This window comes from Streptomyces sp. NPDC002754, from assembly GCF_053592315.1.
Genome location: NZ_JBSFVM010000037.1, coordinates 1 through 57,111, shown reverse-complemented (window position 1 = coordinate 57,111; position 57,111 = coordinate 1). Strand labels below are relative to the sequence as shown.

The following is a 57,111-nucleotide window of genomic DNA, read 5'->3' as shown; positions in this document are numbered from 1 at the left end:
ACCGTACTGGACGTCGATCGTGTACGGGAGCGGGCGCAGCGGCTTGTCGAGCGGGGTGCCGGGTGCGCTCGCCTGCCAGGCCACCGTGCCCTCCCCGGCCGGTGCCACGCTCGGCAGTGACGTGGGGCCGTCGGGCTCGGCGGTGATGCCCTTGAGTTCGAAGTCGACGCGGCCCGTCGCGCGCAGCCCGTTGACATTGCGGAACGTGGCCGCCACGCGCGCGTGCCCGCCCGGCGGGAAGGCGGACGGCTCGGCCGTGACCTTCACCGAGCCCTGGTAGGGGGCGCGCGCGAGGACGTCGCGCACCTTCGAGGCCGTCCGGTGCGGATCGCCGTACGCCCGCAGCGGGTAGTCCTTGCGCTCGCGCGTCCAGGGTTCCTCGAACGCGAACCAGTCGACCTTCGCGGGCTCGCGGCCCGCGGCCAGCGCGTCGGACAGCTCGTCGAGCCACTTCTGCCAGCGCGGCAGGTAGAAGTCGGCGATCAGGCCGTGCCAGTCGCGGTTGGCGTACTCGTGGAGGTTGCCCGGGTCGGACGTGGCCCGGTTGCCCCACACCGTGATCAGTACCTTCGCGCAGCGCTCGAACTCGGCGCGCTCGGCGTCGTTCGTGGCGAGGTTCCGGGCGTCCCGGATCCAAGGACCGAGCAGGAACGCCCCGTTGGTGCCCGTCACGTCGTCGGAGAGCCGCATCAGCTTCAGCCACAGCGTCGAAAGCGCCGTGAAGGCGGCCCGGTCCTTGTCGGCGTAGGCCGCCTTCAGCTGCGGCAGGAGCTGGCGGCTGCGGTGCGCGAGCGCCTGCCGCGCCACGTCCACCAGGTCGTACCTATAGGCCGCGCTGCGTCTCAACTTCCCGTCCACGCCCAGGAGTCCGGCGAGCGCCGCGTCGAAGCGGCCCGGGTCGTAGGCGAGGGCGCGCGGCCCGTAGTAGGAGGCACGGTCGGCCGCCAGGTCGGGGCGGGCCGCGAAGAGCGAGTCGTGCGGGTCCGAGCGCTCGACCGCCTTGTGCTGGTACGCCGTGTCGTGCAGCGCCTGCCAGGCGGCGCGGGCGTCCTTGTCGCGGCGCCCGTAGCGGAAGTCGGCGTACGAGGCGAACCAGGAGGCCCGATCCAACTTCCCGTCCATCCAGGCGAGTTCGGACCACAGCTCGAACGCCGCCGGGTCCCGGTCGGTGCCCTCCGGCATGTACGCCGTACCGGCCAGCGCGCTGTCGGGCTTGTCGCGCCACGCGAAGAACTTCTGCTCCCAGATGTGCGCGCGGGTCCCGATCGTCGTACGCCCACCGAAGTTGGGGATCGTGCCGAACGCGTACGGGGTGCCGCCCCAGTCCTTCTCACGGTCGGTGACGGACGTGAACCGGTCCGAGACCCCGTCCACGATCAGCATCTTCTTCTTGTCGATCGCGTCGATCAGCTCGGGCAGCGGGTTCGCCTCCCAGCCGAGGATCACCCACGTCGACCCCGGCCGGTTCTTCTGGAGTGCCTTCTCGACGCCGCGCGCCGCGTCCGGGACCGGCACGTCACCGGCTGTGCCGCCCTCGTGCAGCAGGTCCATCTTGAAGGCGCCGATCTCACCGAACAGATCCTTCTGGTGCCCGTAGAACGCCTCCGCGACCTGCGCGAAGGTGGTGGTGCGCGGGTCGAGCCAGTCCGGGCGCTCGAAGCCGTGCCACGTGCCCTGCGGGACGACGTGCGCGTCCTGGCCGTTGCGTGCGACGAACTCCTTCGGTACGTGCCCGTAGTAGCCGGGCATCACCGGCTTCATCCCGAGCGCGCGCAGCCGGTCGACGATTCTTCGCCCCAACTCGGCCCGCCGCTCGATGAGTTCGGGCGAGAGCGGACCCCCGTACGAGGAGAGGTTCTGCAACAGCCACCACGGCTGGTGGGAGGGGGCGGGCAGCCAGGACCGCGCCTCCTCGTCGCTGTAGCCGAAGTCCTTGAGGAGGCGGTGGTAGACGGCCTCCATGCCGGCGATGACCAGTACCTCGTTGCAGCCGTGCAGCGCGAGGATGTCGATCTCGCGCTCCCAGTACGACCAGTCGGCGAAGGGTGCCGTATAGCCGTCGTTGGTGTCGTTGAGCGCGAAGCGGTGGGGGAGCGGGGTGCTGCGCTCCAGGGTCTTCGAGGGGGCCGGGAGGTGCTCCGGGAGGTCCAGCTGGGAGCCGTTCCAGGCGATGTGTGCCCCGCACTCGTACTTCAGAAAACAGTGGACCCCGGCGAGCAGCGTCGCCGGGGTCGTCGCGTACACCGTGATGCGGCCCTGCGTCCCGGTCACCCGGAAACGGTCCTCCGTGCCGCTCGCGGTCAGCAGTCTGAGACGGAACTGGTCCGCGTGGTGCGGCAGTTGACGGTTGAGTGCCGCGCGCGCCTCAGCCGTATCAAGAACAGGCACTTCTCTCGCGGTGATCGACCGCGGAGCCGCCTGGGCGGTCGGGGCGCCGGTCCCCAGGGCCGTGCCGAGGCCGATGGCGGCCGTCGTGCCGAGAACAGTGCGTCGCGATGGTGCGGACATACGTGTACCCCCCTTGCGTCGCGGTTGGTGCGGCGCACGGTAGCAACGGAACGTACGGGACAGGAGAGCGCAATGCGGAAAATGCTGGTGACGGTGGCCGTACTGCTCGCGGCGGCGACCGGGTGCGGCTCGGGCGGCTCCGACGGCGCCCCGAAGGACGACACGCCGAAGATCCCCCGTACGGCCTCCGGGAGCCTGGAACACCTCGCGAAGGAGGCAGGCTGCCGCCCCGACATCCAGACCGACGCGGCCGACATCCGACAGGCAAACTGCGGTGCGGGGAAAGGCCGTTACATCCTCGCCACCTTCACCACCGACACGGGCCAGGCCCAGTGGTTCGACGAGGCCAACGACTACGGCGGCGTCTACCTCGTCGGACCCAAGTGGATCGCGGTCGGCGGCGCCGCAGAGCTCACGAAGCTGCGCGGCCGGCTCGGCGGGACCCTGGAGAGGCCCGCCTCGCACCACACGGGGAGTAGCGGTGGTGGGGGTCACGAGGCGGGGTAGCTCTCCGGGCACGAGGTTCGCCGCTGAGCCGGCCGCGCAGCGGCCGGGAAGGGGCGATCGCTCAGGTGCAGCGATCGCCCTTGTTGATGCAGTCCACGACCTTCCGCATGGTCTGGTCGTCGAAGACGTTGATGAAGTCGTCATGATCCGTGATCGGCTTGTGCAGCTGCTCGGGGAAGCCGTCCACCGCGAACGGGTTCTTCACCTGCCCGTTCTCGATCGTCGGCGTCTGCACGTCGTACACCAGGCGCATCTTCAGCTGCGGGATGGCCTTGAAGTTCTGCGGGCAGTTGCCGGCCTGGTCAGCGAATGCCACGTGTGTGCGATGGTTGGCGCTGTCGATGTTCTGCCCGTCCCAGCAGCTCTGGAACGCGAAGCTGCGCACCACCTTCGAACCGTCGGGGCACAGCGGGTACTTGTCCGTCAACTGCCGGTCCTCGAAACCGGTGCAGCTCCAGTGCGCGTTCGCGTTCGCCGTGCCGTTGGTGAACGCCTTGGCGTCGCCGGTGATGATGCGCAGGAACTTCGGCATCGCGACGACGTCGCTCTGCGGGCTCCCGACGAACTTGATGCTCGCCTTCTGGGCCTGCAAGATCTTGCCGACGTTGCCTTCCTTGCCGCCGCCGTCCTTGTCGGCGTCGAAGTCCGCCGAGCCGTCCTGCACGCGGACGACCGGCCAGTAGTACGTCGACTTGTCGCCCTGGTTCTGGCAGCTGGTGTCGGCGTTCGCCAGGTCGTCGTTGCTGGAGAAGGCGTCGTTGTCCTGGTTGCCGACGTAGTCGTGCAGGTGGTGCGCGCCGTTGGTGACGCCGGGCGCCACGATGAGGTTGTCGGTGTTGAACTTCTTGTTCTCGTTCTGGCCGCAGCGGGTGGTGAAGGTGCCGGTGGAGGCGTTCTCGCCGTTCTCCGGCTTCTGGACGTTGGGCTGGACCTTGGTGATGTCGGCGAAGTCGTCGGCGACGGGCCCGTTGCCGGCCTGTCCGCCGTTGCCCTGCTGCTGATCGCCGCCGCCCTGGTCCGAACCGCCGTCCTGGTTCCCGCCGTCGGCCGGGGGCTGCTGCTCGCCCTCCTTCGGCTGGGCGGTGCAGTCGGCCATGCCGTTCATGCCGTCGGGGGCCCGGCCGCCGCGGCGCTCCATCTCCAGGCGGATGCGCTCAAGAACAGCGCTCCGGTTCTTCTTCAGCGGATCCATGATGCTGTTCTGTACGAACCGCGGGTCCCGCGCGGCCGCGTCCCGCGTCGAGGCGAGCCGCTTGTAGGCTCGCGTGATCTGAGTGTCCAGGGTGGCGAGTTCACCGTCGACCTCGTCGCGGGCGCCGCCCGGCACGTCGGACAACTGCGCGCCGACGTCCGGACAGTCGATGGTGGCCACTTGTTGCGTCTGCTGTGTCTGTCGCGTCCCGCTGCCCGCGTCCTGCCCGTCGGCGGAGTCCTCGTGGGCCGACGCGTACACGTTGACCGCGACCAGCCCACCTCCGCCCAGGAGCAGTGCGGCCGACGCGATGGTCATGCGCGTCGCCAGCGATGAGCGCCGTTTCCGTGAGGTGCGTCCCATGGGACTACGTACGCAACGGGGGCCGACCCTGTTCAATCGGCCCCCGGTATTTCACGCCCGGTTTTCCGGCGCCGTCAGACCTGGCCGGCCTTCTCCAGGGCGGCGCAGCAGGTGTCGACGAGCAGCCGCGTCACGACGTACGGGTCGACGTTGGCGTTCGGACGGCGGTCCTCGATGTAACCCTTGCGGTCCCGCTCGACCTGCCAGGGGATGCGGACCGAGGCGCCGCGGTCGGAGACGCCGTACTTGTACTCGTCCCACGGGGCGGTCTCGTGCAGACCGGTGAGGCGGTCGTCGATGCCGGCGCCGTAGTTCTTCACGTGGTCGAGCGGCTTGGAGCCCTCACCGAGCGACTCGCACGCGGTGATGATCGCGTCGTAACCCTCGCGCATCGCCTTCGTGGAGAAGTTGGTGTGCGCGCCCGCGCCGTTCCAGTCGCCCTTGACCGGCTTGGGGTCGAGGGTCGCGGAGACCTTGAAGTCCTCGGCGGTGCGGTAGAGCAGCCAGCGGGCGATCCACAGCTGGTCGGAGACCTCCAGTGGGCTGACGGGGCCGACCTGGAACTCCCACTGGCCGGGCATGACCTCGGCGTTGATGCCGGAGATCGCGAGGCCCGCCGTCAGGCAGTTCTCGAGGTGGGCCTCGACGACGTCACGGCCGTGGATCTCGTCGGTGCCGACGCCGCAGTAGTAGCCGCCCTGCGCGGCGGGGAAGCCGCCGACCGGGAAGCCGAGCGGGCGGTCGCCCTCGAAGAAGGTGTACTCCTGCTCGATGCCGAAGATCGGCTCCTGGGAGCCGAACCGCGCCTCGGTCTCGGCGAGCGCGGCACGCGTGTTGGAGTAGTGCGGCGTCATGTCGATGTTCAGGACCTCGCACATGACGAGGATGTCGTCGCCGCCGCGGATCGGGTCCGGGTACTGGGCGACCGGCTTCAGTACGAGGTCGGAGGCGTGCCCCTCGGCCTGGTTGGTGGAGGACCCGTCGAAGCCCCAGAGCGGGAGCGTGTCGAGACCACTCGACGACGAGGCGGAGCCCGCCATGACCTTCGTCTTCGAACGCAGCTTGGCCGTCGGCTGGGTGCCGTCGATCCATATGTACTCAGCCTTGAAGGTCACGGGCCACATCCTCATTCACGCGGGTCTGGAACTACCGGAAGCGTGTCACCAGGGGATTTCTCGACCGTTGCTCGTTTGTGAACCCCGTGTTACCTGAGCTGCACGGGATGGGAAGCGCCCCGTGAGAGTCAACTCCGACCGAGCGCCTCCCGCACGGCCTCCTCGCTGCGGCCCACCATCGCCGTGCCGTCCTCGGCCGTGATGATCGGGCGCTGGATCAGCTTCGGGTGCGCGGCGAGCGCCTCGATCCACTGCTCACGGCTGTCCGCGTCGCGCGCCCAGTCCTTCAGCCCGAGCTCCTTCGCGTCGGCCTCCTGGGTACGCGTGATGTCCCACGGTTCGAGGCCGAGCCGGCCGAGCACGGCGCGGATCTCGTCGGGAGCGGGCACGTCATCCAGGTAGCGCCGCACCGTGTAGTCGGCGCCCTCCGCGTCGAGCAGGGTGAGCGCGCTGCGGCACTTCGAGCAGGCCGGATTGATCCAGATCTCCATGGGGTCAACGGTACGCGAGTGAAGTCGTGCGGCAGGCCTCAAGTCGGCTCTGGCCAGCGGCTTTTGTCAGTGCCCGGCAGTAGAATAGAAGCAGTGTTCGAGGGCTACGGGGGCTCTCGGACGTTCGCGACAGGAGGATGCTTGTGCCCGCTGCCGCCGCTCCGATGCTGATCGATCTGCCGTACACACCACTCGCGAAGAGGCCGCTCCCCGCGGGGCGTCCGCGCGACTGGTACATCACCCACAACCGCCGCCTGAAGGCCATGCGCCTGGCGATAGCCCTGCTCGACTCCGGCGTCTACGCCCCCACCCAGGCCCACAACCACAAGATCCGCGCCACGGCCGACATGGTCGGAATCCATCCGCCGTCCGACACGACGTGCCACATGGTGCGGGCGCTGATGCGCTACAGCCGGTGAGCCATTTAAGCCCCGCCGGCGATTGAGGCGCGGGGTCCGGGGCAGAGCCCCGCGACCCCCGCCCCGCCGCGGCCCGAGGTCAGGACGACGCCAACTCCTTCTCCAACGGCGTACGAAACCGCGGCGTGACCCGGGTATCACCCAGCCACGCCGCGAGGCGCTCCGCCTCATCCGCCACGGCCCGCCCCACCCGCCCCCCACCAGACGTGTCCAACAACCGCCACACCACCTCACCCCCCACCCGCTGCCCCCACCCACCCACCACACGCCCGCCCCACCACACCGTCGGCCCGACGTTCCCGCTCCCGTCGAAGAGCGCGGCCCGTAGCTCCGGCGGGCAGTACCAGTCCCGCTCCTGCCAGCCCATCGCCGTCGGATCGAGCCCCGGCAGAAGCGCCGCCCACGGCTCCAAGTCGCCTACGGAGGCGTCTACTTGGTCCGCCAACACGTACCCCGTGCCACCGCCGTCCAGCGACACGGCCACCGCCCCCACCGCGGCGAGCGCCTTGCGTACGTCCGTGACCTTCCACCCCGTCCACCACTTGAGGTCCCCCTCCGTGGCGGGCCCGCACGCCCCCAGCCACAGCCCGAGCAGCTCCGCCTGCGCCTCGGCGACCGGCAGCTCCGGATGCGGCGGCGTGGCCGCCCACCGGAACTGCGTCGAGGTCCACGAGCCGAGCGGCCGGCCCCGTACGACCCGCCCCTCCACCCCGAGCACCCGCATGAGCCGCGCCGACACGGTGTGCTCGGCCTCATAGCTCCTGCCCCGCCCGTACGTGAACCGCTCCCGCAACCGCGGCTCGTCCGCCACCAGTTCGGTCACCGTCGCCTCCCCGCGCCGCTCGAGCGCGGCCAGCGCCGACGCCTCCACCTCCGCCAGCCACTCCGGAGTGAGCCGCCCGTCGCTCCCGCCCACCATGTCCTTCAGCAGCGCGGCCCGCGCCTTCGCCGCCACCGCGAGCCCGGTCGACGCGTGCACGACGGGGGCGAGGCCGGCCGGGAACGTGAACACCGTGTGCCGCATCCCGTGCATCCGCACCAGGCTGCGGTCCTCGTACAGCGCCCGCTCGACGTCCGCGACGGTGCCGGAGGCATCCGCGAGCCGCGCGCCCACCGACAGATACACGGTCGCCGGATCCGTCCCGTGCAGCGCCACGAGCGAGCGCGCGACGTCCTCGACGCTGTCCGCGCGCGCCGAGGGGGCGAGGCGGTGCGCTCGGGCGAGCCGCACGCGCCGCTCGTCGTCACCGATGTGCCGCACGGTCCCTGTGCTCTTCGAGTTCATACGGCACATCCTGCCCGCGGCCCCGCCACGAAGGTCACCTGTTCGCCCCCCTTGGCAGACGCCCAGCCGAACGCGCCGCCCTGAGGAGACGGCCGCGCCGCAGCTCGGCGGTGGGTGCCCGCAATGACTATCGTCAGGAGCCCCGCACCCTTACCCGCACCGCCCCGCACGCCCCACTCCCAGGGGAGACCCCATGTCGAACCCAGAGCCCGCCGACAAGCACGACGCACACGACGCACGCGGCAAGCACGACAGGCACGACGCGCAGGACGCACACGACGACTACGCGATCGTCACGGCCGCCGCATCGGCCGGCGGCATCCACGCCCTCGCCACCCTCCTCGGCGGCCTCGGCGCCGACTTCCCGCTTCCGGTCCTCGTCGTCCAGCATCTGGACCCCCGCCACCGCACGGTTCTCGCCGAGATCCTCGCCCGCCGCACCGACCTGACCGTCAAACTCGCCCAACATGACGAGGCTGCCCGCCCGGGCACCGTCCACATCGCCCCGCCCGACCGACACCTCCTGATCGGGCCCGACGGCACCCTCTCCCTGACCCAGAGCGAACTCGTCCACTTCCTGCGCCCCTCGGCCGACCTGCTCTTCGAGTCCGTCGCGGGCGCATACGGCAGGCGCGCCATCGCCGTCGTACTGAGCGGCACGGGCAATGACGGAGCCATGGGCGTCGAAGCCGTGAAGTCCCGGGGCGGTACCGTGATCGCCCAGGATCCGCACGCCGCGGAATTCAGAGGAATGCCGGAGGCCGCGGTGGGTACAGGGGCGGTGGACTTCGTGCTATCTCTGGAGGAAATCCCCGCGGTGATCCGCGGACTTGTCGATATCAAGAGGCAGTAGGTAAAAGCGATGGGCAAGGCGCCGCGCGAAGTGGAGACCGACGAGGAACTGGAGGAACTGCTCCGGTTCCTGCGCGACGCCCGCGGCTTCGACTTCACCGGTTACAAGCGCTCGTCCCTCGGCCGCCGCATCCGCAAACGCATGTCGGACGTGGGCATCGACTCGTACGCCGACTACCGCGACCAGCTCGAGACGAACGCGGATGAATTCAGCGCCCTCTTCAACACCATCCTGATCAACGTCACCTCCATCTTCCGCGACGCGGACGCCTGGACGTATCTGCAGCGCGAGGTGGTCCCCGAACTCCTCGCCCAGCTCGAGACGGACGAGGACATCAGGGTGTGGAGCGCGGGCTGCTCCAGCGGCGAGGAGGCGTACTCCCTCGCGATCATGTTCGCCGAGGCCCTGGGCCTCCAGGAGGCCCTCAACCGCGTCAAGATCTACGGCACCGACGTCGACGACGAGGCGCTGCGCGACGCCCGCTCGGGCCTCTACCCCGCCAAGACCCTGGAACCGCTCGCCCCGGAGCTGCGCGAGAAGTACTTCGAGTTGAACGGCTCGCGGTACAGCTTCCGCTCCGACCTGCGCCGCCGCGTCATCTTCGGCCGCCACGACATCACCCGCGACGCCCCCATCTCCCGCCTCGACCTGCTGGTCTGCCGCAACGCGCTGATGTACTTCAACGTCGAGGCGCAGACGCAGATCATCGACCGCTTCCACTTCGCGCTGCGCGAGAGCGGCTTCCTCTTCCTCGGCAAGGCCGAGATGCTGCTCAACGACGCCGACCGGTTCGACGTCATCAGCATGCGCCAGCGCATCTTCCGCCGCCGCGCGGGCGACGCGCAGACCCCGTACCAGCCCACCCCGGTGAAGCTGCGCACCAACATCGGCGGCGAGATGCAGAACATGGCCCGCAACCGGCAGTTGCGCGATCTGATCCTGGACGCCTCGCCCGGCGCGGCTCTCGCGGTGGACGCCGAGGGCATCGTCGTCCTCATCAACAACCACGCACGCGTGCAGTTCGGCCTGACGGCGAACGACATCGGGCGCCCGTTCCAGGACCTGGAAATCTCCTACCGCCCGGTCGAACTGCGCTCCCTGATCGACCAGTCCACGCACGAACGCCGCACTCTGCGGGTGAACGGGGCCGAGCGCACCGTCGGCGAGGACGTCCAGTACTACGACATCCTGGTCCAGCCCCTCGTCGGCACGGGCGGAATGCCGGCCGCCACCAACATCACGTTCACCGACGTCACGGTGGCGACCCAGCTCAAGGCCGAGGTCAAGCGCGTACGCGAGGACCTGGAGACGGCCTACGAGGAACTCCAGTCCACCAACGAGGAGCTGGAGACCACGAACGAGGAGCTCCAGTCCTCCATCGAGGAGTTGGAGACCACGAACGAGGAACTCCAGTCCACGAACGAGGAGTTGGAGACGACCAACGAGGAGCTCCAGTCCGGTAACGAGGAACTGGAGACCATGAACGAGGAGATGCGGATCCGCACCGAGGAGCTGGACGAGACCCGCTCCTTCCTGGAGGGCATCCTCACCTCCATCGCGGCTGCCGTCGTCGTCCTCGACGAGGATCGCAAGGTCAGGAGCTGGAACCGGGGCGCCGCCGACATGTGGGGCCTGCGTTCGGACGAGGTCGTCGACGCGCCCTTCTTCGGCCTCGACTTCGGACTGCCCACCCAGCAGCTGCGCGAGGCAGTGAGCGAGTGCGTCAAGACGCGCAGGCGCGGCGCCCCCGTGGTGGTCGCCGCGGTCAACCGCCTCGGTCGCAGCATCAGTTGCACCGTGAACTGCAGCCCCTTCGACGGGCACCGCGGCGGCGTCGTCCTTCTGATGGAAGAAGGCCGGAGCAACGGCGCGTCCTGACTTCGCGGGCGTACGCTGAACGGTATGGAACCCAGGGACCGGCCGCTGTCGCAGGAGCAGGTGACGGAGGCCTGGGAGCGCTCGGTCCGCGCGCAGGAACGCGCCGACAGGGAGTTCCGTCTCGCGAAAAGGTACGAGGACCTCGTGGCGTCCACGAGGGACGAGAGGTACGTCAGGCTGGGGCTGCTGCACCGGTCGACCGCGTCCCGCCATCTGGTCGCCGCGGAACTCCTCGCGGGGTACGTCCGCCGTGCCGCCGCTTCCCAGCGTGCCGGGGGGCAGGCGCCGCCGTTCATGGCGGGCGTCGCCGAGGCCTGCGGCGCCGGCAGCGTGGCCGTCACCCTCGTCGACGCCCAGCAGAACCAGGTGGCGACCGCGTACTCGGACCAGCCCGCCCGGGAGGCGCAGGACCTGGAGTACGTGCTGGGCGAGGGTCCGGCCCGCGATTCGGTCCTGGGGCGCAGCCCGGTCGTCGCGACGGGGGCGGCGCTCGCCACTCGCTGGCCCGGCTACGGGCCGGCCCTCGCGGCACTCGGATTCGGACAGGTGGTCGCGGTGCCGCTGCAGTCGACCAATTCCTGCATCGGCGCCCTGGCCGTCTTCAGCGCGTCCTCCGCGGTCGCGTCCACCCCGGCCGTCAGCAAGGTCGCGGAAGCCCTGACCCGCAGTGTGTTTCTCGGCCAGGACGCGGTACCCGGTCTGTTCGGCGACATCGATCACCGGGCCGAGGTCCATCAGGCCGCGGGCATGGTGGCCGTCCATCTCGGCTGCCGCATCGCGGACGCGCTGGAACTGGTCAAAGCGCGCTCGTTCGCCGATGCCCGACCCATCGGGGACATCGCCCACGATATCGTCAACGGACATCTGAAACTCGGTTGAGAGGTCTCCACCGTGACGTTGCAGGAGCAGGAAGTCGCCGAGTTCTTCGCCCAGTTGACCGAAGACGCGGCCCGCGACCCGATCGACACCCGGGCGCTGCTCGGCACGCTCGCGGACGGCGGCCGTCGGCTGTTCGGCGCGAGCGGCGCGAAGGTGGAGTACGCGCCCGACCCCCGCGCCGCGGTGCACTGCGAGGGCACGGACCCGGGGCTGCGCGCCCTGTCCGACGCCGTTGTGCAGTGGCGGGAGGGGCCCGGCCACGACACCCGCACCACGGGCGGCGCCCTCATCGACGTGGACATCACCACGGATGTCAGTGTGGCCTGCTGGCCGCGCTGGACCCCGAGCGCGCGCGCCCTCGGCCACGGCCGGGTCACCGCGCTGCCACTGCGCTCCCGGGAGGCCGTGACGGGCGCCCTCGTGCTGTTCAGCGCCCCGGCCGGAGCGCTGAACGTCCTGGACGAGGAAGCCCTCGCCCTGGCGCGAAGCTTCACGGAGTCGGCGGGGCACACCCTCTCGCTCCAGCACGAACTGGCCGAATCCCGGGTGCTGGCGGGCCAGTTGGAGCACGCGCTGTCCAGCCGGGTCGTCGTCGAACAGGCCAAGGGCATCCTCGCGGCCCAGAACGGCCTCTCCCTGGACGCGGCCTTCGAGGGACTGCGCGGCTACGCGCGCTCCCACCAGCGCAAGCTCGCGGACGTGGCCCGCGAGATCATCGAGGGCCACCTGAAGCTCCCGATCCGCAGCTAGGACGTACGACGGCTGCCCCGGTCCGCATTGGGACCGGGGCAGCCGTCGTACGTCCGCTGCGCCTACACCTACGCTGATGCCGGCGCCTGGGCCTTCGCCTGCGCGTCCTTGAGGATCTCGCGCAGCGCGTCCTCCTCGTCGTTGCTCAGCGACGTCTGCACCAGCTGACCGCCGTACGCGGCGATCTCGGGCACGACCTTGTCCTTGGCCGCCTGCTTGACGAGGACGAACAGTGCGGCGGCGCCGGGCCGCAGGTTCTGGCTGAGTTCCTTCATGAAGTCGTCGTTGATCCCGGTGTCCGTGACGGCCCCACCGGCGGCCCCGGCGGCGGCGCCCACGGCGGCCCCCAGGAACGGCACCAGGAACAGCATCCCGATGACACCGCCCCACAGCGCGCCGCCCGCGGCGCCCGTCGCGGTGTGGTTCACCGCCTGGTTCAGCTTGATCTTCCCGTCGGACTCGCGACGCTCGACGACGACGATGTCCTCGAGCTCGACGAGGTGCTCCTTCGACATCTGCAGGAGCCGCGCGCGGACCTGGTTGGCGGTGGCGAGATCGTCGTAGGCGACGACGAACAGATTGCTCATGACGGCACTCCTCCGAGGCGTGTTCAGCGTGTGCGACTTGCCCGAGTTTAGGGCGTTTTGCCGACACTCGCCCGGCGGAGCCCGCCCGCCCCTGACACGACCGAGGGCCCGGCCTCCCTCATGGGGGAGACCGGGCCCTCGACGACGAGCGCGTCCGGGGTTGCGGGACGGCTTAGATGTCGAAGTACAGCTCGAACTCGTGCGGGTGCGGCCGCAGCTGGATCGGGGCGATCTCGTTCGTGCGCTTGTAGTCGATCCACGTCTCGATCAGGTCGGGGGTGAAGACACCGCCGGCCAGGAGGTACTCGTGGTCGGCCTCGAGGGCGTCGAGGACCGCGGGGAGCGAGGTCGGGACCTGCTGGACGTTGGCGTGCTCCTCGGGAGCCAGCTCGTAGAGGTCCTTGTCGATCGGCTCGGCCGGCTCGATCTTGTTCTTGATGCCGTCCAGGCCGGCCATCATCAGCGCGGCGAAGGCCAGGTACGGGTTGGACGACGGGTCGGGTGCGCGGAACTCGACGCGCTTGGCCTTCGGGTTCGAGCCCGTGATCGGGATACGCATGGCCGCGGAGCGGTTGCGCTGCGAGTACACCATGTTGACCGGCGCCTCGAAGCCCGGCACCAGGCGGTGGTACGAGTTCACCGTCGGGTTGGTGAAGGCGAGCAGCGACGGGGCGTGCTTGAGGATGCCGCCGATGTAGTAGCGGGCCATGTCGGAGAGGCCCGCGTAGCCCTGCTCGTCGTAGAAGAGCGGCTCGCCACCGGCCCACAGGGACTGGTGGACGTGCATGCCCGAGCCGTTGTCACCGAAGATCGGCTTCGGCATGAAGGTCGCGGTCTTGCCGTTGCGCCAGGCGACGTTCTTCACGACGTACTTGAAGAGCATCAGGTCGTCGGCCGCGGCGAGCAGCGTGTTGAACTTGTAGTTGATTTCGGCCTGGCCGGCCGTGCCCACCTCGTGGTGCTGGCGCTCGACCTGGAGGCCCTGCTTGTCCAGCTCGAGGGAGATCTCGGCGCGCAGGTCGGCGAAGTGGTCGACCGGCGGGGTCGGGAAGTAGCCGCCCTTGTAGCGGACCTTGTAGCCGCGGTTGTTCTCCTCGGAACCGGTGTTCCAGGCGCCCGCCTCAGAGTCGATCTCGTAGACCGAGCGGTTGGCGGTCGTCTCGAAGCGCACCGAGTCGAAGACGTAGAACTCGGCCTCGGGGCCGAAGAACGCGGTGTCGGCGATGCCGGTGGAGGCGAGGTACGCCTCGGCCTTCTTCGCCACGTTGCGCGGGTCACGGGAGTACTGCTCGCCCGTGATCGGGTCGTGGATGAAGAAGTTGACGTTCAGCGTCTTGTCGCGGCGGAAGGGGTCGACACGGGCTGTCGACAGGTCCGCGCGCAGCGCCATGTCGGACTCGTGGATCGCCTGGAAGCCGCGGATCGACGAGCCGTCGAAGGCGAGCTCCTCGTCCGGGTCGAACGCCGTGGCCGGCACCGTGAAGTGCTGCATCACACCCGGCAGGTCGCAGAAGCGGACGTCGACGAACTTGACGTCCTCGTCGGCGATGAATTGCTTGACTTCATCGGCGTTCTGGAACATCCAACTCCTCCTACTCCCACCCAGGAGGGGGCGGGGTTGCAGCTCTTGGCAGCTCGATCACGCGAACCGGTGCGGTGGCACACGCTGGGGCATGACGATATGCAGGCGTGATTTCTCAAGCATGACCCATTTGTTTCGCCCAAGTTAACCGGAGCGGGGGCCGGGACCGCATCAGGAGAGCGGCGCAGTACCGTTGACGCGTGGACAACAGGGAAGCAATGGGATCGTGGCTGTCCGGGCCTCGTGAGGCCATGGAACAGGCGGGCGCCGACTTCGGTTACCGCGGGGAACAGCTCGGTCTGCCCGAGCACGGACCCGGCTCCGTCGCCCGTCCCGGCCGCCGTATCGGAGCCCTCGTCGTCGACTGGGCGCTGTGCATGCTGATCGCATACGGCTTGGTCACGGATGGCTACAACCAGGCGACGGGGAACTGGGCGCTGCTCTTCTTCTTCGCACTCAGTGTGCTCACGGTCGGCACCATCGGCTGCACCCCCGGAAAGCGCCTCTTCGGCCTGCGGGTCGTCTCCGAGGCCGGCGGACGCATCGGTCTCGGCCGGGTGCTGGCCCGCTCGGTGCTGCTGTGCGTCGCCATCCCGGCGCTGATCTGGGACCGCGACGGCCGCGGCCTGCACGACCGGGTCGCGAAGGCGGTGCAGGTCCGCATTTAGGGCCGCGGGGAACACGGGCGCTGGCCCGTGCGGAAACGTAAAACGTAGGAGAGGCGGGCCGGAACCATCAGGTTCCGGCCCGCCTCGTTCACGTACAAGCAGCGGAGCGTGTCAGCGACCGCCGCCGCCCTTGGGCATCCTCATCCCCTTCGGCATCGGACCCTTCGGCAGCGGCATGTTCGACATGAGGTCGCCCATCGCCTTCAGCCGGTCGTTGGTCGCGGTCACCTGGGGGCCGGTCAGCACGCGCGGCAGCTTCAGCATCGTCGTGCGGAGCTTCTTCAGCGGAACCGTTCCCTCCGGTCCCTGGCTCGTGCCCACCACGAAGTCGTGGACCGGGACGTCGGAGACGATGCGGGCCATCTTCTTCTTCTCGGCCGCGAGGAGCGACTTCACCCGGTTCGGGTTGCCCTCCGCGACGAGCACGATGCCGGCCTTGCCGACCGCGCGGTGCACCACGTCCTGGCTGCGGTTCATGGCGACCGCGGGGGTCGTCGTCCAGCCACGTCCGATGTTGTCGAGCACGGCCGCGGCCGCGCCGGGCTGTCCCTCCATCTGCCCGAAGGCCGCCTTCTCGGCCCGGCGCCCGAAGATGATCGCCATCGCGAGGAAAGCGAGCAGAACGCCGAGAATCCCGAGGTAGATGGGGTGACCGATCAAGAAGCCGATCGCGAGGAGGACGCCGAAGGTGACGATTCCCACACCCGCGAGTACGAGACCGATCTTGGTGTCGACCCTGCGGGTCATCTTGTAGGTCTGAGCGATCTGCTTGAGCCGCCCGGTGTTAGCAGCGTCCGCTGCAGTTTCCTTCCTCGCCATGTACTGAAGTCTACGTGGCCGGGGACGCGGGAAGAACCCGCACCGGCCCCGGGTTCGCTCAGCCCCGCGAGGCGACGGCCTCCAGGACGCGCTGCGCCTCGACCCGGTCCTTGGCGCGGCGGCGGTCCTCCAGGACGGAGGTCCAGGCATTGCGGCGGGCGGTGCGCTGGCCGCTGCTCATGAGCAGCGACTCCACAGCGCGCAGTGCGTCGGTGACGGTCGGGATGGCGGTGGCGCGGACGGGCGCGGCCTGCATGGCTGAGGTCCCCCTAGAAGACTGATCACGGCAGTGGCACGGGATGTACGGGGCGTGATTTCAGAGTCACTGATTGGTGTTACCAGGGCGTGACCGGACGGTCAAACACCAATGAAGCCTTGACGCTCACGCCGCAAACACAGACGCGGCCCTGACGGTGCCCCTCAACTGCGGGGATCGTCAGGACCGCGCCTTACCGGCCACTACCGGTCAGTAGCGTCTTGTGCGTGAATTCACACGGCCTGCGAGGGGGCGAAGGAGTCGCGCCGCTCCTGGGCCATCCGGAACAGTCGGCCCGCGCGGTACGAGGAGCGGACCAGCGGGCCCGACATGACGCCGGAGAAACCGATCTGCTCGGCCTCGCCCTGCAGCTCCACGAACTCCTGCGGCTTGACCCAGCGCTCCACGGGGTGGTGCCGCACGGAGGGGCGCAGGTACTGCGTGATGGTGATCAGCTCACAGCCCGCGTCGTGCAGCTGGCGCAGCGCCTCGCTGATCTCCTCGCGGGTCTCGCCCATGCCGAGGATCAGGTTCGACTTGGTGACCAGGCCGAAGTCGCGGGCCTCGGTGATGACCTTCAGTGAACGGTCGTAGCGGAAGCCCGGACGGATCCGCTTGAAGATCCGCGGGACCGTCTCGACGTTGTGCGCGAAGACCTCGGGGCGGGAGGAGAAGACCTCGGCCAGCTGGTCCGGGTCCGCGTTGAAGTCCGGGGCGAGGAGTTCGACCTTGGTGCGGCCTTCGGCGCGGTTGGTGGTCTGGCGGTGGATCTGGCGGACCGTCTCCGCGTACAGCCAGGCGCCGCCGTCCTCCAGGTCGTCGCGGGCGACGCCGGTGATCGTGGCGTAGTTCAGGTCCATCGTGACGACGGACTCGCCGACGCGGCGCGGCTCGTCACGGTCGAGCGGCTCGGGCTTGCCCGTGTCGATCTGACAGAAGTCGCAACGCCGCGTGCACTGGTCACCGCCGATGAGGAAGGTGGCCTCGCGGTCTTCCCAGCACTCGTAGATGTTGGGGCAGCCCGCCTCCTGGCAGACCGTGTGCAGCCCCTCGCTCTTCACGAGGTTCTGCATCTTGGTGTACTCGGGACCCATTTTCGCCCGGGTCTTGATCCACTCGGGCTTGCGCTCGATGGGGGTCTGAGCGTTACGGACCTCCAGGCGCAGCATCTTGCGTCCGTCGGGTGCGACTGCGGACACGACCGGCTCCCTAAAGCTTTGATTCCTCGGCGTACATCAGGGTACGCCCGTGATGTTCATGGCCCTTACGGGTGGCCAACCGGCGGCCTGCGGGGTGCATTCCCCGTATGGGCTAGACCGAGGCCTTCTCGACGGGGCGCGGTTTGAGGTCCGCGTTCCCCAGAACGTTCTGCAGATGCCTCTCGGCGATCGGCAGCACCTCGTCCATCGTGACCTCGCGCCCGAGCTCGTACGAGAGGGAGGTCACGCCCGCGTCGCGGATGCCGCACGGGATGATCTTGTCGAAGTTCGAGGTGTCCGGGTTCACGTTCAGCGCGAAGCCGTGCATCGTGACGCCCTTGGCGACGCGGATGCCCATGGCGCAGATCTTGCGGTCCTCGTGCCGCTGGCCCGCGTTCGAGGGCGCGTACTCGGCGCCGACGAGCCGGTGGTCGAACTCCTCGTCCTCGCTGCTGAGCCGCGGATTGAAATCGAGCGACAGACCGCCCAGATTCGTACGCTGCTCAATGGGATCGCCGAGCACCCACACGCCGGCCCGGCCCTCCACGCGCGCCGCCTCGATGCCGAACTCGGCGCAGACCGCGATCATCGCGTCCTCCAGGCGGCGCAGATGCGCGACCACGTCCACGGGGCGCGGGAGCTTCTGGATCGGGTAGCCGACGAGCTGGCCGGGGCCGTGCCAGGTGATCTTGCCGCCGCGGTCGACGTCGACGACCGGGGTGCCGTCGAGCGGGCGTTCCTCGGGGGCGGTGCGACGGCCCGCCGTATAGACGGGCGGATGCTCCAGGAGCAGGCAGGTGTCGGGCACCTCGTCGGCGAAGCGAGCGGCGTGCACACGGCGCTGCTCGTCCCAGGCGACCTGGTAGTCGACCATGTCCGCACCGAAACCCATGCGGACGAACCGGAATTCACTCACGGCAAGTGCCTCCCTAAGAACCTTCACCGTGCATATAACGCGCCCGGAGCAACTGTACGGCTCCCGTTTCGCGGCCCAGCCGTCCACCCCACGCGCGGTTTGTCACACGATCGGATGAAGGAGGGGTTCGGCTCGGCCGATTGGGGGACGCCGTGTGCGCTCCGTGATAATTTCGGCGCCGTCCGTGAGCGGGAGCCGGTCACGGCGCACGCCGTTCCATGAGGGAGCAGCGACTAAAGGGGGGCACTCAATGGCCCCCCTTTACCGTTTCCCAGGGCCCGGAAGGCAAACGCACAGCATGACGGAACGACCTCCGCAGCGCACCCCGAACCGCCAGCTCGCCGCGCTCATCGCGGAGGCAGGTTTCTCCAACGCGGGCCTCGCGCGCCGCGTGGACCAGCTTGGGCTCGAACACGGGCTTGACCTGCGCTACGACAAGACATCCGTGACCCGGTGGCTGCGTGGACAGCAGCCCAGAGGGACGACACCCGCGCTCATCGCAGAGGTGTTCACACGCCGCCTCGGCCGCCGCCTCTCCGCGCAGGACCTCGGGCTCGACGCGTGTGCGCCCGTGTACGCGGGGCTGGAGTTCGCGGCATCGCCGGAGGAGGCCGTCGACATCGTCAGCGGTCTGTGGCGCAAGGACTCCGGCAGCCATGCCGAACTCCGGAAGATCGCGTTCACCCCGGCCGGGCTCGTCGTGCCCAGCCGCGACTGGCTGATCGGCCGCGCCGACGACCGGGTGGCACACGGTGAGCAGCTGCCACGGGTGCCGGTGCAGGGGCGGCCCGGCGTGGCGCTCGAGGCGGTGGCCGCGGTGCCGCGGCAGCGGGGGCAGACCGAGCGGGGGCCCGGGCACCGGGTGACGAGCGGGGACATCGCGGCGCTGCGCTCCGTGGGCGAGCTGTTCCGCGCCCTCGACCACGCGTACGGGGGTGGGCACGCGCGCCAGGCCCTCGTCCGGTACCTGGAGCACGAGGCGGAGCCGATGCTGCGCGGGGCGTACGGGGAGCAGCACGGGCGGCGCCTCTTCAGCGCGGTCGCCGACCTCACGCGGCTCGCAGGATGGACCTCGTACGACATCGCGGCGCACGGTCTCGCCCAGCGGTACTTCGTGCAGGCGCTGCGGCTCTCGCAGGCCGCGGGGGACCGGATGTACGGGTCGTACGTGCTGGTCACCATGAGCCGGCAGGCCGTGTACCTCGGGCACGGGCGGGAGGCGGTGCAGCTCGCGCGGGTCGCGCAGCAGGGCGTCGGGGCGTCGGCGCCGCCCGCGGTGCAGGCGCTGCTGCACGCCGTGGAGGCGCGCGGGCACGGGGTGCTCGGCGAGGTGCGGGCGTGTACGGCGTCGCTGGTGCGGGCCGAGCGGGCGCTCGGGGCGGTGCGGCCCGGGGACGAGGTGCCGCCGTGGGCGCGGTTCTTCGACGAGGCGCAGCTGGCGGACGAGTTCGGGCACTGCCACCGGGACCTGCAGCAGTACCGGGCCGCGGCGCAGCATGCGGAGCGGTCGCTGCAGTTGCGGGCGCCGGGGTTCGCGCGCAGCCGGTTGTTCTGCCGGGTGGTGCTGGCGTCGGCACGCCTTGGGCTCGGGGAGCTGGACTCGGCGTGCGCGCTCGGGGCGGAGGCGGCGTCCGCGGCGGCGGACATGCGGTCCGTGCGGGCGCACGAGTATGTGCGGGAGTTCGAGCGGAGGCTGGAGCCGTACCGCGATGCGGGGCCCGTCCGGGGGTATCGGGAGCGGGTCGCGACGTTGGGGTGAGACGGGGCCGGGGCCCGGGAGGCCGTGCCGTGGTCGGCGCCCGTGGTTCCCGTTGCGCGGCGCCGGGGTGCCGCCTCGCTGCCCGAGGCGGGGGCCACGCGGCGGCGTCCGCCGGGTCTGTGGCGGGGGCCGGGCGCCTGGGCGGGGGTGGCGGTTGGTGTTCGTTGCGCGGGGCGGTTCATGTCGGCCGCGCTGATCGCCCGGTCACCTCCCACCGCCCGCCCCCTCCGGGGGCTTCGGCCCCCCGGCGGGTGTTTGTTGCGCGGCGCCGGGGCGGGCTGAGCCGGGGCCCGGGGCGTAAGTAGAGCTCGCTCGTGGGTGTGAGAGGCGCGGGCTCGGAGAGCCGTCGGGGTTTGGGGCCCAGCCCCAAGGTGTTCAACCCGGTGCGGGGTGCGGGGTGCGGGGTGCGGGGCCCGGGAGGGGCCTGACCGGAGCCCCGGAGGGGGCGGGTGGGGGGAGATGGGCGGGGGAACTGTGTTGCCCCGGTGCGTCGGCGCCAAGCGGAGCGGCGCCAGACGGGCCGGGGCCGGGGCCCGGTGGGACAACGCCCCCGGGCCCCGGCCCCGGCGGGAACCCGCCCCGCCGAAACCTGGCCGGATGGAACCCGGAGGGTGGGGCGCCCGCCCCCGGAGTTGGGCCACGGAGGCGGGCGCGGTTTGGAGGGGCGGGGCCCGTTCGGTGGATCTTGGCGGAGGCGGGGGACCGCCAGGGGCGTCCGAACCCAGCCCGATCCGCCCGGAGGGCCTACGCCGCGGTGGTGATCGGGGGTGCCGTGGGTTCGGGGATGCCGAGGTCGGCGAGGAGCGCGTGGGTCGCGCGGCGGGCCGAGTGGAGGGCGCCCTGCACCGTGCCGTCGTCCCGGTGGTCCCCGCACACGTACAGGCCGTCGAAGAGGCGGACCGGGCGGCTCGGGTCGTGCGGGGGTGGCATCGCCGGTACGGCGTGGGTGTCGTGGTGCACGGCCAGGGTTTCCCAGTCGGCGGTCGACGTGCCGTACAGGGCGCCGAGTTGGGTACGGAGTTCGCGGTCCGTGGGGGGTGGGCCGAGGACCGTCGAGGAGACCAGGGCGCGGCCCGCCGGGGCTCTCGTGGGGTCCACCTGGCTGATCACCGACGTGTGCGCCACCGGGCCGAGCCGGTCCGCGTCGAGCAGCAGCGCGGGTTCGGCGAGTGGTGGCTCGGGCATGGCGTGGTGCACGACCGTGACCTCGTGGAAGGCGGGGACGCGCAGGCCGGGGAGAAGCTCGGCGGCATCGTGCGCGCCGGTCGCCAACACGACAGCGCGGCACGGGAGTTGGCCGAGTTCGTCGGTCGTGACCGAGGTCGTGGCGACCGCCGTGGCCCGTACGCCGGTGTGCACCGTGCCGGGTGGCAGGCCCGCCGCGAGCAGCTCCGGCAGCGCGTCGGCGCCGCCCTCCGGCACGGCGAGCCGGCCCGCCGCGTACGCGTGCAGGGCGAGGTCGGCGCACCGGCTGGAGGTGCCGAGGTCCGGGTCGCAGAGCAGGGCCGAGAGTAGGGGGCGTACGAAACCGTGGAGGACCGAGGGCGGCAGGCCTCGGGTCAAGATGGCCTGGGCGGCGGGGAGTTCGGGGCGGGCGAGGAGGCGGGAGGGATCCGTCGCCGCGAGCCGGGCCAGGGACACGCCCAGGCGCGCGTGGTCGAGCGGGCTGCCGAGGGTGGGGCGGGCGCCGCGCGGACTCCGGGGAGCGCTCGCCAAGGCGCGTGCCGCGTTGAGTGCGCCCCTCGTGCGCCGTGGGCCGGTCGGTTCGCCCGCCCGGTGGCGCAGCCCCTCGCTGCGTACGAGTACGCCGGGTGAGAAGCGGCGCAGGGCGAGGCGGGCGAGGGCGGGATCGCGGCGGAGTTCCGGATACGAGGTGCACAGCGGCCGACCGGTCCGGTCGAGGCGGAAGCCGTCGACCTTCTCGGTGGACATGCGGCCGCCGATGGACATGGCGGCCTCCAGGACCAGCGGGCGCAGGCCCGCCCTGGTCAGGTGCCGGGCCGCCGCGAGTCCCGCGACCCCGGCGCCCACGACGACGATGGCTCCCGGGCTTACGTCTCCAGGGTCGAGCACGGTGTGCCTCCGACGGTCGGGTGGCTGACGTCCGGGGGCTCATGCCCTCAACGCGCCCTCGGGATACCTGAGTTCGGGGCCCAGGGAACTCGAGAGTAGGCGCGCCCGGCGCGCCGGTCAGTCGCGCGCGGGGGCGGCACGGGGGCACGCCGGTCGCACGACCACACATCTTCCGTACGAGACACGTCCCGCGGCACCACGCCACGGCCCCCGCCGCCGACTACCGGGTGGCCCCGCCACCTGTCACCCAGCGGTGGCCCCCGCCATCAGGTGGCGCAGGCCGCGCGTCGCCAGGGCGGCGGGGGAGTGCGGGCCGGAGGTGGGGGCGTCGGTCGTGGCCCAGAGTTCGAGGGCCACTCGGATCGCGTCGGTCGCCGCTGCGGCCGCCAGGCGGGTTTCCAGCGGGTCCGCGTCGGGGCCGGCGAGGTGGGTCACCACCGTGAGCAGCTTCTCCTCCGACTCCTGGTTGACCCGGTACCAGACGGCGCGCAGGGCCGGGTCGTCCTGGGCCGCCCGCAACAGGGCCCGGGTGCCCCGCAGCGCCTCCTCCGCCGCTTCGTCCGGGGGTGAGAGCGAGGTCACCGCGGCCGACTCGAGGGCCCGCGGCAGCGGCATGCCCGGCTCCGTCGCGGCCAGCAGCTCGCGCCAGCGGTCGCCGCCGGACGCGAGCAGCGGACCCACGGCGTCCTGCTTGTTGCGGAAGTAGCGGTAGAAGGTGCGCAGCGCGACACCGGCGCCGCGCGCGATCTCCTCGGCCGTGGTGCCGTCGGGGCCCTTCTCGGTGAACAGCTCCATCGCCGCGCGGGCGATGTCGAGCTGGGTGGCCGCCTTGCGGCGTTCGGTCAGCGAGGGCTGCGCAAGCGGAGAAGAGGGCGTTCTGGGCTCGTTCACCCGACGAAGCGTAGCCGCACCAGGAATGGAATGGCACGAAACGCCGTTATGGCAAAACGTGCCACCGAAGCGTACGGTGAGCAGCGTGCGAGGACGCACACAGGAACGCAAGGGAGTCGCCATGAACAGCCAGAACGGCCTCAACCGCTACGAAGGGCGCCGTGCGCTCGTGACCGGTGGCGGGTCCGGCATCGGCCAGGCCACCGTGCTGCGCATGCTGGCGGAGGGCGGCCGGGTCGTGGCGGCCGACGTCAGCGAGGCCGGTCTCGGGGACACCCTGAGCAGGGCGGGCGCCGACGCCGAGCGCCTCACGACCGTCGTCGTGAACATCGCGGACGAGGCGTCCGTGCGGGCGGCCGTCGCCGGCGCCGTGCGGGCGCTGGGCGGCCTGGACGTGCTGGTCAACGCCGCAGGCATCCTGCGCTCCTCGCACACCGAGAAGACGACGCTCGCCGAGTTCAACCAGGTGCTCGCGGTCAACCTCACCGGCACCTTCCTGATGATCCGCGAGGCGATACCGGAGCTGCTCCGGGGCGAGGCCCCCGCCGTCGTCAACTTCAGCTCCACGTCCGCGATGTTCGCCCACCCGTACATGGCGGCGTACGCGGCGAGCAAGGGCGGCATCCAGTCCATGACGCACGCGCTGGCCGCCGAGTACAGCAAGCAGGGCATCCGGTTCACCGCCGTGCAGCCGGGCTCCATCGCGTCCGGCATGACCGACGGCTCCGGGATGAGCAAGCAGAGCCAGGGCCCCGGGCTGCCCGAGGACACCGACTGGAGCCTCTTCGCGAAGCTGTCGCCGTCGCTGGGTGACGGTTTCGCCGGGCCCGAGTCCGTGGCCGGTGTCGTCGCGATGCTCGCGTCGCAGGACGGGAAGTTCATCACCGGTACGGAGATCCGTATCGACGGCGGCACCCACTACTGAGCCACCGCCACTGAGCCGCTAGACGGACACGCGAAAGCGGTGCCGGTACGCCGTCGGTGTCGTGTCGAGCTGCCGGCGAAAGGCCCGCACCAGCGTGTCCGTCGTGCCGAAACCGCAGGTGGAGGCGATCCGGCCGAGCGTGTCCTCGGACGATTCCAATCGCTGGCGGGCCCGCTCGACGCGCGCCGACTCGACGTACGCGCTCGGTGTCGTGCCCAGTTCGGACCTGAAGATCCGGGTGAGCTGGCGCTCGCTGACGTGGGCGCGTGCCGCGAGGTCCGCGACGGTGAGCGGTTCGTCGAGGTTCAGGGTGATGTGCTGGCGCAGGTCCTCCACGCGCCGCGTGGTGGAGGCCTGTGCCAGCGGCACGCTGAACTGGCTCTGACCGCTCGGCCGCTTCAGGTACATCACGAGCTGTCGCGCCACCCGCAGCGCCGTCGGCTCCCCGAGGTCGTCGGCCACCAGGGCGAGGGACAGGTCGAGGCAGGAACTGATGCCGGCCCCCGTCCAGATGTCTCCCTCCCGGATGAAGATCGGATCGGGGTCGACGTCGATCTCCGGGTGCTCGTCCGCCAGTTGGCGCGCGGTCGACCAGTGGGTGGTGGCCCGCCTGCCGTCGAGCAGCCCGGCCGCCGCGAGGAGATGAGCCCCGACGCAGACGGAGGCCACCCGCCGCGCCCGCCCCGCGAGCGTCCGTACCCGGTCGACCACCGCGGGGTCCGCGAGGGCGCGCACCCCGAGTTCCGGGTCGGCCTCGACCGAGCCGGGCACCAGGAGGGTGTCGATGCGGCGCACGGCCGCCTCGTCGAAGGTGACATCGGGCAGCACCCGTACGCCCGCAGAGGTCGTCACCGGGTCCATCGTCTCCGCCGCGAGAAGCACTCGGTAACCGGCGCCGCCCTCCCGTCGCACCAGCGCGAACACCTCGGGCGGGCCCGTGACGTCGAGCGTGTCGACGCCCTCGAAGAGAACGATCACGACGAGTCGTTCAGGGGCGGCGGCGGTCACGGTGTCTCCTCCAGGCGATGTTGCGTGATGCTCATGTCCGGATCTGCATGTTAGGTGTCATTGCCGACATGAGGGCAACGCTCGTAGCGTTCCAGGCATGACCTCAACGACTCTGCGCACCCTCAACGGCCTCGACGAGACGCCCGCCTCGCTGGCTGACGCGACGCTGATCCTCGTCGACTACCAGAACACCTACACCCGCGGCGTGATGGAGCTGGAGGGCTGGCGGGACGCCCTCGACAACGCCGCCGCGCTCCTCGCCCGCGCCCGTGCGGCGGGATCGACGATCGTCCACGTCAAGCACGACGGCGGAGAGGGCTCCGCGTACGACGTCCGCGCCGAGATCGGGGAGATCCACCCGGACGTCGCGCCGCTCGAAGGCGAGGCCGTCGTCGTCAAGCCGGCTCCGGACTCCTTCTTCGGCACCGACCTCGGCGAGCGCGTCGACGCGGCCGGGAACAAGGACGTCGTCGTGATCGGCTTCATGTCGCACATGTGCGTGCAGTTCACCGCGCAGGGCGCGTTCCTGCGCGGCAACCGGCCCACCGTGGTCGCCGACGCCTGCGCCACCCGGCCGCTCGCCTCGGTCGGCGGCGTCGAGGTGCCCGCCGAGCAGCTGCACCTCGGCGCGATGGCGACGATCGGCGACCTGTACGGAGTGGTCGTCCCGACGGGGAAGTCCCTGAGCTGACCTCGTACGGCTACGACGAGACCAGCGCCCCCGTGTCCACCGCCGCCGTCGCCGACGCCGCCTGCCGTGCGTCGGACGACACCTCGTCCGCCGTCAGTACGTAGCCCGTCCGGTCGTCCGTCGTGGACCGGGCGAAGACCACTCCGTACACCTCGCCGTCCGTGTCGAGGAGCGGGCCTCCGGAGTTGCCGGGGAGGACCGTGGAGCGGATCGAGTAGATCTCGCGCGTGACGTTGCCGGAGCCGTAGATGTCCTGGCCGGCCGCCTTGATCGTGTCGTCGACCGTGGCGGCCTGGAGGTCGAGGCCGCCGTTCTCCGGGTAGCCCGCGACCACGGCGGCGTCACCGCGCCCGGCCGAGTCGTCGAAGCGCAGGGACGGGGCGTCGAGTCCGGGGACGTAGAGGACCGCCACGTCCTTGTCGGGGTCGAACAGGACGACCCTCGCCTCGTACGCGCGGTCCGTGCCGCCCACCCGGACCGTCGGGTCGTCGATGCCCGCGACCACGTGCGCGTTGGTCATGACGCGCTCTGAGCTGTACACGAAGCCGCTGCCCTCGCGTCCCTGCGTGCCCGACGCGCCTTCGATCTTGACGCTGCTGCGCTGGGCGGCGCCCGTCGCCTTCGCCGTCACGTTGTCCCCGGACGGCTTGGCCACCTTGGCGGGCGGCTCGCTCGCGAACGGGTCGAAGACCTGGGGGAAGCCCGCCGAGGTGAGCGCCCCGGTGGCCTGCGAGAACCAGGACGGGGTCGTCGACGGCATGGTGTGCTGCACCGCGCCGAGCACCGAGGAGTTCCGGATCGCCTGGTTGAGGACCGTGGAGGAGGAGGCGACGAGGACGCTGCCCGCCACCCACGCCACCACCAGGGCGGCCACCGCGGTCGCCGCACCGCCGCCCACCCCGTCGGCCACGCGCAGCGGACCCGGTGCGTGCGACATTCCGCCGCGCACCCGCGCCGCGAGCAGCCCGGCGAGCCCGTGACCCGCGACCGCGGGCACCAGCACCGTGAGGACGGCGACGACCGTGGCCGATGTCGTGCCCGGCGTGACCGTCTCCATCAGGTACGGCAGCAGCCAGACGCCGACGGCCGCACCGCCCACGAACCCGGCCAGCGACACGCAGCCCGCGAGCAGTCCGCGCCGGTAGCCGGAGACGGCGTAGGCGAGGGCCACCACGAGCAGCAGCACGTCGAGTATGTGGAGGTCCATACCGGTAAGAAACGCCCAGGCGCCCCCGATGGTTCCACCACCTGGCCCCCTGTGGCTGACCGCACAGGGCGTGCGGGGCCCAGGGTGGAAGGCGTGCACCTCCTACGGAGAAGGCTGCGATGGCTGCCCGGGGCCCTGGCACTCGGGCTCCTGCTGCTGTGTGCGGCGGCGGTCGACCGGCCCGGGCCCGAGCGCTTCGAGGCCACGGCCCGCGGCGAGCTGCCGGCCGGCGCGGCGCACGTGAAGCGGGCGGCGGCCGTCGGCAGCCGGGTACCGGCGCGGCGCCCCCGGATCGTGCCGCGCTCGCGGTGGCTCGCGAAAGCGCAGACGTACCACCGCGACCCGATCCGCTACGGCGACCGCGTCGAGGCCGTCTTCCTGCACCACACCGACTCGCCGAACGACTACGACTGTGCGGACTCGCCGCGCGTCATCCGCTACCTGTACGCGGGTCAGGCGGGCGGCGGCGCCACGGGCGGCAAGGAGTGGGACGACATCGGCTACAACTTCCTCGTCGACCGCTGCGGGACGGTCTACGAGGGGCGCGCGGGCGGCACCGACCGGCCCGTGATCGGCGCCCACACGCAGGGCTTCAACCGGAACACGGCGGGGATCGCCGCGATCGGCACGTTCACCGAGGGCACGCCGGTGCCGAAGGCGATGACGGACGCGATCGCCGCCGTCTCCGCCTGGAAGCTGGGCCTGGCGGGGATCGACCCGCGCTCGCACGTGCGCCTGGTGTCCAGCAACGACCTGGCCCGCTACCGGACGGGCACGGCCCACGACTTCTACGCGATCTCCGGGCACCGCGACGGCTACGAGACGTTCTGCCCCGGCCTCGCCCTGATGGGGAAGCTGCCCGGGATCAGGGAGCGGGCCGCGGCGCTCCAGAGCCGCGGGTAGCGCGTCACAGGGCCCTACCTCGGCTTGAGCGTGCCGCCGCCGTCCAGCTGGTACTTCTTCCCGTGCAGGTCCGGGCTCGACGCCTTGTCGTACGTCACCGTGTGGCCGTTGCCCACGATCACGTCGGAGACCTTCGCCCCGCCGGCCAGCTCGATGCCGTTCAGCCGCGAGTCACCGGACACGGACCACGTCGTCCTCGGGCCGAGCGTCAGCGACGCCGCTCCCACGATCTTGCCGTCCAGGTCGGCGGAGCCGGTCAGGTCGAGGGTGGCGGAGGATCCCTTCTCCACGGCCACGCTGCCCTTCAGCTTCTCGCCGTCCGCCGTGAACGCCGCCTTCCCGTTGTCCGTGACCCGCAGCAGCTTGCCGTCCTTGGTCTGCACGTCGGCGCCGCCCCTCAACTCGATGTCGGCGTCGGCCTGTTGGACCGCGAAGATGTCACCGTCGGAGGCCTGTACCGCCCCACCGGTCATCCGGAACGAGGTCGCGCCGTCGCCGCGCAGCACCACACCGCCCGCCGCCGCGGACGCCCGGACGTCCTTCAGGGACAGCGAACCCCCGGCCTCCACGGTGAACGCCTCCGAGTTGGCCACGTCGAACAGCGTCTGCGCCAAGGACACGTCGCCCGCCGTCTGCACGCCCGGCGACCCGCAGCCCGCCGAGGTCATCGTGCCGCCGGACACCGTGACCTTCCCGCCGCCGGGCCCCACGGCCACCGGCGCCGCCTGCGCGGCCGCCGTGTCGATCTCCACGTACGTCAGGTCCAGTACGCCCCCGTGCGCGGCCGCCACACCGTGCGAGGAGGCGCCGTGCGTCCTGATGCCGCCCGAGCTGAGCGTGGCCTTCGTACCCTTGCCCGAGGCGAACACGCCGATCGAGCCCTTGCCCTGGGTGGACATCCGGCCGCCGGAGAGCGTGAGGGTGCCGCCGTCGCGGGCGAGCGCCGCCGCGTTGAGGCCGTGCCCGTCGGACGCGGTGACCGAAGAGGTGCCGCCATGCTTGATGATCTTCGCGTCGCGCGTCGTCAGCTTCCCCGAACCGGACACGAGCAGCGCCGACTTGTCGCCCGTCGTCGTCTTGAACTCCTTGTGGGCCTTCGCCTTCACGGTCTTCTTGGTGACCGTGTACCCGGCCTTCGCGCGCGGCTTCGCGTCCGGGCCCTTGTCGTCGGCCGGCCGGTCCGTGGCACAGCGGGCGCCGCTCGCCGTCGCGGCGGGCGAGGCCGTGGGCGGCGGATTGGTCGCCCCGTCGTCGGAGCAGGCGGACAGCGTGGAAAGGGCGAGCGGCAGCAGCAGCACGGAGGCGGTGGCCGCGGCGCGACGGTGTCCCTGGCGGCGCGGGAGTCCCGGGTTCTTCATGCGCCTACGTTCACACCTCACGCCCCGCGAGGCACGCCCGGGGTCCGCGTGGCGCCGGAAGCGTCCAGGATCGGGGCGAAGACGAGCAGGGTCAGGTCGTCCCGCACGCTCCCGGCGAACCGGATGACGTCCCGCCACACCGCGTCCGTCAGCCCGGCCGGATCCTCGCCCGCGAACTGCGGGAGCCGGTCCGCGAGCGGATAGAAATCGCCGTCCCGGTTCCGCGCCTCGGTCACCCCGTCCGACGGCGCGATCAGCCGGTCACCGGGCCGCAGCTCGACCGTGAGGCGCTTCGGCGGCGCGAGCTCCGCGAGGCCGAGGCCGAGCGGCGCACCCGACGGCACGTCCAGCTCGGTCACCCGCCCGCCGCGCAGCAGCAGCGGGTGCGGGTGGCCGCAGCTGATGAGGTGGACGACGGGCGCCTCGCCGGGGGTGGGGTCGGGGAATTCGAGCAGCACCGCCGTCGCGAACAGCTCCGCGTGCTCGTCCTCCGCCGTGTCCACGACGAGCCGCCGGTCGAGCCGCGCCGCCACGCCCTCCAGGTCCGGCTGGTCGAGCACCGCCTCCCGGAACGCGCCGAGCAGCCCGGCCACCGTGCCGACCGCCGACAGACCGTGACCCTGTACGTCGCCGACGACCGCCGTCACGCCCGTCGGACCCTTGCGCACGTCGAAGAGGTCGCCACCGACCAGGGCGCCGCGGTGTGCCGCCCGGTACAGGCCGGCGCAGCGCACGGCGCCGACCCGCTCGGGCAGCGGCGGCAGCACCGCGAACTGGGCGGCCTCCGCGACCGTGCGCACCGAGACCAGCTGCTCGTCCCTGCGGCTGCGCACCAGGGCGATCACCGTGCTGAGCACGGCGACAAGCCCCACCGTCAGCACGTCACTGTCGCCGGGGCGCCCGAAGCCGGTGCGGGGCACTTCGAGGAGCAGGATGACGAGGCCGCCGTACACGGCCGTGGCCGCGGGACCGTACGACAGGGCGGCGAGCGGCGGGATGGCCGCGAGGGGAAACGCGAGCTCGAACCGGTACCCCGTGGGGGCCTGGAGCGCGAACAGCGCCAGGAGCAGCACCACCGGCAGCCATCGCACCCAGCGCGGCGGCGGCGCACCGCGCAGCCGGGCACGCTCCGCCTCGTCTCGGCGGTGCCCCACGGGCCAGGTCATGCCGGCTTCGGCTCCCTTCGCGACGGACGTTCCACCTCACCCTGCTACGAGTCGCCGCCCGTCGCACGCCGTGACCGCGCGCGCCGGACCGGCCTACAGGGGCTGTCCCATCAGCACGTCGTCCACGTACGCCCCGTCGAGCAGCAACTCCCCGGGCAGCACGCCCTCGACGACGAAGCCCTCCGCCTCGTACAGCTTCCGTGCCGGGGTGTTGTGGCCGAGGACGCGCAGCGTGATCCGGCGTGCGCCCTGCCGCCGCGCCAGCTCGATCGCGCCCCGCACCAGGGCCCGGCCGACGCCGCGCCCGCGGGCCGCGTCGGAGACCGCGAGCCCCTGGATCTGCCGCACGTGCGCGGTCGACGCCAGGGGCGTGGGGAGGCCGAGGCGGATGTAGCCGACGAGTCGGCCGGCGAGCTCGGCGACGAGGTGGTCGCGGGGTCCGACACGCTCGTTGAAGAACGGCGTGGGAGCCGGGTCGAGGGGTTTCACCGCGTGCAGATACGACCAGGTCTCCCGGTCGAGGCGGTCGAGCGCCGCCGCGTCCTCGGGGACGGCGAAACGTATGTGGGCCTCGGAGCCCTCGGGGGCTGACATGCGGCCGACTGTACGACGGGCAGGATGGGCCCATGACACGTTTCGTGGTGGCGGGCGCCTCCGGACTCATCGGCTCGGCCCTGGTCCGGTCCCTGACGGACGACGGGCACGACGTGGTGCGCCTGGTGCGGCGCGCCCCACGGGCGGCGGGCGAGGCCCGCTGGGACCCGAAGGAGGGTTACGTCGACACGGACCGGCTCGCCGGCTGCGAGGCGATCGTCAACCTCGCGGGGGCCGGGGTCGGCGACCACCGGTGGACGGCCGCGTACAAGCGGGAGATCCGCGACAGCCGGGTCCTCGGCACGCAGACCCTCGCGCGGGCGGCGGCCGACCTGGACACGCCGCCGCGGGTCTACCTCAACGGCAGCGCGGTCGGCTACTACGGCGACACGGGCGCCCGCACGGTCGACGAATCGGCTCCGGCGGGCGACGGCTTCCTGCCCTCGCTCTGCGTCGAGTGGGAGGCGGCGGCCGCGCCCGCGCACCAGGCGGGCATCCGTACGGTGTTCGCCCGCACCGGCCTCGTCGTCGCGCGCGGCGGGGGCGCCTGGGGCAAGCTCTTCCCGCTGTTCAAGGCGGGGCTCGGCGGGCGCATGGGGGACGGCCGGCAGTACTGGTCGTACATCGCGCTCGACGACCATGTGGAGGCGCTGCGGCACCTCTTGGACACGGACGACCTGGCCGGTCCCGTGAACCTGACGGCGCCGCAGCCGGCGACGAACCGGGAGGTGACGGTGGCGATGGGCCGCGTCCTACGGCGCCCCACGCTGCTGCCGGTGCCGTCCTTCGCCCTTCGCGTGGCTCTCGGGGAGATGGCGGGGGACGTTCTGGGCTCTACGCGGGCGGTCCCCACGCGGCTGCTGGAATCCGGCTTCGAGTTCACCCACCCGGGAGTGGACCAGGCGATCCGGGCAGCATAATCAAGCCCCTGCAGGGGGCACCTCCCAGCGTTAGCTGGGGGAGATTGAGCAGGCCCGTCCGGCAGGACTTTCGGGAATGGCCCCGCCCCCGTGCCGCAGCTAGCCGAACCGGGCCGTCAGCCGCGGGTACGTCCGGGACATCACCCCGTCGTCCTCGAAGTCCAGAGGCGCGCCCTCCGGTTCCGGGGGCGCGGGGGCGAGGCCCAGGTCGGGGGCGACCACCCCGGTCAGCTGCTCGTACGCCTCGTCCGCCGCGTACCCGATCTCCTCACCGTCCCCGTCGACCTCGTCGTCGAAGTCGTCCAGAAGCTCCGCCAACGAGTCCGGATCGTGCAGCGCCCCCTCGAACGTCTCCCGGCCCTGGCCGATCAGCCAGCACCGGAAGTAGTCGAAGGCGTCGTCGCTCGCCCCGTCGAGCAGCACCCACGCCGCGCCCCAAAGGTCCCAGCGGTACGCCCGGTTGTACCGGGACTCGAAGTGCCGCGCGAAGTCGAGCACGAAGTCCGGATCGGACCGCAGCAGCCGCTCGACGAGCAGCTCGGCGTGGTCCTCGGGATCGCCACCCGCGGCCTCACGCGTACTGTCCACGATCTCCCAGAACTCGGTCTCGTCCATCACGGGACCAGCATCGGCCCTGTACCGATGGGGCGCACGCCGAGCGCGGGAGCTGCTCCACTTCGTTATGCATGCACATGCCCACGGCACGCCCGATCGCCGCTCCCGGAGCCCTTGCCCCGTCAGCCGTACCACCCCCGCATCCGCCGCGCGGCCAGCGCGAACCGCTCCCGCAGCGCCACCGGAGCCACCACCTCTGCCTCCGGTCCCAGCGCCATGAGCTGTGTGTACGCCACGTCCTCCGACTCGACCGGCAGTGTCACCGTCACCCGCCCTTCGGCGTCCGCCTCCGCCGCCGACTCCAGGGCCTCGCGCGCGGACGCCGGATCGGTGGCGTACGGCAGTTGACGTACCCCGGAGGACGTGAGCCGCACGACGACCTCCGACCGCAGCAGTGCCCGCGCGAACTGCGCCGCCCGCTCCTCCCAGAACGCGGGCAGGTCGAACGCGTCCTCCCCCTCGGCCCGCCCGAACCGCTCCTCGCCCGGCTCCACGGCCGTGAACCGGTCGACCCGGTACACCCGGAAGGCGTCACCCGGGTCGCCCTCGCTCCCGCGCACCGCCGCCGCCAGGTACCAGACACCCGCCTTGAGCACGAGCCCGTACGGCTCAAGATCCCGCTCCACGTCCTCCTCCGCCCGGCCGCGCGACGTGCGGCGGTAGCGGACCCGCACCACCCTGTCCTCCCACACCGCCTCCGCGATCGCGGGCAGCAGCTCGGGCGTCTGCGGCTCCCGGAACCAGCCGGGCGCGTCCAGATGGAAGCGCTGCGCCGCCGTCCGCGACGCGTCCCGCACGGAGGGCAGCAGGGCCGCCGACACCTTCAGGTGCGCCGCCGACGCCGCGTCCTCCAGACCCATCTCGCGCAGCGCCCCCGGCACCCCCGACAGGAACAGCGCCTCCGCCTCGCCGCGCGCGAGCCCCGTGAGCCGCGTCCGGTACCCGCCGATCAGCCGGTACCCACCGGCCCGCCCCCGGTCCGCGTACACCGGGACCCCGGCCTCGCTGAGCGCCTGTGCGTCCCGCGTCACCGTCCGCTCGGACACCTCGAGCTCGCGCGCCAGCTCGGCCGCGGTCATGGAGGGCCGGGACTGGAGCAACAGCACCATCTTGATCAGGCGGGCAGCACGCATACGGTCATCATGAACCGCCCCACTGACAACGGACCCCGCTCAGACCGCTCAGACCGCTCAGACCGCTCAGACCGCGAAGCGCATCACGGAGAACGCCGCGCCCTGCGGATCCGCGAGCATCGCGAACCGGCCCGGCTCGATGTCCGTGGGCGCCACCAGGATCTGCCCGGACAGCTCCGTGCAGCGTTCGGCCACCGCGTCGACATGGTCCACGGAGACGTACAGGTTCCAGTGCGAGGGCACGTCGGGCGGGAACTGTCCGGTCGACATGTCGACCATGCCGCCGAAGGGCTCGTCGGCGACGCTCCACTCCGTGTATCCCTCGTGCCGCCGCGCGCCCCATCCCAGCACCGACTGGTAGAAGTCCACCGCGCCCGCCCCGTCCCGCGTGAGCAGCTCGAACCAGCAGAAGCTGCTCGGCACGTTCACCACCTCGAACCCGGAGTGCTCCCGCGGCTCCCACAGGCCGAACGCCGCGCCCGCCGGGTCCTGGCAGATCGCGAGCCTGCCCTGGTTCCGCACGCCCCGCGGAGCCGCCACGACCCGGCCGTCGTTGCCGCCCACGCGCGAGGTCACCGCGTCGATACCGCTGGACTGGAAGTACGGCAGCCACGCCGCGGGCTGATGCCTGTTCAGCACCGGGCCGACCCCGGCGACCTGCGGCCCGTCCGGGCTGTCCAGGGCGAACATGCTGTAGCCGCCGTCCTCGGGAGCGTCGGCCGCCCGCGAACTCCAGCCGAACAGCGCCTCGTAGAAGACGCGCGCCGCGGGCGGATCGGGCGTGGACAGATCGGCCCAGCAGGGCGCGGAGGGAGTCTTGGAGATCTTCACAGAAGTACGCCTCTCCTCATCGAGCCTTATCGAGCCTCATCGAGTCGCGCCTCCCACAGCGCGAACGGCCCCCGGGATCGAACGCGTCCATTCACGCACGCGTGCCCCGCCCCGGCAATCGGGACGGGGCACGCACGCGTACCTGCCTGGGAGGCCTTACAGGCCGTAGCGCTCGCGCGCCTCCTTCACGGCCGTCGCCTTGACCTCGCCGCGGCGGGCGAGCTGGGCGAGGGCCGCGACGACGATCGACTCGGCGTCGACGCCGAAGTGGCGACGGGCGTCCTCGCGGGTGTCGGAGAGGCCGAAGCCGTCCGCACCGAGCGAGGTGTAGTCCTGCTCGACCCACTGCGCGATCTGGTCGGGGACCTGGCGCATGTAGTCGGAGACGGCCAGGACCGGGCCCTCGGCGCCCTGAAGCGCCTGGCGGAGATACGGCACCCGCTCCTCGCCGTTCAGCAGCGCCTCGTCGGCGTCGAGAGCCTCGCGGCGCAGCTCGGTCCAGGAGGTCGCGGACCACACGTCGGCGGCCACGCCGAAGTCCTCGGCGAGCAGCTGCTGCGCCTTGAGCGCCCAGTGGATCGCCGTACCGGAACCGATGAGGTTGGTGCGCGGGGCGTTCGCGGCCGGCGAGAGACCGGCGGTCTCCGCGGTGTTGAAGCGGTAGAGGCCCTTGATGATCTGCTCGTCGAGACCGTCCACGGCCGGCTTGGCCGGCTGCGGCATCGGCTCGTTGTAGACCGTCAGGTAGTAGAAGACATCCTGGTCCTCGCCCGGCTTGGCCTCGCCGTACATCCGGCGCAGGCCCTCCTTCATGACGACCGCGATCTCGTAGGCGAACGCCGGGTCGTAGGAGAGAGCCGCCGGGTTGGTGGCCGCGATCATCGGCGAGTGGCCGTCCGCGTGCTGGAGACCCTCACCGGTGAGCGTCGTGCGACCGGCGGTGGCGCCGACGACGAAGCCGCGGCCCATCTGGTCGCCGAGCTGCCAGAACTGGTCGCCGGTGCGCTGCCAGCCGAACATCGAGTAGAAGATGTACAGCGGGATCATCTGCTCGCCGTGCGTCGAGTACGACGTGGCGGCGGCGATGAAGTCCGCGAGCGAACCGGCCTCGTTGATCCCCTCGTTGAGGATCTGGCCGGACTCGGACTCCTTGTAGTACATGAGCTGGTCGCGGTCGACCGGGTCGTACGTCTGGCCCTTGGGCGAGTACAGACCCAGCGACGGGAACAGCGACTCCATGCCGAAGGTGCGCGCCTCGTCGGGAATGATCGGCACCCAGCGCTTGCCGGACGTCTTGTCCCGTACGAGGTCCTTCAGGAGGCGTACGAGCGCCATCGTCGAGGCGACGGACTGCGTGCCGGAACCCTTGTCGAACGAGGCGAACGCCTTGTCCGCAGGCGCGGGCAGCGGCGCGAGCGGCTGCGTACGACGGGCCGGAGCGGGGCCACCCAGGGCGGCGCGACGCTCGGAGAGGTAGCGCAGCTCGGGGGAGTCCTCGGCGGGACGCGCGTACGGGACGACGCCGTCCTCGAACTCGCTGTCCGGGATCGGCAGGTCAAGGAGGTCACGCATGTCCTTGAACTCGTCGATCGTCAGCTTCTTCATCTGGTGGTTGGCGTTCTTGGACTCGAAGCCCTTGCCGAGCGTGAAGCCCTTCACCGTCTGGGTGAGGATCACGGTCGGCTTGCCCTTGTGCTCGACGGCCGCCTTGTACGCCGCGTACACCTTGCGGGGCTCGTGGCCGCCGCGCGAGGTGTGGAAGCACTCGGAGACCTTGTCGTCCGACAGCACCTTGGCCATCTCGACGAGCGCCGGGTCGGTGCCGAAGAAGTTCTCACGGATGTAGGCGACGTCGCGCGTCTGGTACGTCTGGAACTGGGCGTCCGGGACCTCGCGCAGGCGGCGCAGGAGGGCGCCGGTGGTGTCGAGCTGGAAGAGCTCGTCCCAGGCATTGCCCCACATGGACTTGATGACGTTCCAGCCGGAGCCGAGGAACTGGGCCTCCAGCTCCTGCACCACGCGGAAGTTCGGACGGACCGGGCCGTCGAGGCGCTGCAGGTTGCAGTTGATGACGAAGGTCAGGTTGTCCAGACCCTCGCGGGCGGCGAGCGTGAGCGCCGAGGTCGACTCGGGCTCGTCCATCTCGCCGTCGCCGAGGAACGCCCAGACGTGCGAGTTCGACGTGTCCTTGATGTTCCGCGCGCTCAGGTAGCGGTTGAACCGCGCCTGGTAGATGGCGGACAGCGGGCCGAGGCCCATGGACACCGTCGGGAACTCCCACAGCCAGGGGAGACGACGCGGGTGCGGGTACGACGGCAGGCCGTTGCCACCCGCCTCGCGGCGGAAGTTGTCGAGCTGCTGCTCGGAGAGGCGGCCGTCGAGGAACGCGCGGGCGTAGATGCCGGGCGAGGCGTGGCCCTGGATGTAGAGCTGGTCGCCCGAGCCGTCGCCCTCCTTGCCGCGGAAGAAGTGGTTGAAGCCGGTCTCGTACAGCCAGGCTGCCGAGGCGAACGTGGCGATGTGGCCGCCGACGCCGTGTTTCGAGCCACGGGTCACCATCGCGGCCGCGTTCCAGCGGTTGTACGCGGTGATCCTGGCTTCCATCGCCTCGTCGCCCGGGAACTCCGGCTCGGCGGCGGTGGGGATGGAGTTGAGGTAGCCCGTCTCAAGAAGCTTCGGCAGCGCCAGGCCGCCCGCCTCGGCGCCTTCCAGGGTGCGCCGCATCAGGTACGCGGCCCGGTGTGGCCCGGCCGCCTTGGTGACGGCGTCCAGGGAGGCCCGCCATTCGGCGGTCTCCTCGGGGTCACGGTCCGGGAGCTGGTCGAGCTCGCTCGGCTGGATGCGCATGGGGTCGGTCATAGTCGCCGCACGCCTTCCTGAGTCGAAGGGGGTGGGGTGGGGGTGCCCTTGTCTTTGGCAGGACAGGGCGAGGTCCCGGTAGAGACCCGTCGGTGACTGTAACTCCCTGATCGATGATCGATCAAAGGATTCACCCCCAAAACTTCTTCAGATCAAGAAAGTCGGCACAGGGTGTCTGTGCTGGGGGCGCAAACTTGGCACGGAGTGCCTGGTCAGAGAAGCGGACCGTGACCTCTCATGCGCGCGGCGCACACCCCAGTACGTGAGCCTTCACCAAGGCCGCGATCTCGGGGTCACGTCGCCGGAACGCGGCGACGAGATCGGCGTGCTCCTCCGCGTACGACTGCTGCACGGTGCCCAGCCAGCGGATGGACAGCGCGGTGAAGACCTCGATGCCGAGCCCCTCCCACGTGTGCAGCAGTACCGAATTGTCCGCCGCCCGCACCAGCGCCCGGTGGAAGGCGACCGTGTGCCGCACCTGCGCGGTCCCGTCGGCCTCCTGGTCCGCCCTGTAGAGCGCCTCTACGTGGGGTTCAAGGGCCGAGCAGTCGTCGGCGAGCCCGTCGGCCGCCAGCTCCGCCGCGATGGCCTCCAGGCCCGCCCTGACGGGGTAGGACTCCTCCAGGTCCGCCGCGGAGAGGTTCCGTACGCGCACGCCCTTGTTCGGCGCCGACTCGATGAGCCGCAGCGACTCCAGCTCCCGCAGCGCCTCCCGCACCGGGGTCTGCGAGACCTCCAGCTCGGTCGCGATCCGGCGCTCCACGATGCGCTCGCCCGGCTTCCAGCGGCCGCTGACGATCCCCTCGACGATGTGCTCGCGGATCTGATCGCGAAGCGAGTGGACGACGGGCGCGGTCATGGGGGCTCCTTGGCAGGGTGGACCCGGTGGGTCGGCGGGGACCCTTAGACAATACGGCCGCTGCCCTGGCCGGACGGGGTACGGCCGCGCATGCGACGGGTGATGCCGGTTACAGAGAGCGTTTGTCGGGGCGGGGTCCGGGCGGGCTACAGAAGGGGGTGCCCGCCCGGGCACGCGACTACGCACGCGCGCGTACGACGGCGCCCCCGACCGGAGGCTTCCGGTCGGGGGCGCCGTCGTGCACCTGCTGTCCTTACAGACCGAGCTCGGCGGTGAACTCGCCGGCCTCGAGGATCTGCTTGACCGTCGTCAGGTAGCGGGCGGCGTCCGCGCCGTCCACCAGACGGTGGTCGTAGGAGAGCGTCACGTACGTCATGTCACGGACGGCGATGGTGTCGCCGAGCTCCGGGTCGGAGATGACGACCGGGCGCTTGACCGTGGCACCGATGCCCAGGATGGCGACCTGGTTCGGCGGGACGATGACGGTGTCGAAGAGGGCGCCGCGCGATCCCGTGTTGGAGATCGTGAAGGTCGCGCCGGACAGGTCGTCCGGGGCGATCTTGTTGTTACGGACCTTGTCGGCCAGCTCGGCGGTCTTCTTGGCGATGCCCGCGATGTTGAGGTCACCCGCGCCCTTGATGACCGGGGTCATCAAGCCCTTCTCCGAGTCGACGGCGATGCCGACGTTCTCGGAGTCGAAGTAGGTGATGGTGCCCTCGTCGTAGTTCAGGCGGGCGTTGATGACCGGGTGGGCCTTCAGTGCCTGGACGGCGGCCTTGACGAAGAACGGCATCGGGGAGAGCTTGACGCCCTCGCGGGCCGCGAAGCCGGTCTTGGCCTTGTTGCGCAGCTTCATCAGCTTGGTGATGTCGACCTCGATGACCGAGGACAGCTGAGCCTGCTCCTGCAGCGCCTTGTGCATGTTGTCCGCGATGGCCTTGCGGATGCGCGGCAGCTTGACCGTCTGGCCACGCAGCGGCGAGGCCTCCAGGGTCGGGGCCTTCGGCGCGGCGGCGGCAGCCGGGGCGGCCGGGGCCTGCGCCTTGGCGGCCTCGGCGGCGGCGGTCACGTCCTGCTTGCGGATGCGGCCACCGACGCCGGTGCCCTTGACCGTGGACAGGTCGACGCCGTGCTCGGAGGCGAGCTTGCGCACCAGCGGGGTCACGTAGGCGCCCTCGTCGGCCGGGGTGACCGGCGCGGCGGGGGTGGCCGGCGCGGACGGGGCGACGGGAGCCGGAGCCGGAGCGGCCGGCGCGGGGGCCGGAGCAGCGGGGGCGGCGGGCGCGGCCGGGGCAGCCGGAGCCGCGGGGGCGGCCGGGGCCGGGGCCGGGGCGGGCTCGGCGGCCGGAGCCGGAGCGGCGGCCGGGGCGGCCGGAGCCGGGGTCTCGGCGGTGGCCGGGGCGGCGCCCGGGGCACCGATGACGGCGAGCTTGGCGCCGACCTCGGCGGTCTCGTCCTCGGCGACGGAGATCTCCAGGAGAACACCGGCGACGGGGGAGGGGATCTCGGTGTCGACCTTGTCGGTCGAGACCTCGAGCAGCGGCTCGTCCTCCGCGACCTCCTCGCCGACCTCCTTCAGCCAGCGGGTGACGGTGCCCTCGGTGACCGACTCGCCCAGTGCGGGCAGCACGACGTCGGTACCGGAGGCGCCACCGGCCGGGGCGGCGGGGGCGGCAGCGGGGGCCGGCTCGGCGGCGGGGGCCGGAGCCTCCTGGGCCGGGGCGGGCTCGGCGGCCGGGGCCTCGGCGGCGGCCGGGGCGGGCTGCTCGGCGGCGGGGGCGCCCGAGCCGTCGTCGATGACGGCCAGCTCGGCGCCGACCTCGACGGTCTCGTCCTCGGCGACCTTGATGGAAGCGAGCACACCGGCTGCGGGGGAGGGGATCTCGGTGTCGACCTTGTCGGTCGAGACCTCGAGCAGCGGCTCGTCGACCTCGACGCGCTCGCCCTCGGCCTTCAGCCAGCGGGTGACAGTGCCCTCGGTGACGCTCTCACCGAGCGCCGGAAGGGATACGGAAACCGGCATGGTGTCGGTTGCTCCTTAACGATGTGCAATGCGCGGCAACGCAGTGCGGAAGTCTGTGGTGGTCGGTCGTCGCGCCCGGATGCGACAGGGGCGTGGCTCAGTCGTGCGAGTGCAGCGGCTTGCCCGCGAGGGCCAGGTGGGCCTCGCCCATCGCCTCGTTCTGCGTCGGGTGGGCGTGGATGAGCTGCGCGACCTCGGCCGGCAGCGCCTCCCAGTTGTAGATCAGCTGGGCTTCGCCGACCTGCTCGCCCATGCGGTCGCCGACCATGTGGACGCCGACCACGGCACCGTCCTTGACCTGCACGAGCTTGATCTCGCCCGTGGTCTTCAGGATCTTGGACTTGCCGTTGCCCGCAAGGTTGTACTTCAGAGCGACGACCTTGTCCGCACCGTAGACCTCCTTGGCCTTGGCCTCGGTGATGCCGACGGAGGCGACCTCCGGGTGGCAGTAGGTCACGCGCGGGACGCCGTCGTAGTCGACCGGAACCGGGTTCAGGCCGGCAAGACGCTCCGCCACCAGGATGCCCTCGGCGAAGCCGACGTGCGCGAGCTGGAGGGTCGGGGCGAGGTCACCGACGGCCGAGATGGTCTCCACGTTGGTCTGCATGTACTCGTCGACGAGCACGAAGCCACGGTCCATGGCCACGCCCTGCTCCTCGTAGCCGAGGCCCTGGGAGACCGGGCCGCGACCGATGGCGACGAGGAGGACCTCGGCGTCGAAGGTCTTGCCGTCGGCGAGGGTCACGCGGACGCCGTCCTGCGTGTACTCGGCCTTCTCGAAGAACGTGCCGAGGTTGAACTTGATGCCGCGCTTGCGGAAGGCGCGCTCCAGGATCTTGGAGCTGTTCTCGTCCTCGACCGGGACGAGGTGCTTGAGGCCCTCGATGACCGTGACGTCGGTGCCGAAGGACTTCCACGCCGAGGCGAACTCGACGCCGATGACGCCGCCGCCCAGCACGATCGCGGACTGCGGGACGCGGTCCAGCTTCAGCGCGTGGTCCGAGGAGATGATGCGGTTGCCGTCGATCTCCAGGCCCGGCAGCGACTTCGGCACGGAGCCGGTCGCGAGGAGCACGTGGCGACCCTGGACGCGCTGGCCGCCCACGTCCACGGACGTCGGGGAGGAGAGCTTGCCCTCGCCCTCGATGTACGTCACCTTGCGCGAGGCCACGAGGCCCTGCAGGCCCTTGTACAGGCCGGAGATCACGTCGTCCTTGTACTTGTGGACGGCGTTCATGTCGATGCCATCGAAGGTGGCCTTGACACCGAACTGCTCGGACTCGCGCGCCTGGTCCGCGATCTCACCGGCGTGCAGCAGAGCCTTCGTGGGGATGCAGCCGTTGTGCAGGCAGGTGCCGCCGAGCTTGTTCTTCTCGATCAGTGCGACGTCCAGGCCCAGCTGCGCTCCGCGCAGGGCCGCGGCATAACCGCCGCTACCGCCGCCGAGGATCACTAGGTCGAAAACGGTGCTGGCGTCGTTCGCCACGTCACGTCCTCCATGCATGTGCGCCGTACGCCGGTCTTCGCCGACCGGGCGGCGGTGTGTTCGGCCGCTCGTTCTTTCGGCCCTGAATGAGGGCCCTGTCCTGCCGTACCCCATCCTCGCACTTGTCGGCGGCAGTCGGGACGTCGGGCTCCGGGGTGAGACGGCTGTTACACCGGAAACAGCCATGACAAGCGGGGACAAACACGCGAATTTCATTCAAAGCGAACAGCCCCCGGTGCCGTGCACCGGGGGCTGTTCAGCGGTTTCGTGCTGTCGGCGACGCTCAGCCGAGGTCGCCGGCCGCCGTCCGCTCCGCGAGCCGGACGAGGGTGCGGACCGCGGAACCCGTGCCGCCCTTCGGCGTGTAACCGAACGGGGCCGACTCGTTGAAGGCCGGTCCCGCGATGTCGAGGTGGGCCCACGTGATGCCCTCGCCGACGAACTCCTGCAGGAACAGTCCCGCGACCAGGCCGCCGCCCATCCGCGCGCCCATGTTCGCGATGTCGGCGGTCGATGAGTCCATGCCCTTGAGCAGCTCGGCCGGGAGCGGCATCGGCCAGGCCGGCTCGCCCACCTCCTCGGCCGCCTCGTGGAGCGAGCCGCGGAAGGCGTCGTCGTTGGACATGATGGCGAAGGTGCGGGCGCCGAGCGCCATCATCATCGCGCCGGTCAGCGTCGCGACGTCGACGATCGCGTCCGGGGCCTCCTCGGAGGCCTTGGCGATGGCGTCGGCGAGCACGAGGCGGCCCTCGGCGTCGGTGTTCAGGACCTCGACCGTCTTGCCCGAGTACATGCGCAGCACGTCGCCGGGGCGGGTGGCCGAGCCCGACGGCATGTTCTCGGCGAGCGCCAGCCAGCCCGTGACGTTCACTTCGAGCCCGAGGCGGGCCGCGGAGACGACGGCGGCGAACACGGCGGCGGCGCCGGCCATGTCGCACTTCATCGTCTCGTTGTGACCGGCCGGCTTCAGCGAGATGCCGCCCGAGTCGTAGGTGATGCCCTTGCCGACGAAGGCGAGGTGCTTCGCGTTCTTGCCCGCCTTGGCGCTCTTGTACGAGAGCTTCACCAGGCGCGGGGCCGAGGCGGAACCGGCGCCGACGCCGAGGATGCCGCCGAAGCCGCCCTTCTCCAGGGCCTTCTCGTCGAGCACCTGCACCTTGATGCCGTGCTCCTTGGCCGCGGCCTGGGCGACGGCGGCGAAGGACTCCGGGTTCAGGTCGTTCGGCGGGGTGTTGACCAGGTCGCGGGCGCGGTTGAGCTCCTCGGCCACCGCGGTGGCGCGCTCGATCGCCGCCTTGTACGCCTTGTCGCGGGGCTTGCCGCCGAGGATCGCGATCTCGGCGAGCGGCGCCTTGCCGTTCTTCGGGGTCCCCTTGTCGTCGGAGACCTCCTTGTACGTGTCGAAGGAGTACGCGCCGAGCAGCGCGCCCTCCGCGATCGCACCGGCGTCCTCGGCGTCGTCGACCGGCAGCGCGAACGCGGCCTTCTTCGTCCCGGCCAGGGCGCGGGCCGCGGCACCGGCGGCGCGGCGCAGCGCCTCGCTGTCGTACGCGTCACCCTTCTCGGGCTCGCCGCCGAGACCGACCGCCAGCACGATCGGCGCCTTGAGGCCGGACGGCGCGGGGAGCTTGGTCGCCTCGCCCTCGCCGCCACTGGCGCCGAGGGCCTCCAGGACGGAACCGAGCTTTCCGTCGTACGCCTTGTCCACGGCTTCCGCGCCGTGCGCGACGACGGGGCCCTTGTCGCCCTTGACGACGCCGACGACGATCACGTCGGCGCGCAGGCCGGTCGCCGCGGCGGTGCTGAGAGTCAGAGCAGTCACGGTGGTGAGGTCCCTCTTTCATCGGTGGGGCCGGCTTCTTTGCCGGGTCCGGGCGGCAGTTGGCCCGCCCGGGGCGAGCCTACGCCCGTCGTTCTTGTGCCGCTCCGTCCAGGTACGCCCAGCGGCTGGGGCTCAAAGGCCCAGGGTCAGGATCACCAGCGACGTCGTGGCGGCCGTCTCGGCCAGGGCGCCGAAGACGTCGCCCGTGACGCCGCCGAAGCGGGAGACGCAGCGGCGGGAGAGGAGTTCGGCGGCTCCACATCCCAGTACGACGGCGATCGCGGCCTGGAGGGAGAGTGCGGCGCACAGTGCCACCACCACCGCCCCGGCGATCAGCGCCGCCCGCCGTGACACCGTCTCCGCGACCGCCGCGCCGAGGCCCTCCGGGCGGGCGGCCGGGACGCCGGTGCGGGAGGCGAAGGTCAGGGCGAGGCGCGCGGTCACCGCGGAGACGGTCGCGGCGAGGGCGCCGCGCCACCACGACTGGCCGAACTGGTCGGCCAGGACGGCGACTTGGGCCAGCAGTGCCAGGACGAGCGTGACGACGCCGAAGGGGCCGATGTCCGACTGCTTCATGATCCGCAGCGCGTCATCGGCGGGCTTTCCGCTGCCCAGGCCGTCGGCGACGTCCGCGAGTCCGTCGAGGTGCAGTCCGCGGGTGAGTGCCGCGGGTGCCGCGGTGGCGGCGACGGCGGCGAGGAGGGCGTTCGCCCCGAGGAAGGTCAGAGCCACGCCGGTCGCGGCCGCGAGGAGGCCGACGGCCAGTCCGGCGAGCGGTGCGCACAGCATCCCGACCCGTGCGGCCGCCCGATCCCAGCGGGTGACCTTCACCCGGAAGACGGTGAGCGTCCCGAACGCGAAACGTATGCCGTCAGGCAGAGAGGCGGGTGAGCTGATTTCGGCCACCGGTGGAGGTTACCTGCACCGGGGCGGGGGCCGTCCGTGTCGGTACGCGGCACCGGGGTGCCGCCTTGCCCACCCTGCCGCCCAAGGCGGCAGATTGCCCAAGGCGCCACGGCAGCCGGAGCCGCCCACATCAAGCCCCTGCGGCGATTGAGCAGCGGGGTCCGGGGCGGAGACCCGTGGCGTGGGGGCGGTCGGCCTAGGCGGGCCGCTCCGTGGCGGCAGCTTCCGGCAGCTCCGCCGCCAGCGCGGCCGCGGCCTGCACCAACGGAAGCGCGAGAAGCGCCCCCGCCCCACCACCCACCCGGACGTCCTGGTCCAGGAGAACGTCCATGGCCATCCGGTCCAGCGCCTTCGCCTGCGCCGGTTCGCCGGAGGCATGCGCGGCCAGCCACCAGTCCGGCGCCCGGAACGCCACCCGCTGCCCCACGAGCGCGCAGGCCGCGGAGACCACACCGTCGAGAAGCACGGGCGTACGCCGCACCGCGCACTGGAGCAGGAACCCGGTCGCCGCCGCGAGATCCGCGCCGCCCACCGTGGCGAGGAGCTGGAGCTGGTCGCCGAGGACGGGGCGGGCCCGCCGCAGCGCGTCCCGGATCGCCGCGCACTTGCGCATCCAGGCGAGGTCGTCGATGGGCTCGCCACCGCGCCCGGTGACGACGGACGCGTCCGTGCCGCACAGCGCCGCGATGAGCGTGGCCGCCGCCGTCGTACCGCCGACGCTGACGTCGCCGAGGACGACGAGATCCGTACCGGAGTCGACCTCCTCGTCGGCGACCGCCATGCCCGCGCGGAACGCCGCCTCCGCCTCTTCGAGGGTGAGCGCGTCCTCGGTGTCGATGCACCCCGAGCCGCGCCGCACGCGCCGGTCGTCGACGGACTTGGGCAGCTCGTCGGGCTCGCAGTCGAGGGAGACGTCGACGACCCGCACGCCGACGCCGAGCCGCCGCGCGAGCACCGCGCCCGCGGAGGCGCCCTCGACGACGTCCCGGACGAGGCCGGCCGCGCTGCCCGCCGCCCGCTTCGACACCTCGAGTCCGGCCACGCCGTGGTCGCCCGCGAAGAGCACCATGCGCGGCCGTGCCACCGGGCGTACGGGCACCGCGCCCTGGGCGGCGCTCAGCCACTCGCCCAGTTCGTCGAGGCGGCCGAGGGCGCCGGGGGGCACCGCGAAGCGGGCCCTGCGCTCCTCGGCATCGCGGCGGGTCCCGCCGTCGGGGCGCTCGATCAGATCGGTGAAGTCGTCGAGGTTCAGCGAGCTCATTCGTCGAACAGTACCGGCCGTCCCGGGACACCGATGGGTGCGTCCTTCCGGCGGACGGTGGCGACGGCCGGTGAGTCGCCTCCGGAGTGTCATGAACTGCTCGTAGATGATCGGGTGTGCCCAGTTTCGCGCCGAAGTGTCGCATATCGCGCGCTTGTTGAGGCACCGCAGACCATGACTGGAGGCCTCCCTTGACCGCCCCCGCCCCTGCTCCTGCCACCGTCCCGGCCTCCGCCACGCCCCAGGCCGTCGCCGAGCGCCGCCCCGCCTATCTCAGCGAACTCGCCCAGGGCACCGAACGCTTCCACGAGCCGCGCCGCCCCGACTGCCCCTGGTGCGGCAGCACCCGGCTGCGTACCCGCCTGCGCACCACCGACCTCCTCCAGCACAAGCCCGGCAGCTTCACCCTCGTCCAGTGCGGGTCCTGCGCCCACTCGTTCCAGAACCCCCGCCTCACACCCGAGGGCCTGGACTTCTACTACCGGGACTTCCGCGAGGGCCGCTACGCCGACCAGGCCGAGTGGATCTTCCGCGCGCGCACCTCCACCCGCCGCGACCGGTCGCGCGCCCGCGCCCTCGCCGCGTTCATCGAACCGGAGAGCTGGCTCGACATCGGCACCGGCCAGGGCCACTTCCCCGCGACCGCCCAAGAGGTCCTGCCGTACACGGCCTTCGACGGACTCGACAGCGGCGAAGGCGTCGAGGAGGGCCGCAGAGCGGGCCGCGTCGAGCGTGCCTTTCAGGGCCAGCTCACCGATCTCGCGCCCGAACTCCAGGGTGGCTACGACGCGTTGAGCATGTTCCATTACCTGGAGCACTCCCGCGATCCGCGCGAGGAGCTGAAGGCGGCGCGCCGCGTACTGCGCCCCGGCGGGCATCTGATGATCGAACTCCCCGATCCCGAGAGCCGCTTCGCGAAGCTGCTCGGCAAATGGTGGATCTCGTACTTCCAGCCGCAGCACCTGCACCTGATCCCGCTCGCCAACCTCCGCGCCGAACTGCGCGCCCTCGGCTACACGGTCGTCGCCGTCGACCGCAGAGAGCCCCACGTCCCGATGGACCTCGCGGCCGGCCTCGCCCTGTTCGCGGGCCGGCACCTGCCCGACGCCGACGACCCGTGGCGCACCAAGGCCCCCGGCGAGGCCAAGCGCATCCTCCGCAAGGCCCTGACGTACGCCGTCGCGCCCGCGTTCCTCGCCGCCTGCGCGGCCGACCGGCTGCTCGCGCCGCTCGCCCGCCGCACCCGCTTCTCCAACGCGTACCGGGTGATCGCGCGCCGCGACCCGGACGCGTAGAGACGCGCAGACCGGCGGATCCGGGTCAGCCGCGCAGCGCGAGCGGCTGGCCCGCGACGACGAGCAGCACGTGCTCGCACTCGGCCGCGAACGCCGCGTTCAGGCGGCCCAGTTCGTCCCGGTAGCGACGCCCCGACGCGGTCGCGGGCACGATCCCCGAACCCACCTCGTTCGAGACGGCGACGACGGTGCGCCGGGTGCGCCGAACGGCATCGACCAGCCCGGCCACCCGCTCCCGCAGCGCCTTCTCGCCGCCGCCCGCCCACTGGGCGTCGTCCCAGGCCCCCACCTCGTCCATCGCGTACGTCAGCCACAGCGACAGACAGTCGACGAGCAGCGGGGCGGAATCCTCCGGATCCTCAAGCAGCGGTACGAGGTCGCAGGTCTCCGCCGTCCGCCACGAGCCGGGCCGCCGGTCCCGGTGCACGGCCACCCGCTGCGCCCACTCCGTGTCCCCGCCGCGCGTCCCGCCGGTCGCCACGTACAGCACATCGGGGAACGCCTCCAGGCGCCGCTCGGCCTCCACCGACTTCCCGGACCGCGCGCCGCCGAGCACCAGTGTCCTGCGCGGCACATCGGGCACGTCCTCGTACGTGCCGACGTCCAGGGTCGTGCCGTCGGGCACGACCCGCGCGCCCGCGGCCGCGAGCCGCCGCGCGAGCTCCGGGCCCGGGAGGACGTCGTGGTCCAGATGGACGGCGAGGACATCGGTGGTCGGGCCGATCGCGCCCGCGGAGCGCAGCCGGGCGAGCGCGTCGGGACGGCCGACGACATCGGCGAGGACCATCTCGTACGGCGCCCGTGGCGCCCGTGTCTGCGGATCGTCGAACCCCGCGGGCGCGGTGCCCGGCGGCAGATAGAGCAGCCGCTCGCCCTCGGGCCCCGTCACCTCGTATCCGGTGCCCGGCGCGTCCAGGGCAAGCGCCCGCACCCGGTGCCCGCTCATGAGCGCCAGCTCCCGGCCGTCCGGCACCCGGCCGGGCTGCGGAAGCCCCGCGGGCACTTCGACCGCGGGCCCGTCGTGCGGATGCGAGAGCAGTACCTGCCGTACGCCGCCGAGGCTGTGCCCCGAACGGGCCGCGGCGAACGCGGCCCCCGGCGTCAGGTCGAGCAGCAGTGTCCCGTCGATCAGGACCGCCGTCGCGGCACGGGCGTTGCGGCCGAGCGCGGTCGCGCAGGCGGCGCAAGGGCAGTCGGGGCGGGGCAGCCCAGCGGGGCCGCCGGTGCCGAGCAGTGTCAGTTCCACAGGAAGATCCTCCCGCGCCCCCTTGATCGCCGCGCGCCCGGATAGGCTTCCGGGGACAGCGGCACAGCGGACGTCCGAGACCGGGAGGCTGGCATGGCGGCGTGGACGTGGCGGTTCGAGAAGTCCGACGGCACGGAGGTGCCTCCGGCGGTTCAGCCGGAGGAGTTCACTACGCAGGGGGATGCGGAGTCCTGGGTCGGTGAGTACTGGAAGCAGCTCGCGGACGGGGGCGCGGACCAGGTCACCCTCCGCGAGGACGACAAGGTCATCTACGGCCCGATGAGCCTCCACGCGGAGGGCTAGTCAAGTTCCGTGGGCGCTTGAGCCACTTAAGCCCCGTGGGTGCTTGAGCCATTCCAGCCTCTGCGGCGGGTGGGCACAGTCAAGCCCCGCCGGCGATTGAGGCGCGGGGTCTGGGGCAGAGCCCCGAGGCGTCACGACCGGCGCCGTGGTTGCGGCCCGGGGCTCCGCCCCGGACCCCGCTGCTCAATCGCCGCAGGGGCTTGGATGGCCCGCTGCTCAAACGCCGCAGGGGCTTGAATGGCCCGCTGCTCAATCGCCGCAGGGGCTTGAATGGCCCAGCTGGTCGATCGCCGCAGGGCTTGAAAACTGGCGCCGCAGCGGAGTTAACGGTTAGCCGCGGACTCCGCAGAGGTGGAAGAGAGCCGCCACCCGGCGGTACGGGTCGGAACGGCCCGCCCGCTCCTCCGCGGCGAGCAGCGTCTGGAGCTCCCCGTGCTCCGGCGCCCCCACGCCATCCGCCACCTGATCCGTGAAGACCCGCACCCCGTACCAGGCACGCAACGGCGCCCCGATCCCCGCGAGGGACTCCGTCAGCGCGTCGAGCCGGTCGGCCCTGACGTCGAGCCCGAGCCGGTTCGTGTACTTCGTCGACTCGAAGGCGCCGAGCGCGCCGATCCAGTCACCGGCGAGCCCCGGCCGCATCGCCAGCGCGTCCCCGTTGCGTACGACGAGGGAGAGCAGGCCGCCCGGCGCCAGCATCCGGGCCAGGCCCGCGAGCAGCGCGTCGGGATCCTCGACGTACATCAGGACGCCGTGGCAGAGCACGACGTCGAAACTGCCCGGCAGGAAGTGCACACCGGTGTCCATGCCGTTGCCCTGCACGAGACGGACCCGGTCACGCACCCCCGCGGGCTCCGCGGCGAGCGCCCGGCCCGCCACGGTGACCATCTCCGGGTCCTGCTCCACACCGGTCACCTTGTGCCCTGCGCGGGCCAGGCGCAGCGCCTGCGTTCCCTGGCCCATCCCCACGTCGAGCACCCGCAGCCGCTGACCGACGGGGAACCGCGCGGCCAGCTGCTCGTCGAGCTGCCGGGCCACGAGTTCCTGCCGCACGATGTTGCGCAGCCCGCCGAGCTTGTCCAGCCAGGAGTGCACCGCGTCGCCGGCGAAGGCCTCCGCGGCGTGCGAACTGTCCGTGCTCAGGGCCGCTCCCCGCGCTTGACCTGCGGCTTCGGCAGGCGCAGGCGCTTCATCTGGAGCGTGCGCATCAGCGCGTACGCGACGGCGCCCTTGCGGCGCTCGTTCGGGAACTTCTCCGCGAGGAGCTTCTTCAGACGGAAACCGGTCACGGCCGAGTCGACCACGATCGCGACGATCACGAACAGCCACAGCAGCAGCGCGATGTTCTGCAGCGAACCGACGCGGATCATGCTCAGGACGAGGATGACCACCGCCATTGGCAGGAAGTACTCGGCGATCGCGAAGCGCGAGTCGACGAAATCGCGCGCGTACTTGCGCACCGGACCCTTGTCACGGGCCGGCAGGTAACGCTCGTCGCCATTGGCCAGCGCCTCCCGCTGGCGCTGCATCGCGGTGCGGCGCTCGTCGCGGGAGCGGGTCCGGGCCTCCTTCGGTGACGTCTTGGTGTTGGCCACACTGCGGCGCGGCGTCTGGGACTCGCTGCGCTTCGGCGTGGGGCGGCCCTTGGGCGCCTGGGGGTCTCGGGGCTGCTTGGACATGGTCACCTTGGCCTGCGCGGCCTGGGCCTTGTCGTCCTTTGATCGGCTACGGAACACAATCGCCAGGGTACGTGGTGGTCATGCATCGACCACAGGGCTGTGGGGAACGATCCGGCAACGTCCCGCGTCCTCCGTCAGGGGTCAACTACTCCTTGCGCCGGAGCGGGGTCGGAAGCAGTCGTCCTTGGGGATGAGCGCATCCGTACCTGAACAGTGCGGTAATAGAGGCAGGACCCGTACTGTGGTTTCTGTCGCAGTGCTGGAGCTGGACCAACGCTGGATCTGTCAGAAGGGGGCGCGCGAAGCCCATGAGCGGTGTCATGAAGCGTATGGGGATGATCTTCCGCGCGAAGGCGAACAAGGCCCTTGACCGGGCCGAGGACCCGCGCGAGACCCTCGATTACTCGTACCAGAAGCAGCTGGAGCTGCTCCAGAAGGTACGCAGGGGGGTCGCGGATGTGGCGACGTCCCGCAAGCGGCTGGAGCTGCAGCTCGGTCAGCTCCAGTCCCAGTCCTCCAAGCTCGAGGACCAGGGCCGCAAGGCGCTCGCGCTCGGCCGGGAGGATCTGGCCCGCGAGGCGCTGTCCCGCCGTGCCGCGCTCCAGCAGCAGGTCACGGACCTGGAGACGCAGCACCAGACGTTGCAGGGCGAGGAGGAGAAGCTCACCCTTGCGGCCCAGCGGCTGCAGGCGAAGGTGGACGCCTTCCGCACCAAGAAGGAAACGATCAAGGCCACCTACACGGCGGCGCAGGCGCAGACCCGGATCGGCGAGGCGTTCTCCGGCATCTCCGAGGAGATGGGCGACGTCGGCATGGCGATCCAGCGTGCCGAGGACAAGACCGCGCAGCTCCAGGCGCGGGCCGGTGCCATCGACGAACTGCTCGCCTCCGGCGCGCTCGACGACTCGTCCGGCCTCGCCAAGGACGACATCCAGAGCGAGCTGGACCGGCTCTCCGGTGGTACGGATGTAGAGCTGGAGCTGCAACGGATGAAGGCGGAGCTGTCCGGTGGCTCGTCCTCGTCGCAGCAGGCGCTCGAGGGCGGACAGGAACAGGGTCAGCCTTCGCAGCAGCAGCCCCAGGACACCCCGCGCTTCGACAAGCAGTAGCAGGAGGCCGACATGATCGTCCGGATCATGGGGGAGGGCCAGGTGGAGTTGGCGGACGACCACTTCACCGAACTCAACAAGCTCGACGACGAGCTCCTCGCGGAGATGGAGAGTGGTGACGAGGCGGGCTTCCGCCGTACGCTCGCCGCTCTCCTGGACGCGGTCCGCCGTCTGGGCGCTCCGCTGCCGGACGATGCGCTGGAGCCGTCGGAGCTGATTCTTCCGGCGGCGGATGCGACGCTCTCCGAGGTCCGCGAGATGCTCAGCGACGACGGCCTGATCCCGGGCTAGCCCCACAATCAAGCCCCTGCGGCGATTGAGGCGCGGGGTCTGGGGCAGAGCCCCAGGGCGCGACCACGGCGCCGGTCGTGACGCCTCGGGGCTCCGCCCCGGACCCCGCTGATCAATCGCCGCAGGGGCTTGAATGGCCCACCCGCCGCCTTGGGTAATCAGCCAGGTCCCACCGGCAGGTGACGCGCTACCGTGAACCCGGTGAACCGCTTCGTACGGTGGGCCAGGACGTATCCGTTGGCCCTGGACGCCGCCCTCGCGCTCGGCGTGCTGCTCTGCATGGTCGCCGGATCCTTCGTCGACCCGCACGGCCCGGAGGGAACGTACGCCTGGGGCGCCAGAACCCCGGACGCGCTCAGCCTCGTCCTGATGCTGCTCGGTGCCGCCGCCCTCGTGTTCCGCCGCCGCGTCCCCTTCCCCGTACTCGCCGCGACCGCCACCGTCTCCGTCGTCGAACTGGTCACCGGCGACCCCCGCGCCCCCGTCGTGATGGCCGCGGTCGTCGCCCTCTTCACGGTCGCCGCCACCACGGACCGCCCCACCACCTGGCGCGTCGGCCTCGCCTCGATGGCGGTGCTGACCGGCGTCGCCATGTTCGCGGGCCCGCTGCCCTGGTACTCCCAGGAGAACCTGGCGATCTTCGCGTGGACCGGCATGGCCGCGGCCGCGGGCGACGCGGTCCGCTCCCGCCGCGCCTTCATCACCGCGATCAGGGAGCGCGCCGAACGCGCCGAACGCACCCGCGAGGAGGAGGCACGGCGCCGCGTCGCCGAGGAGCGGCTGCGGATCGCCCGCGATCTGCACGACGTCGTCGCCCACCACATCGCACTCGTCAACGTGCAGGCCGGCGTCGCCGCCCACGTCATGGACCGGCGCCCCGACCAGGCCAAGGAGGCCCTCGGTCACGTCCGCGAGGCCAGCCGCTCCGCGCTGGGCGAACTCCGCGCCACGGTCGGCCTGTTGAGGCAGACCGGGGATCCTGAGGCGCCCACCGAGCCCGCCCCCGGACTGGACCGGCTCGACGACCTCGTCGACACCTTCCGGCACGCCGGGCTGCCCGTCGAGGTGGCCCGCGCGAAGGACGCCCCCGCCCTGCCCGCCGCCGTCGACCTCGCGGCCTTCCGCGTCGTGCAGGAAGCGCTGACGAACGTACAGAAGCACGCGGGTCCCGAGGCCAGGGCCGAGGTCAGCGTCGTGCGCGTGGGACCGAACGTGGAGATCACCGTCCTCGACAACGGCCCCGGCGCCACGGCCGCGTACGGCGACCACCCCAGCGAACCGGACGAGCCCGGGGCGAACGGCGGCCACGGCCTCCTCGGCATGCGCGAACGCGTCACCGCGCTCCGCGGCGCCCTCACCGCGGGACCGCGCTACGGCGGCGGTTTCCGCGTCCATGCGATCCTTCCGACCAAGGCCCGCACCAGCGGCGCCGACCCCGCCGCAGGCACCAACACCCCCGAGGACGCCACCACATGACCAGCGTGACGATCAGGGTCCTCCTCGCCGACGACCAGGCCCTGCTGCGCAGCGCCTTCCGTGTGCTCGTGGACTCCGAGCCCGACATGGAGGTGGTGGGGGAGGCGTCCGACGGCGTCGAGGCCGTGCGGCTCGCCCGCTCGGAGCGCCCCGACGTCGTGCTCATGGACATCCGGATGCCCGGCACCGACGGCCTCGCCGCCACCCGCGAGATCAGCGCGGACCCGGAGCTCCGCGACGTACACGTCGTGATGCTGACGACGTTCGAGGTCGACGAGTACGTGGTGCAGTCGCTGCGGGCCGGTGCCTCCGGCTTCCTCGGCAAGGGCGCCGAGCCCGACGAACTGCTCGGCGCCGTGCGGATCGCGGCCGCGGGCGACGCCCTGCTCTCGCCGCTGGCGACCAAGGGTCTGATCGCCAAGTTCCTCGCGCAGGGGGACGGTTACGAGGAGGGCGCGCGCCCCACGGACGGCAGCGGCGCGCGGCTCGCCGCGCTCACCGGGCGCGAGCGCGAGGTCCTCGTCCAGGTCGCGGGCGGCCACTCCAACGACGAGATCGCCGAGCGCCTCGAGGTCAGCCCGCTCACCGTGAAGACCCACGTCAACCGCGCCATGGCCAAGCTGGGCGCCCGCGACCGCGCCCAACTCGTCGTCATCGCGTACGAATCGGGCCTGGTCCGTCCACGGGTGGAGTGACCCTGAGGGGCCGCGTACTACGGGCGCAGTAGGCGGCGGGCAAGAACGGGACCTGGGAGCGACGAATCGGGTCGTACGCATGACCGAGGGTGGACCATGGGCCCCTGACACCGCACCGGTTGTCATGGCACGGGCCTTCATCTTCCGCTCACGTCCCACGGAGACCCGACCCATGTCCTGGCTGTCGAAGTTCAGCCTCGCCCAGCGCGCCCTCATCGGGCTGATCTCGATCATCGCGATCGCGTTCGGTGCGATCGCGATCCCTCAGCTCAAGCAGCAGCTGCTGCCCTCGATCGAACTGCCCATGGTCTCCGTGATCGCCCCCTACCAGGGCGCGTCGCCGGACGTGGTGGAGAAGCAGGTCGTCGAGCCTCTCGAGAACTCCATCGACGCGGTCGACGGAATCACCGGCGTCACGTCGACGGCCAGCGAGGGCAACGCCCTGGTGATGGCCCAGTTCGACTACGGCCCCGACGGCAGCAAGCAGCTCGTCGCCGACGTCCAGCAGGCCGTCAACCGGGCCCGCGCCCAACTGCCCGAGGACGTCGACCCGCAGGTCGTCGCCGGTTCGACCGACGACATCCCGACCGTCGTGCTCGCCGTCACCTCGGACAAGGACCAGCAGGCGCTCGCCGACCAGCTCGACAAGTCCGTCGTGCCGACGCTGAAGGACATCGACGGCGTCTCCCAGGTCACCGTCGACGGCGTCCGCGACCTCCAGGTCGACATCACGCCCAGTGACCGGAAGATGGCCGCGGCCGGGGTGAACGCCCAGGCGCTCGGCGAGACCCTGAAGGCCGGCGGCGCCACCATGCCCGCGGGCTCGCTCGACGAGGCGGGCAAGAACCGCACGGTCCAGGTCGGCGGCGGCTTCACGTCCCTGAAGCAGATCCAGGACCTGATGATCACGGGTGAGGGCGTCAAGAAGCCCGTACGCCTCGGTGACATCGCCACGGTGAAGCAGCAGCCGTCCACGGCCGACTCGATCACCCGCACCGACGGCGAGCCCAGCCTCTCGCTCGCGGTCACCATGGACCAGGACGGCTCCGCCGTCGCCATCTCCAAGGCCGTCAAGGACAAGCTGCCGCAGCTGAAGGACGACCTCGGCGCCGGCGCCGAGGTCACCGTCGTCAGCGACCAGGGCCCGGCCGTGTCGAAGTCCATCTCGGGCCTGACCACGGAGGGCGCGCTCGGCCTGCTCTTCGCGGTCATCGTGATCCTGATCTTCCTGGCCTCGCTGCGCTCGACGCTCGTGACGGCGGTCTCCATCCCGCTGTCCGTGCTCCTCGCGCTGATCGTCCTGTGGACCGGCGACCTGTCGCTCAACATGCTCACGCTCGGCGCGCTGACCATCGCGATCGGCCGCGTCGTCGACGACTCGATCGTCGTCCTGGAGAACATCAAGCGCCATCTCGGCTACGGCGAGGAACGTCAGGAGGCCATCCTCAAGGCGGTCCGCGAGGTCGCCGGAGCGGTCACCTCCTCCACCCTCACCACGGTGGCGGTCTTCCTCCCCATCGGCCTGGTCGGCGGCATGGTGGGCGAGCTGTTCGGCTCGTTCTCCATCACGGTGACGGCGGCGCTCCTCGCGTCCCTGCTCGTGTCGTTGACGGTCGTCCCGGTCCTCTCCTACTGGTTCCTGCGCCCGCCCAAGGCGGCCCGCGGCGTCGACCCGGAGGAGGCCCGGCGCCTGGCCGAGGAGAAGGAGGCGCGCTCCTGGCTGCAGCGGATCTACGTTCCCGTGCTGCGCTTCGCGACGCGTCGCCGGTTCACGAGCCTGCTCATCGCGGTGGTCGTGCTCGTCGGCACGTTCGGCATGGCGCCGATGCTCAAGACGAACTTCTTCGACCAGGGCGACCAGGAAGTCCTCTCCATCAAGCAGGAGTTGAAGCCCGGCACCAGCCTGTCGGCGACCGACACCGCCACGAAGAAGATCGAGAAGATGCTCGCGGGCATCGACGAGATCGAGGACTACCAGGTCACCATCGGCTCCTCCGGTTTCATGGCGGCCTTCGGCGGCGGCACCGACACCAACCAGGCGTCGTACCAGGTGAAGCTGAAGGACAGCTCGACGTACGAGGCGACGCAGAAGCGCATCGAGCGCGGGCTCGGACAGCTCTCCGGCGTGGGTACGACGACGCTCGGGGCCGGTGGCGGCTTCGGCAGCCAGGACCTGTCCGTGGTCGTGAAGGCCGCCGACGGCGACACGCTCGACAAGGCCTCCGAGCAGGTCCGCGACGCGGTCGCCGGGCTCGACGGGGTCACCGACGTCACCAGCGACCTGTCGCAGTCGGTGCCGCGGATCTCGGTGAAGGGCAACGCGAAGGCGGCCGCCGCCGGGTTCAACGACACGACGCTCGGCGCCGCCGTCACCCAGTCGGTGCGCGGGACCACCAGCGGCAAGGTGACGATCGACGACACCGAGCGCGACATCGTCGTGAAGTCGGCGAAGCCGGCCACCACGATGGCCGAGCTGAAGAAGCTGCCGATGGGCCCGGGTGGCATCACGCTCGGCGACATCGCCACGGTGAAGACCGTCGACGGTCCGGTCTCGATGACCCGGATCGACGGCGCCCGCGCGGCGACGATCACGGCGAAGCCGGACGGCGACAACACGGGCGCGGTCAGCGCCGACCTCCAGACGAAGATCAACAAGCTGGACCTGCCGAAGGGCGCCACGGCGACCATCGGCGGCGTCAGCGAGGACCAGGACGACGCGTTCAAGAACCTGGGCCTGGCGATGCTCGCGGCGATCGCGATCGTCTTCATGCTCCTGGTGGCGACGTTCCGTTCGCTGGCCCAGCCGCTGATCCTGCTGGTCTCGATCCCGTTCGCGGCGACCGGCGCGATCGGTCTGCTGGTCGCGACCGGCACGGCGATGGGTGTCCCGGCGATGATCGGCATGCTGATGCTGATCGGCATCGTGGTGACCAACGCGATCGTCCTCATCGACCTGATCAACCAGTACCGGAGTCAGGGGCTCGGTGTGGTCGAGGCGGTCGTCGAGGGCGGCCGGCACCGGCTGCGCCCGATCCTGATGACGGCCCTGGCGACGATCTTCGCCCTGCTCCCGATGGCGCTCGGCGTCACCGGCGAGGGCGGCTTCATCGCGCAGCCACTGGCCGTGGTCGTGATCGGCGGGCTGATCTCGTCGACGCTGCTGACGCTGCTTCTCGTCCCGACGCTGTACGCGATGCTGGAGCTTCGCAAGGAGCGGCGGGCGGCGAAGCGGTCGGCGAAGCGCGGCGACGGTGTCCCGCCCCAGTCCCCGGCCCCCGAACCGGAGCCGGCGAACGTGTGACCAGATCGAGCCCCTGCGGCGCGTGAGCCATTCAAGCCCGCCTTGGGCGATCTGCGGCCTGGGGCGGGTGGGCCATTCAAGCCCCGCCGGCGATTGAGGCGCGGGGTCCGGGGCAGAGCCCCGAGGCCGCAACGCCGGAGGGGCGTGACGGAGCGGGGC

The 57,111-nt window shown here is 71.4% G+C and carries 50 protein-coding genes (1 of these 50 only partly in view); 19 read left to right on the top strand and 31 right to left on the bottom strand.

Annotated features, from left to right (window positions below):
- A protein-coding gene (locus ACWD2L_RS36905; RefSeq protein ID WP_351343725.1) for an alpha-N-acetylglucosaminidase crosses the window boundary here: on the bottom strand, window positions 1-2,508 show its 5' portion. The gene continues 621 nt to the left of window position 1, outside the view; 2,508 of the gene's 3,129 nt are visible here — the first part of the coding sequence; the start codon lies at window positions 2,506-2,508; its stop codon lies beyond the left edge, outside the window.
- 72 nt (window positions 2,509-2,580) lie between these two features.
- Here ACWD2L_RS36905 and ACWD2L_RS36900 point away from each other — a divergent pair, with 72 nt between their 5' ends.
- Window positions 2,581-3,015 (top strand): hypothetical protein, encoded by a 435-nt coding sequence (locus tag ACWD2L_RS36900; protein ID WP_351343728.1) that lies wholly within the window; start codon window positions 2,581-2,583, stop codon window positions 3,013-3,015.
- A 61-nt stretch (window positions 3,016-3,076) separates the two neighbouring features.
- Here the strand turns inward: ACWD2L_RS36900 and ACWD2L_RS36895 are convergent, their stop codons facing one another.
- The 3 genes from ACWD2L_RS36895 to ACWD2L_RS36885 all read right to left on the bottom strand — a co-directional run bounded on the left by ACWD2L_RS36895 (window position 3,077) and on the right by ACWD2L_RS36885 (window position 6,176).
- Window positions 3,077-4,570: a DUF1996 domain-containing protein gene (locus ACWD2L_RS36895; protein ID WP_351343731.1), complete on the bottom strand. Its 1,494-nt coding sequence runs from the start codon at window positions 4,568-4,570 to the stop codon at window positions 3,077-3,079.
- A 74-nt stretch (window positions 4,571-4,644) separates the two neighbouring features.
- Entirely contained in the window at window positions 4,645-5,685 is a 1,041-nt protein-coding gene (gene glnII, locus ACWD2L_RS36890) for a glutamine synthetase (RefSeq protein ID WP_351343734.1), read from the bottom strand.
- 128 nt (window positions 5,686-5,813) lie between these two features.
- A complete protein-coding gene (locus tag ACWD2L_RS36885) occupies window positions 5,814-6,176 on the bottom strand; it encodes an arsenate reductase family protein (protein ID WP_351343737.1) in 363 nt (120 codons plus the stop codon).
- Between the two features lie 137 nt (window positions 6,177-6,313).
- On the opposite strand from ACWD2L_RS36885, the gene ACWD2L_RS36880 reads away from it, so the two are divergent.
- Complete coding sequence (locus ACWD2L_RS36880) at window positions 6,314-6,595, top strand: hypothetical protein (RefSeq protein ID WP_451193277.1); 282 nt, start codon at window positions 6,314-6,316, stop codon at window positions 6,593-6,595.
- 79 nt (window positions 6,596-6,674) lie between these two features.
- Here the strand turns inward: ACWD2L_RS36880 and ACWD2L_RS36875 are convergent, their stop codons facing one another.
- Window positions 6,675-7,880, bottom strand: a complete 1,206-nt coding sequence (locus ACWD2L_RS36875; RefSeq protein ID WP_351343740.1) for a winged helix DNA-binding domain-containing protein — start codon at window positions 7,878-7,880, stop codon at window positions 6,675-6,677.
- A gap of 193 nt (window positions 7,881-8,073) precedes the next feature.
- Between ACWD2L_RS36875 and ACWD2L_RS36870 the strand changes: the two genes are divergently transcribed.
- From ACWD2L_RS36870 to ACWD2L_RS36855, 4 genes are read left to right on the top strand one after another with little or no spacing between them, the layout of a single operon-like run.
- Window positions 8,074-8,733, top strand: coding sequence for a chemotaxis protein CheB (locus tag ACWD2L_RS36870; protein ID WP_351343743.1), 660 nt, complete (start codon window positions 8,074-8,076; stop codon window positions 8,731-8,733).
- Window positions 8,734-8,742: 9 nt separating this feature from the next.
- Complete coding sequence (locus tag ACWD2L_RS36865) at window positions 8,743-10,611, top strand: CheR family methyltransferase (protein ID WP_351343746.1); 1,869 nt, start codon at window positions 8,743-8,745, stop codon at window positions 10,609-10,611.
- A 24-nt stretch (window positions 10,612-10,635) separates the two neighbouring features.
- Window positions 10,636-11,490 carry an ANTAR domain-containing protein gene (locus ACWD2L_RS36860; protein ID WP_351343749.1) on the top strand — a complete coding sequence of 285 codons (855 nt, stop codon included), beginning with the start codon at window positions 10,636-10,638 and terminating at the stop codon, window positions 11,488-11,490.
- Between the two features lie 12 nt (window positions 11,491-11,502).
- Window positions 11,503-12,240 (top strand): ANTAR domain-containing protein, encoded by a 738-nt coding sequence (locus tag ACWD2L_RS36855; RefSeq protein WP_351343752.1) that lies wholly within the window; start codon window positions 11,503-11,505, stop codon window positions 12,238-12,240.
- 68 nt (window positions 12,241-12,308) lie between these two features.
- On the opposite strand, the gene ACWD2L_RS36850 is transcribed toward ACWD2L_RS36855, so the two are convergent.
- Both ACWD2L_RS36850 and glnA read right to left on the bottom strand, forming a co-directional pair.
- Window positions 12,309-12,827 carry a DUF1269 domain-containing protein gene (locus ACWD2L_RS36850; protein ID WP_351345483.1) on the bottom strand — a complete coding sequence of 173 codons (519 nt, stop codon included), beginning with the start codon at window positions 12,825-12,827 and terminating at the stop codon, window positions 12,309-12,311.
- Window positions 12,828-12,999: 172 nt separating this feature from the next.
- On the bottom strand, window positions 13,000-14,409 hold the full coding sequence (glnA, locus tag ACWD2L_RS36845; RefSeq protein ID WP_351345486.1) for a type I glutamate--ammonia ligase: 1,410 nt from the start codon (window positions 14,407-14,409) through the stop codon (window positions 13,000-13,002).
- Between the two features lie 200 nt (window positions 14,410-14,609).
- Here glnA and ACWD2L_RS36840 point away from each other — a divergent pair, with 200 nt between their 5' ends.
- Complete coding sequence (locus tag ACWD2L_RS36840; RefSeq protein WP_351345489.1) at window positions 14,610-15,077, top strand: RDD family protein; 468 nt, start codon at window positions 14,610-14,612, stop codon at window positions 15,075-15,077.
- A gap of 111 nt (window positions 15,078-15,188) precedes the next feature.
- Here ACWD2L_RS36840 and ACWD2L_RS36835 read toward each other — a convergent pair whose 3' ends face one another.
- The 4 genes from ACWD2L_RS36835 to lipB all read right to left on the bottom strand — a co-directional run bounded on the left by ACWD2L_RS36835 (window position 15,189) and on the right by lipB (window position 18,267).
- On the bottom strand, window positions 15,189-15,896 hold the full coding sequence (locus ACWD2L_RS36835) for a DUF4191 domain-containing protein (RefSeq protein WP_351345492.1): 708 nt from the start codon (window positions 15,894-15,896) through the stop codon (window positions 15,189-15,191).
- Between the two features lie 58 nt (window positions 15,897-15,954).
- A complete protein-coding gene (locus ACWD2L_RS36830; RefSeq protein ID WP_351345495.1) occupies window positions 15,955-16,152 on the bottom strand; it encodes an SCO2195 family GlnR-regulated protein in 198 nt (65 codons plus the stop codon).
- Between the two features lie 233 nt (window positions 16,153-16,385).
- Window positions 16,386-17,351, bottom strand: coding sequence for a lipoyl synthase (gene lipA / locus ACWD2L_RS36825; protein WP_351345498.1), 966 nt, complete (start codon window positions 17,349-17,351; stop codon window positions 16,386-16,388).
- Window positions 17,352-17,463: 112 nt separating this feature from the next.
- Window positions 17,464-18,267, bottom strand: coding sequence for a lipoyl(octanoyl) transferase LipB (lipB, locus tag ACWD2L_RS36820; RefSeq protein ID WP_351345501.1), 804 nt, complete (start codon window positions 18,265-18,267; stop codon window positions 17,464-17,466).
- 298 nt (window positions 18,268-18,565) lie between these two features.
- Here lipB and ACWD2L_RS36815 point away from each other — a divergent pair, with 298 nt between their 5' ends.
- Window positions 18,566-20,026 carry a regulator gene (locus ACWD2L_RS36815; RefSeq protein ID WP_351345504.1) on the top strand — a complete coding sequence of 487 codons (1,461 nt, stop codon included), beginning with the start codon at window positions 18,566-18,568 and terminating at the stop codon, window positions 20,024-20,026.
- A 744-nt stretch (window positions 20,027-20,770) separates the two neighbouring features.
- Here ACWD2L_RS36815 and ACWD2L_RS36810 read toward each other — a convergent pair.
- Window positions 20,771-22,099 carry an FAD-dependent oxidoreductase gene (locus ACWD2L_RS36810; RefSeq protein ID WP_351342129.1) on the bottom strand — a complete coding sequence of 443 codons (1,329 nt, stop codon included), beginning with the start codon at window positions 22,097-22,099 and terminating at the stop codon, window positions 20,771-20,773.
- Window positions 22,100-22,342: 243 nt separating this feature from the next.
- Entirely contained in the window at window positions 22,343-22,990 is a 648-nt protein-coding gene (locus ACWD2L_RS36805; RefSeq protein WP_351342127.1) for a TetR family transcriptional regulator, read from the bottom strand.
- Between the two features lie 121 nt (window positions 22,991-23,111).
- Between ACWD2L_RS36805 and ACWD2L_RS36800 the strand changes: the two genes are divergently transcribed.
- Window positions 23,112-23,915: an SDR family NAD(P)-dependent oxidoreductase gene (locus ACWD2L_RS36800; protein ID WP_351342133.1), complete on the top strand. Its 804-nt coding sequence runs from the start codon at window positions 23,112-23,114 to the stop codon at window positions 23,913-23,915.
- 18 nt (window positions 23,916-23,933) lie between these two features.
- Here the strand turns inward: ACWD2L_RS36800 and ACWD2L_RS36795 are convergent, their stop codons facing one another.
- Window positions 23,934-24,923, bottom strand: coding sequence for a GlxA family transcriptional regulator (locus ACWD2L_RS36795; protein WP_351342125.1), 990 nt, complete (start codon window positions 24,921-24,923; stop codon window positions 23,934-23,936).
- A gap of 97 nt (window positions 24,924-25,020) precedes the next feature.
- On the opposite strand from ACWD2L_RS36795, the gene ACWD2L_RS36790 reads away from it, so the two are divergent.
- Window positions 25,021-25,614 (top strand): cysteine hydrolase family protein, encoded by a 594-nt coding sequence (locus ACWD2L_RS36790; protein ID WP_351342123.1) that lies wholly within the window; start codon window positions 25,021-25,023, stop codon window positions 25,612-25,614.
- A 10-nt stretch (window positions 25,615-25,624) separates the two neighbouring features.
- On the opposite strand, the gene ACWD2L_RS36785 is transcribed toward ACWD2L_RS36790, so the two are convergent.
- Entirely contained in the window at window positions 25,625-26,821 is a 1,197-nt protein-coding gene (locus ACWD2L_RS36785; protein WP_351342121.1) for a MarP family serine protease, read from the bottom strand.
- A 93-nt stretch (window positions 26,822-26,914) separates the two neighbouring features.
- Between ACWD2L_RS36785 and ACWD2L_RS36780 the strand changes: the two genes are divergently transcribed.
- Window positions 26,915-27,724, top strand: a complete 810-nt coding sequence (locus ACWD2L_RS36780; protein ID WP_351342119.1) for a peptidoglycan recognition protein family protein — start codon at window positions 26,915-26,917, stop codon at window positions 27,722-27,724.
- 14 nt (window positions 27,725-27,738) lie between these two features.
- Here ACWD2L_RS36780 and ACWD2L_RS36775 read toward each other — a convergent pair whose 3' ends face one another.
- The 3 genes from ACWD2L_RS36775 to ACWD2L_RS36765 all read right to left on the bottom strand — a co-directional run bounded on the left by ACWD2L_RS36775 (window position 27,739) and on the right by ACWD2L_RS36765 (window position 30,842).
- Window positions 27,739-29,082, bottom strand: coding sequence for a hypothetical protein (locus ACWD2L_RS36775; RefSeq protein WP_351342117.1), 1,344 nt, complete (start codon window positions 29,080-29,082; stop codon window positions 27,739-27,741).
- A 17-nt stretch (window positions 29,083-29,099) separates the two neighbouring features.
- Complete coding sequence (locus ACWD2L_RS36770) at window positions 29,100-30,248, bottom strand: PP2C family protein-serine/threonine phosphatase (protein ID WP_351342115.1); 1,149 nt, start codon at window positions 30,246-30,248, stop codon at window positions 29,100-29,102.
- 93 nt (window positions 30,249-30,341) lie between these two features.
- Complete coding sequence (locus ACWD2L_RS36765; protein ID WP_351342113.1) at window positions 30,342-30,842, bottom strand: GNAT family N-acetyltransferase; 501 nt, start codon at window positions 30,840-30,842, stop codon at window positions 30,342-30,344.
- A gap of 32 nt (window positions 30,843-30,874) precedes the next feature.
- Between ACWD2L_RS36765 and ACWD2L_RS36760 the strand changes: the two genes are divergently transcribed.
- Window positions 30,875-31,762, top strand: a complete 888-nt coding sequence (locus ACWD2L_RS36760; RefSeq protein ID WP_351342111.1) for a TIGR01777 family oxidoreductase — start codon at window positions 30,875-30,877, stop codon at window positions 31,760-31,762.
- A 99-nt stretch (window positions 31,763-31,861) separates the two neighbouring features.
- Here the strand turns inward: ACWD2L_RS36760 and ACWD2L_RS36755 are convergent, their stop codons facing one another.
- From ACWD2L_RS36755 to ACWD2L_RS36710, 10 genes are all read right to left on the bottom strand, one after another.
- Window positions 31,862-32,377 (bottom strand): DUF4240 domain-containing protein, encoded by a 516-nt coding sequence (locus ACWD2L_RS36755; protein WP_351342131.1) that lies wholly within the window; start codon window positions 32,375-32,377, stop codon window positions 31,862-31,864.
- Between the two features lie 122 nt (window positions 32,378-32,499).
- Window positions 32,500-33,510, bottom strand: coding sequence for a helix-turn-helix transcriptional regulator (locus ACWD2L_RS36750; protein ID WP_351342109.1), 1,011 nt, complete (start codon window positions 33,508-33,510; stop codon window positions 32,500-32,502).
- Between the two features lie 66 nt (window positions 33,511-33,576).
- A complete protein-coding gene (locus tag ACWD2L_RS36745; protein WP_351342107.1) occupies window positions 33,577-34,341 on the bottom strand; it encodes a VOC family protein in 765 nt (254 codons plus the stop codon).
- Window positions 34,342-34,497: 156 nt separating this feature from the next.
- Window positions 34,498-37,200: a pyruvate dehydrogenase (acetyl-transferring), homodimeric type gene (aceE, locus tag ACWD2L_RS36740; protein WP_351342105.1), complete on the bottom strand. Its 2,703-nt coding sequence runs from the start codon at window positions 37,198-37,200 to the stop codon at window positions 34,498-34,500.
- A 235-nt stretch (window positions 37,201-37,435) separates the two neighbouring features.
- Window positions 37,436-38,059, bottom strand: a complete 624-nt coding sequence (locus ACWD2L_RS36735) for a GntR family transcriptional regulator (RefSeq protein WP_351342103.1) — start codon at window positions 38,057-38,059, stop codon at window positions 37,436-37,438.
- 253 nt (window positions 38,060-38,312) lie between these two features.
- Window positions 38,313-40,082, bottom strand: a complete 1,770-nt coding sequence (sucB, locus tag ACWD2L_RS36730) for a 2-oxoglutarate dehydrogenase, E2 component, dihydrolipoamide succinyltransferase (protein WP_451193264.1) — start codon at window positions 40,080-40,082, stop codon at window positions 38,313-38,315.
- Window positions 40,083-40,179: 97 nt separating this feature from the next.
- The gene (gene lpdA, locus ACWD2L_RS36725) at window positions 40,180-41,568 is read right to left on the bottom strand and encodes a dihydrolipoyl dehydrogenase (RefSeq protein WP_351342099.1); all 1,389 of its coding nucleotides are present in this window, start codon (window positions 41,566-41,568) and stop codon (window positions 40,180-40,182) included.
- A gap of 283 nt (window positions 41,569-41,851) precedes the next feature.
- A complete protein-coding gene (locus ACWD2L_RS36720; RefSeq protein WP_351342097.1) occupies window positions 41,852-43,390 on the bottom strand; it encodes a leucyl aminopeptidase in 1,539 nt (512 codons plus the stop codon).
- 132 nt (window positions 43,391-43,522) lie between these two features.
- Window positions 43,523-44,296 carry an adenosylcobinamide-GDP ribazoletransferase gene (locus ACWD2L_RS36715; RefSeq protein WP_351342095.1) on the bottom strand — a complete coding sequence of 258 codons (774 nt, stop codon included), beginning with the start codon at window positions 44,294-44,296 and terminating at the stop codon, window positions 43,523-43,525.
- 196 nt (window positions 44,297-44,492) lie between these two features.
- On the bottom strand, window positions 44,493-45,557 hold the full coding sequence (locus ACWD2L_RS36710; RefSeq protein WP_351342093.1) for a nicotinate-nucleotide--dimethylbenzimidazole phosphoribosyltransferase: 1,065 nt from the start codon (window positions 45,555-45,557) through the stop codon (window positions 44,493-44,495).
- A gap of 191 nt (window positions 45,558-45,748) precedes the next feature.
- Between ACWD2L_RS36710 and ACWD2L_RS36705 the strand changes: the two genes are divergently transcribed.
- Window positions 45,749-46,852, top strand: coding sequence for a class I SAM-dependent methyltransferase (locus ACWD2L_RS36705; RefSeq protein WP_351342091.1), 1,104 nt, complete (start codon window positions 45,749-45,751; stop codon window positions 46,850-46,852).
- A 25-nt stretch (window positions 46,853-46,877) separates the two neighbouring features.
- On the opposite strand, the gene ACWD2L_RS36700 is transcribed toward ACWD2L_RS36705, so the two are convergent.
- Complete coding sequence (locus tag ACWD2L_RS36700; protein WP_351342090.1) at window positions 46,878-48,098, bottom strand: bifunctional adenosylcobinamide kinase/adenosylcobinamide-phosphate guanylyltransferase; 1,221 nt, start codon at window positions 48,096-48,098, stop codon at window positions 46,878-46,880.
- Window positions 48,099-48,191: 93 nt separating this feature from the next.
- On the opposite strand from ACWD2L_RS36700, the gene ACWD2L_RS36695 reads away from it, so the two are divergent.
- A complete protein-coding gene (locus ACWD2L_RS36695) occupies window positions 48,192-48,401 on the top strand; it encodes a hypothetical protein (protein WP_351342088.1) in 210 nt (69 codons plus the stop codon).
- A gap of 330 nt (window positions 48,402-48,731) precedes the next feature.
- Here ACWD2L_RS36695 and ACWD2L_RS36690 read toward each other — a convergent pair whose 3' ends face one another.
- A complete protein-coding gene (locus ACWD2L_RS36690; RefSeq protein WP_351345459.1) occupies window positions 48,732-49,439 on the bottom strand; it encodes a class I SAM-dependent methyltransferase in 708 nt (235 codons plus the stop codon).
- Between the two features lie 101 nt (window positions 49,440-49,540).
- A complete protein-coding gene (locus ACWD2L_RS36685) occupies window positions 49,541-50,137 on the bottom strand; it encodes a DUF3043 domain-containing protein (RefSeq protein WP_351345453.1) in 597 nt (198 codons plus the stop codon).
- 251 nt (window positions 50,138-50,388) lie between these two features.
- Here ACWD2L_RS36685 and ACWD2L_RS36680 point away from each other — a divergent pair, with 251 nt between their 5' ends.
- From ACWD2L_RS36680 to ACWD2L_RS36660, 5 genes are all read left to right on the top strand, one after another.
- On the top strand, window positions 50,389-51,189 hold the full coding sequence (locus tag ACWD2L_RS36680; RefSeq protein WP_351345450.1) for a PspA/IM30 family protein: 801 nt from the start codon (window positions 50,389-50,391) through the stop codon (window positions 51,187-51,189).
- Window positions 51,190-51,201: 12 nt separating this feature from the next.
- Window positions 51,202-51,480 (top strand): PspA-associated protein PspAA, encoded by a 279-nt coding sequence (gene pspAA, locus ACWD2L_RS36675; RefSeq protein WP_351345447.1) that lies wholly within the window; start codon window positions 51,202-51,204, stop codon window positions 51,478-51,480.
- 201 nt (window positions 51,481-51,681) lie between these two features.
- Window positions 51,682-52,956, top strand: a complete 1,275-nt coding sequence (locus tag ACWD2L_RS36670) for a sensor histidine kinase (RefSeq protein WP_351345444.1) — start codon at window positions 51,682-51,684, stop codon at window positions 52,954-52,956.
- Between the two features lie 5 nt (window positions 52,957-52,961).
- On the top strand, window positions 52,962-53,651 hold the full coding sequence (locus ACWD2L_RS36665) for a response regulator transcription factor (RefSeq protein ID WP_351345456.1): 690 nt from the start codon (window positions 52,962-52,964) through the stop codon (window positions 53,649-53,651).
- Window positions 53,652-53,823: 172 nt separating this feature from the next.
- Window positions 53,824-56,952, top strand: a complete 3,129-nt coding sequence (locus tag ACWD2L_RS36660) for an efflux RND transporter permease subunit (protein ID WP_351345441.1) — start codon at window positions 53,824-53,826, stop codon at window positions 56,950-56,952.
- Window positions 56,953-57,111: the final 159 nt, after the last annotated feature.

Coding starts and splice junctions, on each gene's coding strand:
- ACWD2L_RS36900 (WP_351343728.1), top strand. CDS start 2,581: ATGCGGAAAATGCTGGTGACGGTGGCCGTACTGCTCGCGGCGGCGACC.
- ACWD2L_RS36895 (WP_351343731.1), bottom strand. CDS start 4,570: ATGGGACGCACCTCACGGAAACGGCGCTCATCGCTGGCGACGCGCATG.
- ACWD2L_RS36885 (WP_351343737.1), bottom strand. CDS start 6,176: ATGGAGATCTGGATCAATCCGGCCTGCTCGAAGTGCCGCAGCGCGCTC.
- ACWD2L_RS36880 (WP_451193277.1), top strand. CDS start 6,314: ATGCTTGTGCCCGCTGCCGCCGCTCCGATGCTGATCGATCTGCCGTAC.
- ACWD2L_RS36875 (WP_351343740.1), bottom strand. CDS start 7,880: ATGAACTCGAAGAGCACAGGGACCGTGCGGCACATCGGTGACGACGAG.
- ACWD2L_RS36870 (WP_351343743.1), top strand. CDS start 8,074: ATGTCGAACCCAGAGCCCGCCGACAAGCACGACGCACACGACGCACGC.
- ACWD2L_RS36865 (WP_351343746.1), top strand. CDS start 8,743: ATGGGCAAGGCGCCGCGCGAAGTGGAGACCGACGAGGAACTGGAGGAA.
- ACWD2L_RS36860 (WP_351343749.1), top strand. CDS start 10,636: ATGGAACCCAGGGACCGGCCGCTGTCGCAGGAGCAGGTGACGGAGGCC.
- ACWD2L_RS36850 (WP_351345483.1), bottom strand. CDS start 12,827: ATGAGCAATCTGTTCGTCGTCGCCTACGACGATCTCGCCACCGCCAAC.
- glnA (WP_351345486.1), bottom strand. CDS start 14,409: ATGTTCCAGAACGCCGATGAAGTCAAGCAATTCATCGCCGACGAGGAC.
- ACWD2L_RS36835 (WP_351345492.1), bottom strand. CDS start 15,896: ATGGCGAGGAAGGAAACTGCAGCGGACGCTGCTAACACCGGGCGGCTC.
- ACWD2L_RS36830 (WP_351345495.1), bottom strand. CDS start 16,152: ATGCAGGCCGCGCCCGTCCGCGCCACCGCCATCCCGACCGTCACCGAC.
- ACWD2L_RS36815 (WP_351345504.1), top strand. CDS start 18,566: ATGACGGAACGACCTCCGCAGCGCACCCCGAACCGCCAGCTCGCCGCG.
- ACWD2L_RS36800 (WP_351342133.1), top strand. CDS start 23,112: ATGAACAGCCAGAACGGCCTCAACCGCTACGAAGGGCGCCGTGCGCTC.
- ACWD2L_RS36790 (WP_351342123.1), top strand. CDS start 25,021: ATGACCTCAACGACTCTGCGCACCCTCAACGGCCTCGACGAGACGCCC.
- ACWD2L_RS36785 (WP_351342121.1), bottom strand. CDS start 26,821: ATGGACCTCCACATACTCGACGTGCTGCTGCTCGTGGTGGCCCTCGCC.
- ACWD2L_RS36775 (WP_351342117.1), bottom strand. CDS start 29,082: ATGAAGAACCCGGGACTCCCGCGCCGCCAGGGACACCGTCGCGCCGCG.
- ACWD2L_RS36770 (WP_351342115.1), bottom strand. CDS start 30,248: ATGACCTGGCCCGTGGGGCACCGCCGAGACGAGGCGGAGCGTGCCCGG.
- ACWD2L_RS36765 (WP_351342113.1), bottom strand. CDS start 30,842: ATGTCAGCCCCCGAGGGCTCCGAGGCCCACATACGTTTCGCCGTCCCC.
- ACWD2L_RS36760 (WP_351342111.1), top strand. CDS start 30,875: ATGACACGTTTCGTGGTGGCGGGCGCCTCCGGACTCATCGGCTCGGCC.
- ACWD2L_RS36755 (WP_351342131.1), bottom strand. CDS start 32,377: ATGGACGAGACCGAGTTCTGGGAGATCGTGGACAGTACGCGTGAGGCC.
- ACWD2L_RS36750 (WP_351342109.1), bottom strand. CDS start 33,510: ATGCGTGCTGCCCGCCTGATCAAGATGGTGCTGTTGCTCCAGTCCCGG.
- aceE (WP_351342105.1), bottom strand. CDS start 37,200: ATGACCGACCCCATGCGCATCCAGCCGAGCGAGCTCGACCAGCTCCCG.
- ACWD2L_RS36735 (WP_351342103.1), bottom strand. CDS start 38,059: ATGACCGCGCCCGTCGTCCACTCGCTTCGCGATCAGATCCGCGAGCAC.
- sucB (WP_451193264.1), bottom strand. CDS start 40,082: ATGCCGGTTTCCGTATCCCTTCCGGCGCTCGGTGAGAGCGTCACCGAG.
- ACWD2L_RS36710 (WP_351342093.1), bottom strand. CDS start 45,557: ATGAGCTCGCTGAACCTCGACGACTTCACCGATCTGATCGAGCGCCCC.
- ACWD2L_RS36695 (WP_351342088.1), top strand. CDS start 48,192: ATGGCGGCGTGGACGTGGCGGTTCGAGAAGTCCGACGGCACGGAGGTG.
- ACWD2L_RS36680 (WP_351345450.1), top strand. CDS start 50,389: ATGAGCGGTGTCATGAAGCGTATGGGGATGATCTTCCGCGCGAAGGCG.
- pspAA (WP_351345447.1), top strand. CDS start 51,202: ATGATCGTCCGGATCATGGGGGAGGGCCAGGTGGAGTTGGCGGACGAC.
- ACWD2L_RS36660 (WP_351345441.1), top strand. CDS start 53,824: ATGTCCTGGCTGTCGAAGTTCAGCCTCGCCCAGCGCGCCCTCATCGGG.